This is a genomic window from Candidatus Vicinibacter affinis (assembly GCA_016714365.1).
Lineage (GTDB): Bacteria > Bacteroidota > Bacteroidia > Chitinophagales > Saprospiraceae > Vicinibacter > Vicinibacter affinis.
The window spans coordinates 2,800,998-2,858,416 of the sequence record JADJNH010000005.1 but is presented as its reverse complement, the minus strand read 5'-3'; the positions used below and the strand labels follow the sequence as shown (position 1 = coordinate 2,858,416).

65 protein-coding genes (2 of these 65 cut by a window edge) are annotated in these 57,419 nt (G+C 36.2%); 46 read left to right on the top strand and 19 right to left on the bottom strand.

The window, feature by feature from the left end; genetic code table 11:
* The 4 genes in view from xseA to IPJ53_11305 are tightly spaced (at most 20 nt apart) and all read right to left on the bottom strand, a layout consistent with a single transcriptional unit that may run on beyond the window.
* On the bottom strand, positions 1 to 391 hold the beginning of the coding sequence (xseA, locus tag IPJ53_11320; protein MBK7799697.1) for an exodeoxyribonuclease VII large subunit. It extends 848 nt beyond the left edge of the window; the window shows 391 of its 1,239 coding nt (coding positions 1-391); its start codon is at positions 389 to 391; the stop codon falls past the left edge of the window.
* A gap of 7 nt (positions 392 to 398) precedes the next feature.
* Positions 399 to 1,604: an ADP-forming succinate--CoA ligase subunit beta gene (sucC, locus tag IPJ53_11315; protein ID MBK7799696.1), complete on the bottom strand. Its 1,206-nt coding sequence runs from the start codon at positions 1,602 to 1,604 to the stop codon at positions 399 to 401.
* Between the two features lie 4 nt (positions 1,605 to 1,608).
* The gene (locus IPJ53_11310) at positions 1,609 to 3,087 is read right to left on the bottom strand and encodes a T9SS type A sorting domain-containing protein (GenBank protein ID MBK7799695.1); all 1,479 of its coding nucleotides are present in this window, start codon (positions 3,085 to 3,087) and stop codon (positions 1,609 to 1,611) included.
* 20 nt (positions 3,088 to 3,107) lie between these two features.
* Positions 3,108 to 4,634 carry a T9SS type A sorting domain-containing protein gene (locus IPJ53_11305; protein MBK7799694.1) on the bottom strand — a complete coding sequence of 509 codons (1,527 nt, stop codon included), beginning with the start codon at positions 4,632 to 4,634 and terminating at the stop codon, positions 3,108 to 3,110.
* 107 nt (positions 4,635 to 4,741) lie between these two features.
* Here IPJ53_11305 and mdh point away from each other — a divergent pair, with 107 nt between their 5' ends.
* From mdh to IPJ53_11290, 3 genes are all read left to right on the top strand, one after another.
* A complete protein-coding gene (gene mdh, locus IPJ53_11300) occupies positions 4,742 to 5,677 on the top strand; it encodes a malate dehydrogenase (GenBank protein MBK7799693.1) in 936 nt (311 codons plus the stop codon).
* A gap of 34 nt (positions 5,678 to 5,711) precedes the next feature.
* Entirely contained in the window at positions 5,712 to 6,236 is a 525-nt protein-coding gene (locus IPJ53_11295) for a redoxin domain-containing protein (GenBank protein ID MBK7799692.1), read from the top strand.
* A gap of 119 nt (positions 6,237 to 6,355) precedes the next feature.
* Positions 6,356 to 7,273, top strand: coding sequence for a hypothetical protein (locus IPJ53_11290; protein MBK7799691.1), 918 nt, complete (start codon positions 6,356 to 6,358; stop codon positions 7,271 to 7,273).
* Between the two features lie 6 nt (positions 7,274 to 7,279).
* Here IPJ53_11290 and tilS read toward each other — a convergent pair whose 3' ends face one another.
* Positions 7,280 to 8,608, bottom strand: a complete 1,329-nt coding sequence (gene tilS, locus IPJ53_11285) for a tRNA lysidine(34) synthetase TilS (GenBank protein MBK7799690.1) — start codon at positions 8,606 to 8,608, stop codon at positions 7,280 to 7,282.
* 96 nt (positions 8,609 to 8,704) lie between these two features.
* Between tilS and IPJ53_11280 the strand changes: the two genes are divergently transcribed.
* A complete protein-coding gene (locus IPJ53_11280) occupies positions 8,705 to 9,244 on the top strand; it encodes a hypothetical protein (GenBank protein MBK7799689.1) in 540 nt (179 codons plus the stop codon).
* Between the two features lie 3 nt (positions 9,245 to 9,247).
* Here the strand turns inward: IPJ53_11280 and mltG are convergent, their stop codons facing one another.
* Both mltG and panB read right to left on the bottom strand, forming a co-directional pair.
* Positions 9,248 to 10,282 (bottom strand): endolytic transglycosylase MltG, encoded by a 1,035-nt coding sequence (gene mltG / locus IPJ53_11275; GenBank protein ID MBK7799688.1) that lies wholly within the window; start codon positions 10,280 to 10,282, stop codon positions 9,248 to 9,250.
* Complete coding sequence (gene panB, locus IPJ53_11270; GenBank protein ID MBK7799687.1) at positions 10,282 to 11,097, bottom strand: 3-methyl-2-oxobutanoate hydroxymethyltransferase; 816 nt, start codon at positions 11,095 to 11,097, stop codon at positions 10,282 to 10,284. Before panB ends, mltG begins: the two co-directional genes overlap by 1 nt.
* 108 nt (positions 11,098 to 11,205) lie before the next feature.
* On the opposite strand from panB, the gene IPJ53_11265 reads away from it, so the two are divergent.
* Complete coding sequence (locus IPJ53_11265) at positions 11,206 to 12,180, top strand: DUF4249 family protein (GenBank protein ID MBK7799686.1); 975 nt, start codon at positions 11,206 to 11,208, stop codon at positions 12,178 to 12,180.
* A gap of 137 nt (positions 12,181 to 12,317) precedes the next feature.
* Positions 12,318 to 14,216 (top strand): molecular chaperone DnaK, encoded by a 1,899-nt coding sequence (dnaK, locus tag IPJ53_11260; protein MBK7799685.1) that lies wholly within the window; start codon positions 12,318 to 12,320, stop codon positions 14,214 to 14,216.
* 64 nt (positions 14,217 to 14,280) lie between these two features.
* Here dnaK and IPJ53_11255 read toward each other — a convergent pair whose 3' ends face one another.
* The 8 genes from IPJ53_11255 to IPJ53_11220 all read right to left on the bottom strand — a co-directional run bounded on the left by IPJ53_11255 (position 14,281) and on the right by IPJ53_11220 (position 22,402).
* Positions 14,281 to 16,515: a TonB-dependent receptor gene (locus IPJ53_11255; GenBank protein MBK7799684.1), complete on the bottom strand. Its 2,235-nt coding sequence runs from the start codon at positions 16,513 to 16,515 to the stop codon at positions 14,281 to 14,283.
* Between the two features lie 88 nt (positions 16,516 to 16,603).
* Positions 16,604 to 17,044, bottom strand: coding sequence for a hypothetical protein (locus IPJ53_11250; protein ID MBK7799683.1), 441 nt, complete (start codon positions 17,042 to 17,044; stop codon positions 16,604 to 16,606).
* 66 nt (positions 17,045 to 17,110) lie between these two features.
* Complete coding sequence (locus tag IPJ53_11245) at positions 17,111 to 18,253, bottom strand: acyl-CoA dehydrogenase family protein (GenBank protein MBK7799682.1); 1,143 nt, start codon at positions 18,251 to 18,253, stop codon at positions 17,111 to 17,113.
* A 113-nt stretch (positions 18,254 to 18,366) separates the two neighbouring features.
* The gene (locus IPJ53_11240; GenBank protein ID MBK7799681.1) at positions 18,367 to 19,110 is read right to left on the bottom strand and encodes a DUF2807 domain-containing protein; all 744 of its coding nucleotides are present in this window, start codon (positions 19,108 to 19,110) and stop codon (positions 18,367 to 18,369) included.
* Positions 19,111 to 19,157: 47 nt separating this feature from the next.
* Positions 19,158 to 19,517 carry a GntR family transcriptional regulator gene (locus IPJ53_11235; GenBank protein MBK7799680.1) on the bottom strand — a complete coding sequence of 120 codons (360 nt, stop codon included), beginning with the start codon at positions 19,515 to 19,517 and terminating at the stop codon, positions 19,158 to 19,160.
* A 1-nt stretch (position 19,518) separates the two neighbouring features.
* On the bottom strand, positions 19,519 to 20,286 hold the full coding sequence (locus IPJ53_11230; protein ID MBK7799679.1) for a hypothetical protein: 768 nt from the start codon (positions 20,284 to 20,286) through the stop codon (positions 19,519 to 19,521).
* Between the two features lie 5 nt (positions 20,287 to 20,291).
* A complete protein-coding gene (locus tag IPJ53_11225; protein MBK7799678.1) occupies positions 20,292 to 21,158 on the bottom strand; it encodes an ABC transporter ATP-binding protein in 867 nt (288 codons plus the stop codon).
* Positions 21,159 to 21,328: 170 nt separating this feature from the next.
* Entirely contained in the window at positions 21,329 to 22,402 is a 1,074-nt protein-coding gene (locus IPJ53_11220) for a bifunctional 3-deoxy-7-phosphoheptulonate synthase/chorismate mutase type II (protein MBK7799677.1), read from the bottom strand.
* 102 nt (positions 22,403 to 22,504) lie between these two features.
* Here IPJ53_11220 and IPJ53_11215 point away from each other — a divergent pair, with 102 nt between their 5' ends.
* From IPJ53_11215 to IPJ53_11205, 3 genes are all read left to right on the top strand, one after another.
* Positions 22,505 to 24,970 (top strand): PIG-L family deacetylase, encoded by a 2,466-nt coding sequence (locus tag IPJ53_11215; protein ID MBK7799676.1) that lies wholly within the window; start codon positions 22,505 to 22,507, stop codon positions 24,968 to 24,970.
* A 103-nt stretch (positions 24,971 to 25,073) separates the two neighbouring features.
* Positions 25,074 to 26,729, top strand: a complete 1,656-nt coding sequence (locus IPJ53_11210) for a sodium:solute symporter (protein MBK7799675.1) — start codon at positions 25,074 to 25,076, stop codon at positions 26,727 to 26,729.
* A gap of 99 nt (positions 26,730 to 26,828) precedes the next feature.
* The gene (locus IPJ53_11205; protein ID MBK7799674.1) at positions 26,829 to 28,649 is read left to right on the top strand and encodes a sulfatase-like hydrolase/transferase; all 1,821 of its coding nucleotides are present in this window, start codon (positions 26,829 to 26,831) and stop codon (positions 28,647 to 28,649) included.
* 145 nt (positions 28,650 to 28,794) lie between these two features.
* Here the strand turns inward: IPJ53_11205 and IPJ53_11200 are convergent, their stop codons facing one another.
* Positions 28,795 to 31,176 carry an LTA synthase family protein gene (locus tag IPJ53_11200; GenBank protein ID MBK7799673.1) on the bottom strand — a complete coding sequence of 794 codons (2,382 nt, stop codon included), beginning with the start codon at positions 31,174 to 31,176 and terminating at the stop codon, positions 28,795 to 28,797.
* A gap of 10 nt (positions 31,177 to 31,186) precedes the next feature.
* Complete coding sequence (locus IPJ53_11195) at positions 31,187 to 31,642, bottom strand: GNAT family N-acetyltransferase (protein ID MBK7799672.1); 456 nt, start codon at positions 31,640 to 31,642, stop codon at positions 31,187 to 31,189.
* Positions 31,643 to 31,819: 177 nt separating this feature from the next.
* On the opposite strand from IPJ53_11195, the gene IPJ53_11190 reads away from it, so the two are divergent.
* The 37 genes from IPJ53_11190 (at position 31,820) to sucD (ending at position 53,597) form a co-directional block, all read left to right on the top strand.
* Complete coding sequence (locus IPJ53_11190; GenBank protein MBK7799671.1) at positions 31,820 to 32,194, top strand: 30S ribosomal protein S12; 375 nt, start codon at positions 31,820 to 31,822, stop codon at positions 32,192 to 32,194.
* Between the two features lie 26 nt (positions 32,195 to 32,220).
* Entirely contained in the window at positions 32,221 to 32,688 is a 468-nt protein-coding gene (gene rpsG / locus IPJ53_11185) for a 30S ribosomal protein S7 (protein ID MBK7799670.1), read from the top strand.
* A gap of 12 nt (positions 32,689 to 32,700) precedes the next feature.
* Entirely contained in the window at positions 32,701 to 34,854 is a 2,154-nt protein-coding gene (gene fusA, locus IPJ53_11180; protein ID MBK7799669.1) for an elongation factor G, read from the top strand.
* Positions 34,855 to 34,879: 25 nt separating this feature from the next.
* Positions 34,880 to 35,188, top strand: coding sequence for a 30S ribosomal protein S10 (gene rpsJ / locus IPJ53_11175; protein MBK7799668.1), 309 nt, complete (start codon positions 34,880 to 34,882; stop codon positions 35,186 to 35,188).
* An 88-nt stretch (positions 35,189 to 35,276) separates the two neighbouring features.
* Positions 35,277 to 35,906, top strand: a complete 630-nt coding sequence (gene rplC, locus IPJ53_11170; GenBank protein ID MBK7799667.1) for a 50S ribosomal protein L3 — start codon at positions 35,277 to 35,279, stop codon at positions 35,904 to 35,906.
* Positions 35,906 to 36,532: a 50S ribosomal protein L4 gene (rplD, locus tag IPJ53_11165; GenBank protein MBK7799666.1), complete on the top strand. Its 627-nt coding sequence runs from the start codon at positions 35,906 to 35,908 to the stop codon at positions 36,530 to 36,532. Before rplC ends, rplD begins: the two co-directional genes overlap by 1 nt.
* Before the next feature lie 5 nt (positions 36,533 to 36,537).
* A complete protein-coding gene (rplW, locus tag IPJ53_11160) occupies positions 36,538 to 36,834 on the top strand; it encodes a 50S ribosomal protein L23 (protein MBK7799665.1) in 297 nt (98 codons plus the stop codon).
* Positions 36,835 to 36,845: 11 nt separating this feature from the next.
* The gene (gene rplB, locus IPJ53_11155; GenBank protein MBK7799664.1) at positions 36,846 to 37,673 is read left to right on the top strand and encodes a 50S ribosomal protein L2; all 828 of its coding nucleotides are present in this window, start codon (positions 36,846 to 36,848) and stop codon (positions 37,671 to 37,673) included.
* Positions 37,674 to 37,703: 30 nt separating this feature from the next.
* Complete coding sequence (gene rpsS / locus IPJ53_11150; protein ID MBK7799663.1) at positions 37,704 to 37,967, top strand: 30S ribosomal protein S19; 264 nt, start codon at positions 37,704 to 37,706, stop codon at positions 37,965 to 37,967.
* 25 nt (positions 37,968 to 37,992) lie between these two features.
* Positions 37,993 to 38,346, top strand: a complete 354-nt coding sequence (gene rplV, locus IPJ53_11145; GenBank protein ID MBK7799662.1) for a 50S ribosomal protein L22 — start codon at positions 37,993 to 37,995, stop codon at positions 38,344 to 38,346.
* Positions 38,347 to 38,369: 23 nt separating this feature from the next.
* The gene (rpsC, locus tag IPJ53_11140) at positions 38,370 to 39,110 is read left to right on the top strand and encodes a 30S ribosomal protein S3 (protein ID MBK7799661.1); all 741 of its coding nucleotides are present in this window, start codon (positions 38,370 to 38,372) and stop codon (positions 39,108 to 39,110) included.
* A 60-nt stretch (positions 39,111 to 39,170) separates the two neighbouring features.
* Complete coding sequence (gene rplP / locus IPJ53_11135; protein MBK7799660.1) at positions 39,171 to 39,602, top strand: 50S ribosomal protein L16; 432 nt, start codon at positions 39,171 to 39,173, stop codon at positions 39,600 to 39,602.
* A 6-nt stretch (positions 39,603 to 39,608) separates the two neighbouring features.
* The gene (gene rpmC / locus IPJ53_11130; protein ID MBK7799659.1) at positions 39,609 to 39,803 is read left to right on the top strand and encodes a 50S ribosomal protein L29; all 195 of its coding nucleotides are present in this window, start codon (positions 39,609 to 39,611) and stop codon (positions 39,801 to 39,803) included.
* Positions 39,804 to 39,847: 44 nt separating this feature from the next.
* Positions 39,848 to 40,102: a 30S ribosomal protein S17 gene (gene rpsQ / locus IPJ53_11125; GenBank protein MBK7799658.1), complete on the top strand. Its 255-nt coding sequence runs from the start codon at positions 39,848 to 39,850 to the stop codon at positions 40,100 to 40,102.
* Positions 40,103 to 40,113: 11 nt separating this feature from the next.
* A complete protein-coding gene (gene rplN / locus IPJ53_11120; protein MBK7799657.1) occupies positions 40,114 to 40,479 on the top strand; it encodes a 50S ribosomal protein L14 in 366 nt (121 codons plus the stop codon).
* 26 nt (positions 40,480 to 40,505) lie between these two features.
* Entirely contained in the window at positions 40,506 to 40,811 is a 306-nt protein-coding gene (gene rplX, locus IPJ53_11115; protein ID MBK7799656.1) for a 50S ribosomal protein L24, read from the top strand.
* Entirely contained in the window at positions 40,811 to 41,368 is a 558-nt protein-coding gene (rplE, locus tag IPJ53_11110; protein ID MBK7799655.1) for a 50S ribosomal protein L5, read from the top strand. The genes rplX and rplE overlap by 1 nt, the downstream gene beginning before the upstream one ends.
* A gap of 8 nt (positions 41,369 to 41,376) precedes the next feature.
* A complete protein-coding gene (rpsN, locus tag IPJ53_11105) occupies positions 41,377 to 41,646 on the top strand; it encodes a 30S ribosomal protein S14 (GenBank protein ID MBK7799654.1) in 270 nt (89 codons plus the stop codon).
* A 23-nt stretch (positions 41,647 to 41,669) separates the two neighbouring features.
* Positions 41,670 to 42,074 carry a 30S ribosomal protein S8 gene (rpsH, locus tag IPJ53_11100; GenBank protein MBK7799653.1) on the top strand — a complete coding sequence of 135 codons (405 nt, stop codon included), beginning with the start codon at positions 41,670 to 41,672 and terminating at the stop codon, positions 42,072 to 42,074.
* Between the two features lie 20 nt (positions 42,075 to 42,094).
* Positions 42,095 to 42,646, top strand: a complete 552-nt coding sequence (gene rplF / locus IPJ53_11095) for a 50S ribosomal protein L6 (protein ID MBK7799652.1) — start codon at positions 42,095 to 42,097, stop codon at positions 42,644 to 42,646.
* Between the two features lie 16 nt (positions 42,647 to 42,662).
* Positions 42,663 to 43,001, top strand: coding sequence for a 50S ribosomal protein L18 (locus IPJ53_11090; GenBank protein MBK7799651.1), 339 nt, complete (start codon positions 42,663 to 42,665; stop codon positions 42,999 to 43,001).
* A gap of 17 nt (positions 43,002 to 43,018) precedes the next feature.
* On the top strand, positions 43,019 to 43,540 hold the full coding sequence (gene rpsE, locus IPJ53_11085) for a 30S ribosomal protein S5 (protein MBK7799650.1): 522 nt from the start codon (positions 43,019 to 43,021) through the stop codon (positions 43,538 to 43,540).
* A gap of 10 nt (positions 43,541 to 43,550) precedes the next feature.
* A complete protein-coding gene (rpmD, locus tag IPJ53_11080) occupies positions 43,551 to 43,730 on the top strand; it encodes a 50S ribosomal protein L30 (GenBank protein MBK7799649.1) in 180 nt (59 codons plus the stop codon).
* 2 nt (positions 43,731 to 43,732) lie between these two features.
* Complete coding sequence (gene rplO / locus IPJ53_11075) at positions 43,733 to 44,179, top strand: 50S ribosomal protein L15 (GenBank protein ID MBK7799648.1); 447 nt, start codon at positions 43,733 to 43,735, stop codon at positions 44,177 to 44,179.
* 8 nt (positions 44,180 to 44,187) lie between these two features.
* Positions 44,188 to 45,549: a preprotein translocase subunit SecY gene (gene secY / locus IPJ53_11070; protein ID MBK7799647.1), complete on the top strand. Its 1,362-nt coding sequence runs from the start codon at positions 44,188 to 44,190 to the stop codon at positions 45,547 to 45,549.
* A gap of 18 nt (positions 45,550 to 45,567) precedes the next feature.
* On the top strand, positions 45,568 to 46,362 hold the full coding sequence (gene map, locus IPJ53_11065; protein ID MBK7799646.1) for a type I methionyl aminopeptidase: 795 nt from the start codon (positions 45,568 to 45,570) through the stop codon (positions 46,360 to 46,362).
* Between the two features lie 41 nt (positions 46,363 to 46,403).
* Positions 46,404 to 46,622 carry a translation initiation factor IF-1 gene (infA, locus tag IPJ53_11060; GenBank protein MBK7799645.1) on the top strand — a complete coding sequence of 73 codons (219 nt, stop codon included), beginning with the start codon at positions 46,404 to 46,406 and terminating at the stop codon, positions 46,620 to 46,622.
* 5 nt (positions 46,623 to 46,627) lie between these two features.
* Positions 46,628 to 46,744: a 50S ribosomal protein L36 gene (gene rpmJ, locus IPJ53_11055; GenBank protein ID MBK7799644.1), complete on the top strand. Its 117-nt coding sequence runs from the start codon at positions 46,628 to 46,630 to the stop codon at positions 46,742 to 46,744.
* 10 nt (positions 46,745 to 46,754) lie between these two features.
* Entirely contained in the window at positions 46,755 to 47,132 is a 378-nt protein-coding gene (gene rpsM / locus IPJ53_11050; protein ID MBK7799643.1) for a 30S ribosomal protein S13, read from the top strand.
* A 30-nt stretch (positions 47,133 to 47,162) separates the two neighbouring features.
* Positions 47,163 to 47,549, top strand: coding sequence for a 30S ribosomal protein S11 (gene rpsK / locus IPJ53_11045; protein MBK7799642.1), 387 nt, complete (start codon positions 47,163 to 47,165; stop codon positions 47,547 to 47,549).
* 26 nt (positions 47,550 to 47,575) lie between these two features.
* Positions 47,576 to 48,187 carry a 30S ribosomal protein S4 gene (gene rpsD, locus IPJ53_11040; protein ID MBK7799641.1) on the top strand — a complete coding sequence of 204 codons (612 nt, stop codon included), beginning with the start codon at positions 47,576 to 47,578 and terminating at the stop codon, positions 48,185 to 48,187.
* Between the two features lie 35 nt (positions 48,188 to 48,222).
* On the top strand, positions 48,223 to 49,221 hold the full coding sequence (locus tag IPJ53_11035) for a DNA-directed RNA polymerase subunit alpha (GenBank protein MBK7799640.1): 999 nt from the start codon (positions 48,223 to 48,225) through the stop codon (positions 49,219 to 49,221).
* A 45-nt stretch (positions 49,222 to 49,266) separates the two neighbouring features.
* Entirely contained in the window at positions 49,267 to 49,779 is a 513-nt protein-coding gene (gene rplQ, locus IPJ53_11030) for a 50S ribosomal protein L17 (GenBank protein MBK7799639.1), read from the top strand.
* A gap of 159 nt (positions 49,780 to 49,938) precedes the next feature.
* A complete protein-coding gene (carA, locus tag IPJ53_11025) occupies positions 49,939 to 51,069 on the top strand; it encodes a glutamine-hydrolyzing carbamoyl-phosphate synthase small subunit (GenBank protein MBK7799638.1) in 1,131 nt (376 codons plus the stop codon).
* Positions 51,070 to 51,073: 4 nt separating this feature from the next.
* Positions 51,074 to 52,360 carry a phosphopyruvate hydratase gene (eno, locus tag IPJ53_11020; GenBank protein ID MBK7799637.1) on the top strand — a complete coding sequence of 429 codons (1,287 nt, stop codon included), beginning with the start codon at positions 51,074 to 51,076 and terminating at the stop codon, positions 52,358 to 52,360.
* A gap of 34 nt (positions 52,361 to 52,394) precedes the next feature.
* Positions 52,395 to 52,721 (top strand): septum formation initiator family protein, encoded by a 327-nt coding sequence (locus IPJ53_11015; GenBank protein MBK7799636.1) that lies wholly within the window; start codon positions 52,395 to 52,397, stop codon positions 52,719 to 52,721.
* A gap of 3 nt (positions 52,722 to 52,724) precedes the next feature.
* The gene (gene sucD, locus IPJ53_11010; protein MBK7799635.1) at positions 52,725 to 53,597 is read left to right on the top strand and encodes a succinate--CoA ligase subunit alpha; all 873 of its coding nucleotides are present in this window, start codon (positions 52,725 to 52,727) and stop codon (positions 53,595 to 53,597) included.
* 52 nt (positions 53,598 to 53,649) lie between these two features.
* Here sucD and IPJ53_11005 read toward each other — a convergent pair whose 3' ends face one another.
* Positions 53,650 to 54,123, bottom strand: a complete 474-nt coding sequence (locus tag IPJ53_11005) for a sterol desaturase family protein (GenBank protein ID MBK7799634.1) — start codon at positions 54,121 to 54,123, stop codon at positions 53,650 to 53,652.
* A gap of 273 nt (positions 54,124 to 54,396) precedes the next feature.
* Positions 54,397 to 57,419 carry the 3' portion of a HAMP domain-containing histidine kinase gene (locus tag IPJ53_11000; protein MBK7799633.1) on the bottom strand. It continues 307 nt past the right edge of the window, so only the last 3,023 of its 3,330 coding nucleotides appear in the window; its start codon lies off the right edge, out of view — the gene reads right to left on this strand; it ends in the stop codon at positions 54,397 to 54,399.

The following is a 57,419-nucleotide window of genomic DNA, read 5'->3' as shown; positions in this document are numbered from 1 at the left end:
TTAATTTTGAAATAACTTGTAGCCGTTTTTGAGCAATTTGTCCAAGAGTGTAGGCTGAATCTAAATCTTGAATAATAAGTTTGAGACCATATCTTGGATGAAAGTCTACAAGAACCTTGACCCTGACCTGATTTCCTTCTTTTAAAATGCTTAAAAGATTGAATGTAAATTTTTTATTGATGAGGGTCGTTTGATTTTTCCAAATAACGGCAGAGGCCTGAGCAACAATTTCTTCCTTGTCACCTTTTTCGGATAATTCAATGTAAATGTGTCCACGGTTTTCTTTAGCTTGTAAAACCTCCCCTCTAATCCAAATGGCCTCTTCAAAATTCAGGCCTATTACTCTTTGAATAAATTCATTTAACCTTTTTAGAGTGATAGTTTCGTCCAAATCAATTCTATGATTTAAGGAGTTTGGTTACTAAATCGGCTGCTTCTTGAAGCTGGATGGCCGAATGAACTTCCAAACCTGATTCATCAATAATTTGCTTTGCAATTTCGGCGTTGGTTCCCTGGAGTCTTACAATTATAGGGACAGTTATGTTTCCCATATTTCTATAGGCATCAACAATGCCCTGAGCTACGCGATCACATCTTACAATTCCGCCAAAAATATTCACCAGTATTGCTTTTACTGAAGGGTCTTTCAAGATTATCCTGAATGCTTGTTCAACCCGGGCAGCATCTGCAGTTCCTCCAACATCCAAAAAATTTGCAGGACTTCCTCCGGCCATTTTAATGATATCCATAGTGGCCATGGCTAATCCGGCTCCATTTACCATACAACCTACATTGCCATCCAGTTTTACATAGTTAAGGTTATTGTTTCTGGCTTCAACTTCTGTTGGATCTTCTTCGTTTTCGTCTCTCATACTCTCAAGCTCCGGATGTCGGTATAAAGCACTGTCATCTAACGCAAATTTACAGTCAACAGCAATTATTCTGTTATCACCTGTGCGGAGACAGGGGTTGATCTCAATTAATGTAGCATCCGATCCAAGAAAGGCTGTATATAACTTTTTAACAAAATCACACATTTCCTTATAAGCCTTTCCATCCAAGTCTAGGTTGAAAGCAATCTTCCTTAATTGAAACTCTTGAATTCCTAAAGCTGCATCAATATACTCTTTTAGCACAAGATGCGGAGTTTCTTCTGCAACTTGTTCAATATCCATTCCACCTTGACTGGAATATATAATTACATTCTTTTGGGTGGCACGATCTGTAAGTATGGAGAAATAATATTCTTTACAGGCATTAAAATCAGGGGCGTAAGAATCCTCTGCTATAAAAATTTTATTTACTAATTTTCCAGGACCTTCCATCCCTCCTGGAGTTTGAGGGGTTCTTAACCACATGCCAAGGATTTGACTTGCATATTGCTTTAACTCTTCTTTTGATTTTGCAAGTTTTATCCCTCCTCCTTTACCTCGACCACCGGCATGGATTTGTGCTTTAACTACTGCAATCTGGGTTCCTGTGTCTTTTTGAATTTGTTCAAATGCAAGTTCAGCTTCTTGTACAGTTGTTGCAATAATTCCTTTTTGTACGGAGATGCCAAATTTTTTCAGTACTTCTTTTCCCTGGTATTCGTGAATATTCATTTAATCAATTGTTAGAGATGATAATTTTTTTAATAACTTCTTTTTCTGAATTTTTAATCCTAAGGAAATAAATTCCGGCCTTAAATTCTTCTAGATTAATTGTGTTTGTTCCTCCTTCTAAAATACTGATTGTATTGAGCTCAATTTTTTTTCCTGCCAAATCAAATATGCTAATATCAAGTAGAGAAGATGTATTAGAGGCGACCACAAAAAGAGTTTTGTTTTGGCCTACAGGATTTGGATAGATTTTAACGTTTTCAGATTGGGTTATATCATTCGATGAACTAATAACATTTGTATTGAAGTAAAGTGGCTTTGAAGACTGTGCGCAGAAATCAAATTTATTAATAGGAATTACTCTCCAATAAAAGTTTTTGCCTGTAGGGATTGAATCTAATTTTATAAAATTGTTTTCCGTTCTTACGTTTTGTATTAAAAGGCTAAAGGCTGCTGTTCGTGAAAGTTGAAATAAATATGATTCAGCTCCAGAAGCTTTGTTCCAGTTAAAAATAACATCCTTTGCAGAAATGGTACTCGAATCAATTGGAAAAAATAAATCGTCGTTGAATGCCTCAATTCCCACATAGTTTATAGAAGAACGAAGTAAATTTGACCTCGTTGACATAAGATAATTTATCATTGCCTTTGATTGGTCAGCAGCAAACCGGCTCATACAAGCATCATTTGCGTATGACATAAAGAGACTGCCGTCAGATTTAAATTCTTCATTGTTTATATCTCTTTGTACTGAAGAGCTTTGTGAATTTTCGTCGCAACTCCAACGATTACTTATGTAGTCAGGTGGCGTATCACAGAATCCATCAGCCTCCATTGGACAGTTGTTCCTGTCAACATTTTCAATTGTACGCCATACCTGTCCTTGATATTCGATAGTTGGTTTATTATAACTATAGGGAGTCCCTTCCCATCCAAAAAAAGTATGTGGTAAAGAAAAGTAATGCCCCAATTCATGTGCCCATGTGTGAGAGCTCTTTCCCAGGCATGTTTTGCTCAATGCAACTGCATCTCCTTCATAGGCAAAATACCCGCAATTTCCAGCAGGGTCAGTAACAATGTAACAATTAATTACATTTTTAATGTTGTTGATTTTCATCATCTCAATTCCAGCCTCAAATCTTGGATGTGAGTCCCATTTTGAATTGTCGATGTAATTAACTTCATTTTCAAAATAAAACTGAATTCCAGTGTTCTTGAAATCATTGTTTAAAGTACACAATGACTCTTGAAGGGAAACTAAATTATATCCTCCGTTACCGGCATCAGATCGTAGAATATGAACTTGAATCGGAATGTAAATTATACCAGATTCAGGAATTGAAAAATGGTTAGATAATTGCCTTGTGTTGATTAATCTTTGCTGGTCAGCAGTATTAGTTCCGCAAAAGCTAGCCTGAGTGCCTTGTCCTGGAAGTTCTAATAAGCACCCTATTGCCAATAATGACAGTAAGAATAAGTTTTTCATTCTGTGTGAAAGTTATGCTTTTAATGTACCAAGGTTTTTCCAGATAATACTCGATCTGGTGTACTCAATCTGTAGAGGTAAACACCTTTTGACTCTAAATAAATGGTTGATGTGTTGCTGCCACTTTCAAGTTCCAATCTTTCAGAAGTGATTCTTTTTCCTTCAAGGTTAAAAATTTCAAGTAATCCTGAGGATTGTCTATCAATATTAACTTCTAAAACCAGTTGATTGGCTTGTGAAGAATATGCATTTACATAAATCAAAGAAGCTTGAGGATCCGTTGTTGCAACTGGAAATTGTCCGGTTGTAAAGAATAAAGCATTTGAAGGTGTAATACAGAAATTGTTCGCATTATAACCTATCACTCTCCAAGCATATTTTTTTCCAGGTAGAAGATCGACTAATGTGGTGTCTGTACGCCTGGTTAGAAAATTTCTATTCTTATTGGTTAAGACGGTTTCCCCAATTTCTATAAAATAATGGGTTGCATTAGCCAGCGGTTCCCAATCAAGTTTTACTGAATTAAAACCACTTGTAACCGAATTGGCCTGGGGGTCAACAATTACGGGATTTCCTACAACAGATCCAAGAGGAGTGAAATTAGGCCTAAGGTAAGATCTGCCAGCAGACAAATAATCCCTGTTAATAGCCGCTTTTTGTTCTGTGGTGAAACTGTCCAAACAAGAAAGAAAGTATCCCATAATATTGCGTTCCATAGGGTCTAATAGGACTTCATCAGGATCTTTGGCACAACCAACGTAATTACACCCGCCATTCCAACCGAATCCCAGATTATAGTCAGCAGGAGTATCACAAAAGCCATCTGCCGCTATTTTACAATTCAAAGTGCCATTCACTCTTTTTGCCCTGTCTACATATTCGACGTCAAATATTGAGCCTCCTAAGGATACGGTCTTAGGAGTTGGGGTAGCACAAGTATAAGTAGTGGCCTCCCAACCAAAAAAGGTATGTGCAAGACTAAAAAAGTGACCAAACTCATGAGCGATTTTGTGTGCTTCACGTGGTAGCAATTGGCTTTGATGAACGCCTGTCACAACGTAATCTCCGTTTGGAGAATAAAATGCCAAAACACCAAGTTCTTCAGCCCTGGCAACTTTGGCAATAAAAAAGTTAAGACCATTTCTATAACTGTTGCTGATGCTTCTTGACCAAGAAGCCCCTAAATCACTGGAAGGATTGTCATAAAGAGCTGTGTTATTAACAAAATTTACATTCCTTACGTAAAATTGTATTTCTTGATCTAAATAAATTTCATTCACCGCACACAAACTCTCAAAAACGCTGGTAAGCTTGCTTCTGCCTGTACCATCAGCTTTTGCAACCAAGTGAACATTTACAGGGACATATCGAATAGCACCAGACCTTGGAAAGATCAGATTTTCCATTTTTTCACGATTTTGGAACATTCTATCTCTGATCTGCAGCTGGTCTTCAATTGAAGTGCCACAATGACCTACTGTTGCTTGGGTGTTTGCATAATTCCATGAAAGCAATGAAATAAGAGAGAGCAGGTAAAAATTTTTCATTCAATGGTATTTGTTGATTAATTAAGGTTCAAAATTAAAACAAAATGACATCTTCAATCATTAGTTTTGCATCGAAATCAAGTTTCTTACCCAAACAACGTTTTAAAATGAAAAAAGTTACCGTTATAGGAGCTGGAAATGTAGGCGCAACTGTTGCGAATGTTTTGGCTCATCGTGATTTTATTAAGGAGATTGTTTTAGTTGACATCAAAGCAGAAATGGCTCAGGGGAAAGCCTTGGACAGTTGGCAACAAGCTCCTGTGGATTATTATTCCACCAAATTAATAGGAACTGACGACTATGCTTATACAGAAGGTTCTGATATTGTGGTGATTACCGCTGGGTTACCCCGAAAGCCAGGGATGACTCGCGATGATTTAATAAGTACAAATGCAGGAATAGTCAACAGTGTCACATCCAATGTGATGAAATATTCAAAGAATCCCATAATTATAGTCGTCTCAAATCCTTTGGATGTGATGACATATGCGGCCTATAAAGTAAGCGGTTTAGATGCTAAAAGGGTAATTGGAATGGCGGGTGTTTTGGATACAGCAAGATATCGTGCATTCTTAGCAGAAGCCCTTAATGTATCCCCAAAAGATATACAAGCATTATTGATGGGAGGTCACGGAGATTCAATGGTTCCATTGCCTAGATTCACAACCGTGGCAGGGATTCCTGTAACTGAATTGATTGATGCTGAAGTTCTCTCTAAAATAGTGGAAAGAACCAAGTACGGGGGAGGAGAATTGGTAAAACTTATGGGAACTTCAGCCTGGTATGCACCGGGAGCCGCCGCTGCGCAAATGGTAGAATCCATATTAAAAGATGAGAACCGAATTTTTCCTTGTTGTGTACATTTAGATGGAGAGTATGGATTGAAAGATGTATTTGTTGGAGTTCCTGTTAAACTAGGTTATGAAGGTATTGCTCAAATCCTGGAAGTAAAGCTGGAAACATCAGAGCAGGCCCTATTAAACCAATCAGCGGTTGAAGTAAGGAGCATGATGGAGGTATATGATAATCTTCCAAAAAATTAAATGAACCTCAAATGACTTTATTGGTTTAATTGGTATGTTTGGAGTCCAGTTAGGTTTGAATAAGGTTGTTACAGCCGCCGGAATTAATATTGATGAATTGAGTCATCAAAAGCAGGTCCTACTTGTTTTTCTAAGACATTTTGGATGTACATTTTGTCGTGAAGCGATGGAAGAAATAGCTGAGTTAGATGCTCAGGTTGACCACAACAAAGTAGATATTATACTCGTTCACATGGCTACAAACGAAATGGCACAGCGTTATTTTCAAAAATACAAAATTTCTCATTTAGATCATATTTCTGACACGGAGTGTCAGTTGTATCGGCAGTTTGGACTGGTAAAGGGTAACTTCAACCAATTGTTTGGGTTTAGGTCTTGGATCAGAGGCTTAGATGCGGGAATTATCAAAGGCCATGGCTGGGGGGTTCAATTAGGAGATGGATTTCAAATGCCTGGAGTATTCACTATTTTTGAAGGTAAGGTAGTTTCGGAATTTAGGCACCGATTTGTGTCTGACAAGCCTGATTACAAAAGCATGGTAGATTGTGCTGTTAATTAGATTTTGGTGCGCTTATGTAAGTTTGCATTCTCTTGGAGTTACTTTATTGTTTCAAAATTTAACAGTCCTAAGGATTTGGACTAAAATAAGTTTGTTCCGCGCTTTGAAATAATATGTGTTTGGCTTTTTCGTTGTGGATTCATATGATCAGAAGGGTTTTTAAGTTTTTTATATTATCTGCTTTAGTGTATTATCCCGCCTCTGCGCAAGAAGTTGCTTGGGCATCTGCTGATAGTCTTAGTTTTTGGTCAGACGTAATGTTTAATTCCAGAATACCAAAGCACAGAAAGTTGTCAGCTGAAAGAGTTAATTATTTAATGGGTAAAGTTTTGTCAGAGGATCATTACTCAATTACTGATTTTAACCCCAATATTGTTCGCCTAACTCCTGATGACAAATCATTTGAATTATTTACCTGGCAATACGAAGGTGAAAACAATGTTTGGCATTATGATGGACTGGTTAAATTAAGGAGTGGTAAAATTCTTCCGTTCTCCAGGGAACAAAGGGATTATGACAGAATTAGATTTGAAGAATTTACACCTGAAAATTGGTACGGGGCGGTTTATTTTTATTTAATTCCTGAGAGTTTTGGAAAAGAAAATTACTATGTAATGTTTGGATTTGCTCAGAATTCCAGACAAGAAAAATTTAAAATAATTGAAGCTTTAAGGATTAAAGATGATCAAATTACCTTTGGGTCAAAGGAATTTGAAATTGAAGAGGAGAGTGGGGATAAAATTTTTACAAATCGACATGTAGTTAGGTACTCTCAACAATCAAATTGTACACTTACTTATGAGGCGCCAAACAAGATGATTGTTTTTGACCACATCGCCAGATATGAAACTCCTAACCAGAAAAATGTTTTTATGCTGGTTCCGGATGGTACGTATGAAGCTTTCAACTATAAATCGGGAAAGTGGAAATTTGATCCTTATCTACCAACCACTAAAATGAAAGAGGCTCCCCGTGATCAACAAATATTGGATGATAGGACAAAAGACCTTTTTGGAAATCCAAAAAAGTCCAGGTGATTTTATCTACTTTTCAAAAGTAAAACTAATTTCCAAGATACATTTCGTTTGTTCGGTGATACTGACTTGATGAGCTATTGTATGTCCAATTAACCAGTAAACTTCCTCATTATAGGCTAATACAAGTTCCTGTTTTTTAAATGCAGAATTTGACTTTTTGTCGCTTAGAATTTGCTTAATTTTTTTTTGTTTTCCTTGCATGCCAATCGGTCTCATTTTATCTCCATCCAACCAGGGTCGAATTATCAATGGGAAATTCACGTGTTCAAGATCAAAATGAATGACCCAAGGGTCCTTTCCAATTGCATTCCAATCAAAATCTCTGATATTTATTGATTTTATCGTTACACAAATTTCGTTACTTTGAATTTGTTTATCATGATGATTATAAATAATGATTTTTTCAAAAATAGAGGGCGTTTTACTATTTAAAATATAAAGGCAACTGCGATCAATAATGAGTTTTTTATCATTCCTTGATTTGAACTCCTTTCCCGGAGAATTAAGATTTAATTTTATATTTTGTATTTCATTGTAATGAAATCCTTCATCTGCAAGCAATTCAAAGAGAAAGTAATCTTCCTCATTAAAAATAATGTTGATTTTGATAAATGCTTCAGAAAATTGAACGTTTTTCGATTTCCATTGGGATCTGTAAAAGTCTATGAGCGCTTCGTGTTCACCCAATAATTTTAAACTTCTTCCGGCTGTATTGAAAAAGGATGAACTAATAGTTTTAAAAACAGGGATCACTTGGTGCCGGATGATATTTCTTGCATACTTATCCTCTGAGTTTGAACTATCTTCTCTGAACAAAATATTATTAAAAGAAGCGTAATCATAAATCTCATTTTTTTTTACATTTTCTAATGGTCTAAGTGAATGTTTGTAATATCGAGACATGGTGTTCAATCCTCTAATTCCAGCTCCTCTGATCAAATTGAGGAAAAAGCCCTCAATGAGATCTTCCATATGATGAGCAGTGACCAGATAATTATAATCATAACTACTCTTAATTTCATTAAAATGTGCCAGTCGAAGCTTCCTTGCTGAATCTTGAATATTCGGTGAGTTTTTTGAGATAGGGCAGGATTTGACGTGTAAGCTAATATTGTTTGAAACAGCCCAATTTTCTATTAGTTGTTGATCTAAATTCGATTGTTCATCACGCAAGTGATAATTACAATGTGCCATTCCAAATTCGAATCCTGTTTTTTTAAGTATATTAGCCAGCACCATCGAGTCGACTCCTCCGCTGACAGCCAGTAATAACTTATTCTGCCGGTACTCAGCCAGAAATGAGTTTACCAGTGCTTCTAATCCTTTAGAATTCAAAGTTAAAAGTTAATTAATTGTGAGTATTGCGAAAAAATTGACTACAGATCGCTCAAAATTAATTTATTTGTATTCAAGTTTATAAAAATTAAGGTTATGAAGCCAGTTTATGTTCTTTTAGTGATTTATTTTTTCTTGTTTGATGCCTGTAAACGTGATACCAAGAAGGAAGTAGAGACAGGTGTTACCAATGAAGCCAAGTTGTCTCAGTCATCTGCAGTTTCTGCTAATTCGGTTATTTTTGGTAAGTTGGACGAAGCATTTATAAAAGCATCCACCGGTCAAAAAGTCAATCATGATATTACCGATTCAGTTTGGCATATCTTTTTCGCGTTGTCATTAAAGGATGAAGTGCCCAAACAGAATATCTATGCAGGGCATTGGTTAGATTTGTTAGAAAATGGGGAGTACAAAAAAGGTATATATGACAAAACTACCGACTCAGGACGCTATTTATATACGGATGCTTCAAAAACTTTGGAACTAAGATCCACCCGAGATAGCTCGTCTGAATGGACGGTCAAGGTTGACCCGGATGCGATGGTTTTAATTGGAACTTCAAAATATGGAAACAATCCATGGCAGATGAAATTGTTAAGAAAAACCGGCCAGCCAAGTCAATCGGATTCTAAATAAGGTTTATTTTATTTTTTCATCATTTAGCCATTTTTGATAAATCCTGGCATTTTGATAATGTTGCTCTATTCCCACCGCAAATAAATGACTGCCGTCATATCCTGGTTTGGCACAAAAAAACAAGTAGTCATGTTTTTCAGAGTTTAGTACTGCATCAATACTGTTCACTGATGGCATATAAATTGGTCCGGGGGGTAGGCCTTCAACTTGGTAGGTGTTGAATGGTGATTTGAAGCTTAGATGTTCAAGCAGAACTCTTTGCAGGCCGGATACACCAAGTGCGAAGACGACAGTAGGATCTGCCTGAAGTTTCATACCAATTTTTAAGCGATTTAGGTATACTCCAGCAATAGCCGGTCTTTCATTTGTGTTTATGGTTTCTTTTTCTACAATTGAAGCAAGAGTGTACACCTCATTTTGTTTTAAATTCCTTTCTTCTGCTTTTTGTTTTCTATTTTCTTTTGACCAAAACTTTTCGTTTTCAACAATCATTCTCCTTATGAAATTATCGAAGGTAATATTCCAATACATTTCATAAGTGTTAGGTATAAACAAACACAGTATATCATCCTTCGTATAACCCAGAGTAGAAAGATAGATACTGTCACTTAATTTTTCAAGCAGACTTACAGAGTCTAGCGATATATAGTTGCTTAATTTACCACACAACTGGGTAATGTCTCTAACATTATTAATTGTAAGTTGTACGGGATCTTGTTGACCTGAACGAAGTTTTGCAATTATTTTATAATTACTCATTCCATTCTTAATAAGATATCTTCCTGGTCGAATTTTACTGGTCGTATAACCCATAATCCTTGAAATTATAGAAAATGAGCCGGTGTCCACTAAAATGTTTTGACTTGTAATTTTACTTATAATTTGAATAAATGATTCATTATCCCTAATGGTTAGTACATGAGGATTTTCTGAATCTACCACATTGTTTTTGAAAGTTTGGTTGAAAATGCTGATCGCTAAAATAATGATCAACCCCAATGCTGCCACCCCAAGTAGCAACCATCCTCGTTTCTGCATTAATATTGTTCTTTTTCGTTTGGAAAGTCTTTGGATTTTACATCAGCTGAATATTTACTGACTGCAAGATGGATGTCCTCAGCTAGATTTAAGTACCTCCTTAAAAACCGAGGATTAAATTCTTTGTTTAAGCCAATCATATCGTGAATAACCAAGACTTGTCCATCTACACCATTACCTGCGCCAATACCAATAGTGGGTATAGATAAAGAGAGACTTACTTCTTTAGCAAGAGAAGCTGGTATTTTTTCAAGCACCAGACTAAAACAACCGGACCTTTCCAGAATTCTGGCATCGTGCTTAAGTTTTTCAGCTTCCTGATCTTCTTTGGCCCGGACATTGTAGGTGCCAAATTTATAAATAGATTGTGGAGTTAGGCCTAAATGGCCCATAACTGGAATACCTGCGGTAAGAATTCGTTTGATAGAGTCAGCAACTTCAGAACCACCTTCTAATTTAACTCCATGTGCACCACTTTCCTTCATAATTCGTATGGAGGATTCCAGGGCACGCTTAGAATTGCCTTGATAAGATCCAAATGGTAAATCAACTATGACCAAAGCCCTGGTTACACCTCTAACAACGGATTGAGCGTGATAGATCATCTGATCCAGAGTAATCGGTAATGTTGTCTCATGACCTGCCATTACATTTGAGGCTGAATCTCCAACCAGCAAAACATCAATTCCGGCTTCATCCAGAATTTTTGCCATGGTAAAATCATATGCGGTAAGCATGGCAATTTTCTCACCAGCCACTTTCATTTCCTGTAAAGTTCTGGTGGTTATTTTTCGTATTTCCTTATGCACTGACATGGCTCAAAATTAAAGATTCAGGAGCAATTTTTAAGCTATATTGAAATTAACGATGTTAAATTATGATTTGTGACGTTATAAGAGGGTGAAACTCTTTAATTTTGCAGCATGAAAATCAGGAATCTATTCACCATTTATGGCATTTTGTTATTTTCAGCCTGTTCAGAAGATTTTATACTTACAGAACCCTGGAAGGATATTCCGGTGGTCTATGGCTTGATCAACAGGGTAGATTCTGCTCAATATATAAGAGTTGAAAAGTTATTTGTAGATGAGAATATACCGGCTGTTGACATGGCTAAAGTTGCCGACTCCATTTATTATAAAAATGCTAAGGTATATTTGATTAATCTCACTTCTAAGAGAGAAGTAGAACTAAAGAAGGTTGATGGGACATCTGAAGGGTATCCCAGAAATTCAGGACCTTTTGTACAAGTTCCAAATATTTTATACAAGTTGAAGACATCACAGCTCCAGATGGCTGGAGGAGATAGTATTTTGCTAAAGATTGATCGTGGAGATGGAAAAACTCAAGTTACCAGTAGGATTCAATTGGTTCGTGATTTTGATTTTACTTCCCCTCCATCCACCAATAGAGAGGTTCAATTTAAGCCAGATTTCCCACAATCTTTCAGTTGGCAAAAACCAAAATCTTCTCAAATTTTTGATTTTGACATTATCATTAATGTACAAGAAACCAATACTGTTTCAGGCAACATCTCAGTAAAGCCCCTGCGCTGGGTTCTTAAAAAGGGCGATTTATCCTCCAGTGTAACAGTTGGAGGCCTTCAGTTTTATAATTTTTTAAAGGAGAATCTAATTGTAGATCCTGCTATTAAAAGAGAAATATTGAGACTTGATTTCAAAGTTCGAGCAGGTGGCCCTGAAGTGTACGATTTTAATTCCATCGTAAATGCCAATACAGGGATTACTGCTTCTCAGGAAATTCCAAGATATTCAAACATGAGTGAAGGATTCGGATTGTTTAGCAGTATTCATCAGACCGAGAGAAGCTTTGGAATCAGCCTGGAGACTAAGTCCTTGTTAAAGACTCTAGATCAAACAAGATTGCTTGGATTTTAAATTACAATGACTTTTTGACATATCTATTGTCAATTTTCTGTCATATTTTGACCGATTTTTGTCAAAATTTCTGACATATTTTCTTTTTTTTCCCTTGGCACATCAATTGATAAAGATTTGGTATAAATCACTTAACAATGGGAAAAATAATTGGAATAGACTTAGGAACAACAAATTCTTGTGTATCTGTAATGGAGGGCAATGAGCCCGTAGTAATTGCCAATGAAGAGGGCAGAAGAACAACCCCTTCAATAGTTGCATTTTTAGATAATGGTGAGCGGAAAGTAGGAGATCCTGCTAAGAGGCAAGCTATTACAAATCCTAAAAAGACAGTAGCCTCCATAAAACGATTTATGGGTAGGAGATTTGATGAATCTACTAAGGAAATTACTAGAATGGCTTATAAAGTGGCCAAAGGAGATAACAATACTTGTCGCGTTGACATCGATGGCAGGATGTACTCGCCTCAGGAAATATCCGCGATCATACTTCAGAAAATGAAGAAAGTTGCAGAGGATTTTCTTGGGCATGAAGTTACTGAAGCGGTAGTTACAGTTCCTGCCTATTTCAATGACTCGCAACGTCAGGCAACCAAGGAGGCAGGAGAAATTGCAGGTTTAAATATTAAAAGGATCATAAATGAACCCACAGCGGCAGCATTAGCCTATGGACTTGACAAGAAAAGCAAGGATATGACCATTGTGGTCTATGATTTGGGTGGAGGAACCTTTGATGTATCTATTTTAGAGTTAGGAGATGGGGTTTTTGAAGTGAAATCTACAAACGGGGATACACATTTGGGAGGCGATGACTTTGACCATGTGATAATTGATTGGATGGCAGATCAGTTTAAGTCTCAGGAGAATATTGATCTGAGAAAGGATCCGATGGCTTTACAGCGTCTAAAGGAGGCCGCAGAAAAAGCTAAGGTAGAGCTTTCTTCCTCCATCGAAACTGAAATTAACTTACCGTATATAACAGCTACCGATGGGGTGCCAAAGCATTTAGTCTTAAAGTTATCTAGGGCTAAATTTGAACAGCTTGCTGATGAATTAGTACAAAGAACTTTAAAGCCTTGTGCCGATGCATTGAAGGATGCTGGACTTTCAAAAAATGACATCGATGAGGTAATACTCGTTGGAGGATCCACCAGAATTCCCAAAATTCAACAAGTTGTAGAAGATTTTTTTGGAAAAAAGCCAAACAAAGGTGTTAACCCTGATGAGGTAGTAGCAATTGGTGCTGCAATTCAAGGTGGGGTTTTGACAGGTGAAGTTAAAGACGTATTGTTACTCGATGTAACTCCATTATCTCTCGGAATTGAGACTATGGGTGGAGTATATGACGTAGTGATCGAAGCAAATTCCACCATTCCTACTAAAAAAGCAAAAGTTTACTCAACAGCTGCAGATAATCAGCCTTCAGTTGAAATTCATATACTTCAAGGAGAGAGGCCAATGGCAAAGGACAACAGATCTGTGGGAAGGTTTATTTTGGATGGAATCCCGCCTTCTGCAAGGGGTATACCTCAGATAGAAGTTTCTTTTGATTTAGATGCGAATGGTATTCTGAATGTTTCTGCACTTGACAAAGGAACAGGAAAACGTCAAAATGTTAGGATAGAGGCTTCTACAGGGCTTTCAAAGGAAGAAATTGAAAGAATGAAAAATGAAGCCATGGCCAATTCGGAAGCCGATAAACAAGCAAGAGAAAAAGTAGATAAATTGAATGAAGCAGACTCATTAATTTTTCAAACTGATAAGCAGTTAAAGGAATTTGGAGATAAAATTCCAGCAGAGAAAAAATCTGCCATTGAGACGGCACATGCTAATTTGAAAGCAGCGCATCAGTCCCAGGATTTAGATGCAATAACCAAAAGTGTGGAAGCTTTAAATGCAGCTTGGATGGCAGCATCTCAAGATATGTACAGTGCAACACAGGCAGATAGTCCAAACAATGAAGCTGGAACTCAAGACAATTCAGGATCGACCGAGCCAGTTACGGACGTAGAGTTTGAAGAAGTAAATAAAGGATAAAATATTTGTTTTCAAAAAAAAAGCCCGTTCCAATTTGGAACGGGCTTTTTTTTTGAACTTCAAACTATAAGTTATTTAAGAAAGCCCATTTTATACCGATATAAGGCTTTATCCCATTTATGGGAGCATATACTTCCACTGCATTGAAGTAGTTGCTATGTGGAGTGTCTGCAGCAATAATTGCATTGTGTTGAGTAAAGTTTGTAAGATTATCACAACCTACATATAAATCTATTTCTTTAAACTTATAATTCAATTGTGTTTGAGCAAGTAAATAGGGCTTGGTCCATCCCTCATGATCGTGTTTTAACTCATGAGGATAATTTGTTTTGTCCGGGAATCTCATGGGGCCTACAAGTTGAATTGTGAAATTCCAGAGCCATTTTTTTTGATTAGATTCCCAATCAATTGAAGTCATGCCCCGCCACTTAGGAATAAAAATCTGATCTTTATATTCTTTGAAAAATTGCATCTTGTTGGATTGAAATCTCGACCCAATTTTTATTGTGACTTGCTCAAGAACAGGGTAAGAAATCGTTGCGCCCAACATTCCGGTTCTGGATTTTCCATTTAATGAAAAAATGCTTGCTACCGGCATTTCTGGGAGGTTTTGTTCCAGGTCAATTACTACTTGCTGGTCAAACCATGTAAGGTAGGCATCAATATTTATTTCCAATTCTTTATTGAAAATATTTGGTTTGGCTACCAAATTCGCACCTGAATTCCAGGAAGATTCAAAAGGAGGAGTATTAATTACATTCCAAGATTTGTTGCTGGATAGCAAATTAATTTGATCGGAGTAAAGTCTGAAGAAACGATATCCACGACCAACAGAGGCTCTTAAAGTTACGATTTCGGAAAGATTTAATCTAGCGCTTATCCTCGGTGACCAGAACATTTTTTTAGGTTGAATATGTTCAATTCTTTGGCTCAAAGTAAGAACCAGTCGGTCTAGATCGCATTCTCCTACCTTTCCAACTTTAAATTGATAATCAATAAATGCACCTGCAGTTATTTGTTTGTATGATAACTTATTTGTCGTACCCTGATCAGATAAAGTTTCTGTGGCTATATTAAGGTTTGCAACTGGTCCATAATCAAACTTGTGATGGTCGTTGTTTGAAGTCCAGGAAAATATAATTTGCCCCAATGCGTGATATTCGATTGCATTTAATCCAAATCTTTTTCCATAATTTCCATCCAATGTGGAAAATGAAAAGTCCCAAATTGAGCCAATTGATTTATTTGGATTATTAAAACCCAGGTAACCAATTTTACTTGAAATGTTAAAATGATCTATGGTTTGTGAAGATAAATATGGATTTTCTAAGATAGTTTGCCCACCATTCCTCTTATCTCTTAGAGCCTGAAAATTTAACTGACCTTCCCAGTTTTTGCTGGAATAGTGATTTCTAATCATTGCATTCAAACGAGTAGCCCTTGCATCATCATAAAACCCATCATTATTGTGATCCCTAAAACCACTGTGTCTGGAAGCATGCAAATAAATTCCTGATTGTGCATTTGGTGAGAATTTACGATTAATGTGAAGATTTCCTTCCATTCTACCATGATAATCGCCATAAATATTCAGATAATAAGGGACATCTGTTTCTGGGTCCACTAATTTGGAATTAATGGCACCTGTAATGCTTTGTGCACCATAAATGGCACTTCCTGCCCCTTTCAAAATATTTACCTCACTCAACCAGGTTCCGGGAACCATGTCAAATCCAAAGGTATTCAGGATACCGGTAAATACAGGACGATTCTCTATTAATTGTTGGGTATAAGCTCCTCTAAGTCCAAGAAACTGAATTTCTCTATTGCTAACTACAGCATTGTTGTAAGACAGATCGATTGCATTACTTGTCTGAAAACTTTCTGCCAGGCTACAACAAGCAGCTTTTCTGAATTCTTTTGAAGTTAGCGTCTCTACGTTTAAAGGGTTAAGAAGTGAGAAACTATGGGAAGGACGGTTTGCATTAATCGTAATTTCTTTAAGTTGAACACCTTCATCCATTACTAAATTTAAAGTCAACTGACCTTTAGCTAATATTATAGTATCTGAAGCATATCCAAGATAACTCACTAAAAGTGTATCCTGATTTACATCCCGGAATAAAACAAATTTTCCTTCATTATCAGATTGGGTGCCATTTTCAGAATTTATAAAATAAATCAGGGCACCTTCCAGACCTTCATTTTTTTGGTTCTTTACAGATCCACTCAATATTTGAGAATGCGCTTGTAAGGCCGATAAAAACAGTATTATAATGTATATTAATTTTAAAGACATGAGTAAAAGTTAAAATGAATAATAAATCATGCAAGCGTTCATTACAAAGAATAATACGCACATTAAAATTTAAATCAGATAACTTATACTAACAAGTCAAAGAAGACATCAATAGTCTCCTCTTGTTTCCAGAAAGGAAATATTTATCAGGAGGAATAGGCCAGAAAAGAATTGGATAAGAAGTAATATTTAAAGGAGGTAAGAATATAATTTGACCAATAAAAGCCAGTTGGTCATGGCCTAACTGGATTTTGTTACCGGCCAGGATATGAGCTGTTTTGTATTCAGCTTTGTTTTTTCCACAGGGGTGATTGACTTTGTTTAGTGAATTTGTACATTTTTTAATTGAACAGCATCCTTTTTGTAACTTAACTGGACGATGGCATTCATCTTTTTTTGGAAGAATAGAAAAACTAATTTCTTTTTTGCAATAACAGGAAAGGCTAAAAACATTAAAGCCAATCTGAGCCATCACCAAATTGATGATCAGATAGGTTACAAAAGGCTTTATTTTTTCTTTACTTAACAATTTTAAAATGAATTCATGATTTGAAATACATAATTTTGAATGTTTGAGTTATCCTTTAAACAAGCATTATTCTTTAAGTATTGCCCTTGAGATGACTAATTTTTGGATTTCGGAGGTCCCTTCGCCAATTGTACAAAGCTTGGAATCCCTAAAGAATTTTTCGACCGGAAAATCCTTTGTATATCCATATCCTCCAAAAATCTGTATAGCTTCTGTGGCAGCGTGAACACAAACCTCAGATGCATAATACTTAGCCATGGCGGATTCTTTAGACATTGGTCTTCCCTCATCTTTCATTTTACCTGCCTGCCGTGTTAAAAGTTCTGCAGCTTCAATTTTAACTGACATATCTGCTAATTTGAAGCCAATGCCCTGGAATTGAGAAATAGGCTGACCGAATTGTTGTCTTTCCTTAGAATATTGAACTGCGGCTTCATAACTACCTTTTGCAATTCCCAAGGCAAGAGCTGCAATGGATATTCTACCCCCATCCAACACTTTCATGGCTTGTTTAAAACCATCTCCAACTTTGCCCAAAACCTGTGATTCATGAATTTTGCATTGATCAAAAATCATTTCGGCGGTTTCGGACGCTCTCATCCCTAGTTTATTCTCTTTTTTGCCTCCACTAAATCCAGGGGTACCTCTTTCAACTATAAATGCAGTCATCCCATTACTGTCCAGTAGTTCACCGGTTCTAGCGATTACTACAGCAACATCACCACTTATGCCATGAGTGATCCAGTTTTTCGTCCCATCGAGTATCCAATGATCACCATCCTTTTTAGCTACACATTGCATTCTGATGGCATCTGAACCAGTATTTGCCTCTGTGAGTCCCCAGGCACCAATCCATTCACCAGTGGCCAGTTTTGGGAGATATTTCGATTTTTGGTCTTCGTTGCCAAAAGCCAAGATGTGACCGGTACACAGGGAATTGTGGGCAGCAACTGACAAACCAATAGAGCTGCAAACTTTAGTAATTTCTTCAATAACAGTGATATATGCTTGATATCCTAGCCCAACACCTCCATATTTCTCAGGTACTAAAACACCTAAAAATCCATGTCTGCCAAGATTTTTCATAGTCTCTACTGGAAAATGCTGGGTTTCATCCCATTCCATTACGTGAGGTCTTATATATTGTTCTGCAAAGTCACGAGCACTCTGTTTGATAAGGTGAATTTGATCTGTATGTTGAATGGGCATTTATTTGTTTTTGCAAAAATAGAATAATCCTCTGTCTTCTAAAAGACAAAGGATTAATGTTATCTTAAAAAATTGCCTCTACTCTTGGCGTAAAATAAATGTGGGCCAAATTTTTATTCTTTCGAATGAATTTCACCATTCCCCAATTTTTTGATGTTGAGCTTAGGTGAACCTTTATAGTTAATCTCTCCATTTCCGGTTAGATCGATATCAAGACTGTTTGAACAATTTATATCAATATTTCCTGATCCCAATAAATTAGCTTTGCCGGTCTGTCCCAATGTTTCAGTTAGGTCGATGTCGCCGCTTCCAGATAGAGTGGCTGAAATTTGATTTGATTTGCCGATGTTGCTAATCTCACCTGAGCCTAATAGGGATGCGTCTAGAGTTTCTGAATTAAATCGCCCTTCAATACTTCCGCTCCCAGTAAGAAGCAATTTAGAAGAGGCACAGTAGAAGGAATCTTGCATTATTATATTTCCAGACCCTAATAGAGTAATGTCATTTAAGGTATTGCAATAAATCTTTATGACCAAACCTACTGAACTGTAATTTTGGATATTTTCTTTCAAGCTTATAGTTAAAGTTGAGTCCTTGATTTCCAATAATAAGCTTTCAATAAGCGAAGAATCTCCATCCAACTGGATAGAATCAGGACCCTTATATATAGAAATGTCAAAATTTGATGAGATGTCTAATTTGGTGAAAGATCCTAATTTGGTGTTTCTTACAATTTTGTTCCCTGATTGAATTTTGATTTGGACTTTTTCATAAAATTTGCTGTATTGGATCAGACCCAGAATTGATGCACACACAATAAATAATGCAGTTGAAAGTAATTTGTTGCTGGTTTTCATATTGGTGAAATCTGTAATAAATTTAAAAATGAATGATGTAACGTTGACTAATTATGAATGCTTTGATAAATTGATTCAAATTCTTTGATGCCAATTCCCAATAATTTCATTTGTTTGATAGTCTCTGGTATGGTTACTTTGATTAATTCATCCCTTTTGATGGACAATGTTTTTTCATAAACCTTGTCACAAAGGAAAAATCCAATTCCTCTTTTTTGAACAATTATATCTTCGTCTTGTAGCCATTGATAACTGCGTTGAACCGTATTTGGATTCACTTGAACAGAAAGAGCTAATTCTCTAACTGAAGGGACACGTTCTCCGTCAGATATTTTCTTTTGGAGAATATCTTCTAACAGCACATCGGCTATTTGGAGATAGATGGGTTGTTGTTTATGGAAATCCATTTTACAATTGTTTTTCACTTAATTTAAATAAACTAACAGTCATAAAAAATATGAATGTTACTACACCGGTTATCTTTCTTACTAATTGGGATTCAAAAAATATATCCCCATTTATACTAACATTTGGGCCATCTTCAGCCATTATCATTCCAGTAAAATATTCATGATAGATGATTCTGAAACATAGAAATGAGAATAGCGCTAAAAATATCAATAATACAAAAAGTCCAAAAGTGGTTTTAAGTATTGATGCTTTTGGCATCCAAACTGATCCGAGTATGTAAACACTTTGGACTAAAATAATATTTAAAAGAAATTGCCAAATAACTTTTAAATCTATGTTAGTGTAATCCAACTTATCTTGGATAAATAGATTTGTAAAAAATGTAATTATTTTGGAATAACCAACATAAGATACAATATATAGGATTGGAATCAACAGAGAAATTACCGTCCATTTCGAAAGTAGTTTTTCTAAGGCTGATGCAGGAACGCTGAGATAATTTTGTTTGCTAGTGGTTTGAATAAATTCAGAAAAGCAAAGGCTTGCAAATATTACTCCCATAATTGCCAAATTGACAATTAATGTTTCAGTAGTGAATAAATTTTTATGATTGCTTTGAGAAAATAATTGCAATATCATTGGTACCGAAAGGCCACCCAGAATACTTAAAAAGACAATAAGAATTGTATTTTTTTTATAATTCCATTCTCTTTTTAACAAATTTAAAAATCTGGCAGGAGAAAATATAAATAAACTTGATTTCATTTTGATTAATTTTTTGAATTTGAGTGAATGGCTTTATGTTTTTCTAGAATTTTTATGATTTCCTCTTTTTTAATAAGGATTGCATTAAACAATGCTTCAACGTCAACATTAGAGAATTCATCGTGATTATTTTCTCTAATAGTAATGTAACCACCACTTATACGTTCACTATACAATACATCCTTTGGTTCGGCCAGCGTGTTGTGAACTTCAAATACAAGAGCATCGGCAATTTCTTCCAAAGAGTAATTGAATACTACTTGTCCTTCATCAATGATTAATATTGGATCTATCAAATTCACCATATCTCGGACTTGATGTGTAGAAATAATAATCATCCTTTCATTCAGCATTGCTTCTGTTATGAGCTTTCTAAATTGGGATTTGGAAGGTATGTCTAAACCATTTGTAGGCTCATCAAGAATGACAATTCTTGCATTGCTGGCTAAGGCAAAACTTAACATCACTTTCTTCTTTTGTCCAAAGGATAATTTGTCCAACTTTAAACTACCCTCCAGGCTGAATTCGGTTATTAGTTTAAAAAATTGATCAAAGTCAAAATTTGGATAGAAGGGGGCGTAGGTATAGAGGAAAGCAATAATTGAAAGGTTCGGAATATAGGGTTCTTCCTGTACAAAACAGATATCAGCCAACATCTCCGGATGTCTATCTGCTGCTGGATAACCCATAATGTCTACTGTGCCTGCAGTTGGAAATATTAACCCATTTATAAGCCGTAGTAAGGTAGTTTTACCCGCACCATTTTTCCCAAGTAGCCCATAAATATTACCTGCATTTAGGTTTAATTCAAGATCCTTAAAAATACTTTTGCCCTTTTTGTATTGGAAACTGACATTTTGCAAATGAATCATAACTATTGATTTAGTGTATTAAATAACTAATACACTACAAAAGTAGTATGATGTATTTATATTATCCAAATATTTTAAACAATTTTTAAAAATATTTTTATAATATATATATAATTAGCACTAAATCACTTAGTTGTGTAGTATTATGAAAATTATTTTTTTAGAGTCGGCTAAGGATTGTTCATTTTAGCGCTTTGGTGTTGGATGGATTCAATATGAATGGCTTCTGTGAGTGAAAAAATGAATTCTTGACTAAGATTGCTTTTTTCTGCTTCAACTAAAAGTCTTGAAACTATTTCTGCCCATCTTTCAGGTTGGAAAATGGATATTTCTTCATTTCTTTTTTCAATGCCAATGGCATCTGCCATTTGCATACGTTTTGCCAATAAACTTATGATTTCCTTATCTATATAATCTATCTCCTTCCTGATTTCTGAAATTTTATTATTATATAGATAATTGCTGGATTGAGTTTTTCTTTTAATGAGCTGGTCAAGTACAAATTTCTTTAAAAATGCAGGGGTGACTTGTTGATCGGAATCACTTAATGCTTGTAATGGATCTGGGTGCACCTCAACCATAAGACCATCATAATTTAAATCCATAGCAATTTGTGCTATTTCTTGCAGATGCGCAGGGTTACCACTTATATGACTGACGTCTGCTATCATTTGAATTTCCGGCAATTTCCTCTTCAATTCAATTGGGATCTGCCACCTTGGCACATTTCTGTAGATTGAATTGCCATAAAAGGAAAAGCCTCTATGAATTGCAGCAATCCTTTCAAGTCCGGCCTTATAAAATCTTTCTATCGCTCCCAGCCAAAGAAAAAGGTCTGGATTAAGCGGATTTTTTATCATGACAGGAACATTAGTTCCTTTCAGAGCATCTGCTATTTCCTGAACATAAAAAGGGTTGACTGTAGTCCTTGCTCCAACCCAAAGCACATCAATCCCTGCTTTAAGGCATTTTTCAACGTGTTCTTGATTGGCCACTTCAGTACATACTTTAATATTAAAGTCTTTCTTGATTTGAATAAGCCACTCCAGTGCTTCTTCTCCTTTTCCTTCAAATGATCCCGGGCGAGTCCTTGGTTTCCAAACTCCAGCTCTCAACAAATCCGGCTTAAGGTCCATAGTTTGGGTACAAACACTTGATAATTGTTCATAGGACTCGGCGCTGCAAGGACCTAAAATAAGAATTTTCTGATCTTTCGGAATTTCAAATACTGGTTTTGTTTGCAATACACTTTTTTTAGTTCTACAAATTAAATGTAAAAAGCTCGCATTTGTTTATAATGATTTTCAATTCAAATAGTGATATTCGCCTTTTATCAAAAATTGAATATGCGCGTAATAGGAATTTTACTGTTGTTACTAATAATTAATATCAACTTAAATAGTCAAAACAGACCTGCTTCTCTGATTCTTGAGGACCTAAAGGGCCTGAAAGTAGTGGGCTCAGTGTTATATATAGCGGCACATCCTGATGATGAAAATACCAGGTTGATAAGTTATCTCTCTAATGATCTAAAACTAAGAACCGGTTATATTTCCATGACCCGGGGCGATGGAGGTCAAAATCTTATAGGTTCTGAGCTGGATGAATTTTTAGGTGTGATCAGAACTCATGAGTTGTTGAGAGCCAGAGAAATTGATGGGGGTATACAATTTTTTACCAGAGCAAATGATTTTGGATATTCAAAGAATGCTGAAGAAACTTTTTCGATTTGGGACAAAGATTCAGTTTTGCTTGATTTAGTGCACTTAATTAGAACTTTTAAGCCTGACGTAATTATCAATCGATTTGACCATCGGACCAGTGGTAAGACCCACGGACACCATACAGCTTCTGCCATACTTGGCATGGAAGCCTTTGATTTAGCAAGAAATAGTTTATATAGGAGAGATCTTTTGGATCTACCTGAGCCAGTTCGTGTTGATAGAATTTTTTTCAATACCTCCTATTTTTTCTTTGGATCAAAAGAAAAGTTTGATGCTGCTGATAAATCAAATTTGTATTTATTGGACATTGGCAGCTATTACCCGGCTTCCGGGTTGTCAAACGGAGAGATCTCCGCCCAAAGTAGAAGCATGCATAAATCGCAAGGATTTGGAATTAACTCAGTAAGGGGGACACAATTGGAATATTTTGAAAGACTTGATGCCAAAAAGGCTCCAGGGGAGGCCTCGCCGTTTGATGGTCTGAACTTCAGCTGGTCAAGATTTAATGGAGGTGGAAATCTGGATAAAGTATTAGAGGAATTGATTAATCAATTCGATGTGTCGGCTCCATACAAGAGCATCCCATTACTTCAGAAAGCGGAACAATACCTTGAGGATATCAATGCAGGAGTTTATAAGGAGGTTAAGCTAAAGAAAATCAGAGAATTAATTTTTGAATGTGCAGGTATTTTTGCCGAAGCCTTTATTGATAGGCAGTCAATTTCAAATGGAGTTGAAGTCAGACTCAATAACGAAATCATTTCTCGATCGATAGGTATTACCTTGGATAAAATTGAAATATGGCCAGGATTAGGCGATAGTACATTTCAGAAATTGCTCATAAGCAATAATCCATTGTATTGGCGCAGGGATATTGAGCTGACGGGAATTTCTCAAACGGCGCCTTTTTGGCTCAGGTATGGACGCGATAAAGGCATGTATAGAGTGGATGAGACAGGTTTGAGAAATTTGCCGGTTACTGCGCCAACCTTTAAAGTTAGATTTAAGATTAAAATTTTTAACAAGTCATATGATATTGACAGGCCAGTAATCTATAAAAATGATGATCCTGTTATAGGTGAAGTGAGGCAACCAGCGGATGTATTGCCTTTAGTAACTGTAATGCCGACCGATCAATTGGTCTTGATCAATAAAGATAAACCGGTAAAATTTAATTTTACGATTAAATCAAATGGTAATAATCAAAATGGAAAAATAAGATTCAGGATTCCGGAAGGAATTGTTGTTTCTCCATCTGAAATTGATTTTCATCTTGAAAAACCTGGTGATGAAAAAATATTTGAATTGTATATTCAAACTCATGATATCAGGAACACAATCAAAGAAATTTCAATGGAAGTTGGAGGTGAGCCTCTTTATTTTCAACAATCAATACGATATGGTCATATTCCCTGGTTGAATGTAATGACACCCGCAAAAATTAAGGTAACTGTTTGTGAATTAAAAATTAAGCCTAAAAGAGTAGCATACATCGATGGGGCAGGGGATAATGTGGACGAAGCATTGGTGAAAATGGGTTTTAAATTGGATGTAGTAAAAGCAAAGGATTTGTGGAATATTAATAAAAATAATTACGATGTAATTGTTTTTGGAATTAGGGCTTTTAATACCTGCGAAGAATTAGCAAAGTCCAAGGAGTTTTTAGAAAATTTTGCAAGAAATGGTGGTAAAGTAATATTTCAATACAACACAGGACATGAGCTGGTTACACAGAATTTTTTAGGCGAAGATTTTAAAATTTCAAGAAACCGAGTTACAAATGAGTCTTCTCCGGTAAAAATTTTAATGCCCATGCATAAAATTTTATCAGATCCCAACAAAATTAATGAGCATGATTTTGATGATTGGGTTCAGGAACGAGGTTTGTACTTTCCGGGAAGTTATCCAAAAGAATTTGAAGAGATTTTGTCAATGAGTGACTCAGGGGAACCTCCTTTGAATTCAGGGTTGTTGTGTAAAAAAATTGGTAAAGGGTACCTTATTTATACCTCACTTTCATGGTTCAGGCAATTGCCTGCAGGTGTTCCGGGTGCGTATAGATTATTTGCCAATATAATTTCATTTTAAAATGGAAAAATCTTTTATTAAGTATGGCTTGATTCTAATTATTGGGTTGGCGGTTGCTATTATTTTTTTGTACATGCTTACAAATGCTTATTCAAGTTGATTTATGAGTTGGATAGATTGGTTTGTTTTGATAGCTACCCTTTCATTTATAGTAATATATGGATGGTATAAATCACGATCTCAGCACGATTTAAATAGTTATATTCTTGGAGAACAAAATTCAGTTTGGTGGAAGGTTTGCCTTGGCGTTATGGCAACTCAAGCTAGTGCCATCACATTTATCAGTACAACAGGACAAGGATTTTCTGATGGTCTAAGATTTGTACAATTCTATTTTGGATTACCATTGGCGATGTTTGTTATCATAGTGGTTTTTATTCCTGCATTTTATAAGCTAAAAGTATTTACAGCATATGAATATCTTGAACAAAGGTTTGATTTAAAGACCAGATTATTTGCTGCAATTATATTTTTAATTCAAAGAGGTTTGGCAGCAGGCATTACACTCTATGCACCTGCCATCATTTTGTCGACTGTATTAGGCTGGAATTTACAATTGACTCAATTGGTTACCGGCTTATTGGTGATTTTATATACGGTAAGTGGCGGATCAAAGGCGGTAACGGTGACTCAAACTCAACAAATGGCTGTTATCTTGTTGGGTATGGCATTTATATTTGGGTTCTTGATTTATTCCATGCCTGTAAATTTTACCTTTGACAGAACACTTGAATTAGCAGGTTGGAATGGTAAAATGCAAGGTATAGATTTTAGTTTTAATTTTCAGGACAGGTATAATTTTTGGGCAGGAATAACAGGGGGCTTTTTTTTAGCTTTAGCCTATTTTGGAACAGATCAATCACAGGTTCAAAGATATTTGAGTGGCCGGAATATTCGGCAAAGTCAGCTTGGTTTGCTATTTAATGGCTTACTCAAAATACCCATGCAGATTTTTATTTTGATGTGTGGGGTTTTGCTATTTTGTTTTTTTCAATTTGAAAGAACACCTATTTCTTTTAATTCAAAAGTTGAGCAAGATTTAAAATTGAATTCTCCGGAAAAGTATAAAATTTGGAGTTGGGAATTGAACCAACTACATAATACTAGAATCAATCTCCTTCAAAAAGATAATATTAATAAGGAAGAAATTGTTTCTTTAAATATTGCGCAAAGAAATATAAGAGAAGATGTCCAAACTTATGTAAGGGATTCTGGGGCAAAAGTTGAGGCAAATGATAAAGACTATATTTTTTTATATTACATTCTGAACTATTTGCCCAAGGGGTTTATTGGTTTGTTACTTGCAGTAATATTTTGTGCCGCCATGTCAAGTATTTCAGCAGAATTAAATGCTTTAGCAGGTACAACATCCATTGACATACAAAAAAGGCTATTCCAGTCATCATCAGGGATGTTAAGCGATTTACAGTGGTCAAGATTGTTTACTGTTTTTTGGGGAGTATTGGCAATCTCATTTGCTTTTTATGCAAACTTGTTTGAGAACTTGATACAGTTTATTAACATCATTGGGTCTCTTTTTTATGGAAGTGTACTTGGTATTTTTCTTGTTGCTTTTATTTTTCCCAGAGTGAATGGCAACAGCGTTTTTTTGGCTGCTTGCTTGGCTCAAATAACAGTGTTTATTCTGTTTTTTACCCAAGATATTGGGTTTCTTTGGTTTAATGTGATTGCATCTGGGATTGTAACTTTTGTTAGTTTATGTCTAAGTATTTTTTTTAAGAAAAAAAATATTGGATAAGAGATCCTTTATTGATAAAATATTAATTTTGAATTGATAGATATAATTATAATAAGTCAGCAATTGTATAATATCTATTCCTGCAAATAAATTATTTATATGGACCGTTTCTGGTTAAAACTAATTGCTGTTTTATTTTTTATGCTTTTAAGCTTAAGCTACAATAGGCTTATTTTTGTATTGTTAGAATACTTTAATGGTTTTAAAATTTCTTTTACTGCAGCAAGTAAAGCCATGGCATATGGTTTGTATATGGATTTTTCAGTATGGTCAATTGAAGTAGCTGCTATTTTAATTGGGCTGGTTTTCGTTTCAATGTTTAAAAAAGTATATGTAAAGAATGTTATTAATACTTTAGGTTTTACTTTTCTTGCGTTAAATTCAATTGTTTATGCAATAGATTCAGTTCTTTATCCTGAATGGGGATTTAGAATCGATTATACTTTTTTTACTTATCTTGATAGAACAAATGAGGGCATTCATTTTATTTCAATTGAGACAATTTCAAAATTTATAATTGCTGTTTTACTATTCAATTTGCCTATCGCATTTTTTTATTTTCTAAGAGTTAAGAACACTTCAGGACCTAAATTTGGAATAATTACATTCATAAGCATTTTTCTTTCCTTAGGCATCTTGGTTATTCCTTTGCGTGGAGGAGTTGGATTAAGCCCTTTAAATCCTGGCACTGTTTACCATAGCAAGGACATGTATGCCAATCATATTGCCTTGCATCCAATTTGGAATATACTGTATACCTATTCACATAATAAAAGTATCAGTCCAAAAAGAGAGCTTATAAATCCTGTCCTTGCAGATAGTTTATTTAAAGAGCTGAATTTCAAAGGTGTTGCGAATGATAAGTTTATTGATTCAGAAAGACCTAATATGCTTTTTTTATTATTGGAGAGTTTTACAGCCAATATGATTAATCAGAGTCATGCTGGGAAGGAAATCCTTCCTGGTTTGAATCGGTGGATTAAAAAGGGAGTTTATTTTGATCAGGTATATGCCTCCGGAGACCGCACAGACAAAGGTCTTGCTGCGATATACAGTGCATACCCTGCACAACCGCAGAGTTCGATTATCAAAATCCCATCTAAAGCTGAACGGCTCCCTTCATTGAGTAAGACACTTGCTAAGTATCAGTATAATTGTTCTTTTTTTTACGGAGGAGATATTGATTTTGCAGGAATGAAGACATATTTACTTGCCAGTGGTATTGATAGAATTATTAGTAAAAAGGATTTTAATCCTAATACCTACAATGCCAAATGGGGTGTTCATGATCATATATTATTGGATCGAGTGAGGAAGGATATTTATTTCGAAAAATCACCCTTTTTAATGAGTGTATTAACCTTGTCCAGTCATCCACCTTATGATATTCCAGAAGATGACTATTGGGCAGAAAAGGATGATGCCTCTGTTTTTGTTAATTCAGCTCATTACACAGATAAATATCTCACGTTATTTTTGGATTCCCTGGAAAATAGCCCAGTTTGGAAAAACCTACTTGTCATAATTGTAGCGGATCATGGGGCCCGATTTCCTATTGATATAAGTTACTCTTCTCCTGAAAAATTTTACATTCCGTTACTTTATACTGGTGGAGTTGTTAAGATGGATACCATTTTGCATAGGGTCTGTTCTCAAACTGATATAGTCGCCACAATATTGGCGCAAATGAATATAGATTCAAAGGAATTTATATTTAGTAACAATTCTTTCAGATCTGATACTTCAGGGTTTGCTTTTTACACCTTTAACAATGGTTGTGGCTGGGTAGATAGTGAGGGACAAAGAGTTATTTCAAATGATAATAATCAAGTAATATTGAATAGAGGACAATGTTTATATTCTGACAAATTCCTTTTATCTTATTTTCAAAAGCTTATGGACGATTTTGACCATAAATAATATCTAGACGCTTTAATAATACCCAAATTTGTATGGCTTCAAGTTAAATTTTATTTATCTGTATGAAGCATTGATATCCAAATACTAAATAATTGGACATTTAAGTATGGTATGATTCTTAATTTAGAAATCGGCCCTTGACAATTTATTGAGTATAAACCACACATTTTAATTTGGTATAGGTATAATATTTTTTCTTATTGTTTTCTAAATAAATATACAATTTCGAACCATGTTCTTGTTGGTCCGGATAATCAATTTTGAGATGATATTGGAAGTTAAGTTGATCAAAAGGAAAATAAAGACTTGTTTTGCTAAAGCTGCTGTCACAGCCATCTTTCCATTCATAACTGATTTGAGGAAAGGATTCAGCATCGCTTAATCTATCTAAGGACAGATCAAGGAATAGACTTTTTTTATTTCCTACATCAATTGTAGCAATCGGATGCCTTGACATATTGCTCTTGACGGTATCCGTTTTAAATTGATTCAATAGAACATTTTGTTTAAAAAAATTAAAATATATACTGTCTGGCATTAATTTGAAGTATAAGCTAGCATTCTTACTTGCGGCTCTAAAAGTGTTAAGTTTTTTTCTGAGTTGATCAAGTAAAGCTTTATCATAAATTTCACGAATGCGCATGTCTTTATTTACTTTGAAAAGATATTTATCATTATATAAGTAGTATCCATTTGAATAGAAATCAACTATTTGTCGATTGTCATTCATAAAGGCATATTCACCTTTGATGTCAAAATTTTCACTAAAATTTATTTTTGATCCTAATGCTGTTGAATATTCAGGGACCTCTATTTTAAAGTTGCTTTTCAGATAACCCAATACCGTTTCATATATATCTAAATGTGAGCTGAACCCCTCAAAATGTTTAGCTTCTTTCAATTTCGGGGAATAAATTATCATGGGTACTTTGTACTTCGTAAATGCATTTTCAATAGGCAATTCTGTCATTGGATGATCACCTGTCAATATAAAAATGGTGTTTTCAAAATCCGGCCTTTTCTTAAATTCGTTAAACAATATTCTATAAGCGTCATCCACATTGTACAAGGTCAGATAGAATCTTTGATATTTTTCAAAATGAATCCTGTCATTTCTATTTGTTAGTTTCTTTAACTCCTCAGTATATTTTTCATGATATCCCATAGAGTCCTTTACTATAAAAGGGGAGTGAGAAGTTCCTGTAAACAATATATCTAACCTTGGTTTATTGATTAAGCTATCTGTTGAAATTAAGTATTGGCGAAAAAGATCAATGTCATTATATCCCCAAATATATCTTTCTTCGCCAACCGTTATTGGTGAAAATTTTTTTTGAAATTCATCTTTGTCAATTATTCTTCCGGTATTGTTGAATTCGTAAAAATGTTTCTTATTATGAAACCAGGCCCCTTGGCCATAATAAAAACTTGTTAAGTAGTTATTTTTATTCAGCACATTCATTAATGAAAAATGATAAGGATAGGTCTGCATAAGTGTAAAGCCCATTTCACCATAGGGCAAAGATGCACTAATACAAGGGTTAGCAGCGAATGACCTTTCCCCGAGTGTCAGAAAGTTATTCCAGTATAGGCTCACTTTTGATAGACTGTCCAGGAAAGGCATAAAATGTATTCCATTAATTGGATGAATGAAATATTCTGATAGACTTTCTGTAATTAAAATGACGATATTGGGCTGAGTCTTAAACTTATTGAGGAATGGTCCAAATTTGTCTTCATCATTAAAGTGATGTAAAAATGGGTAGTCTGGAGCAATGGATCCTTCTCTTGGAAATTGTTTCTGGTATAGCATAGATAAGGCCACAACAGGTGGTTCAAAATACACCGAAGTTTTTGAAAGAATGGTTTTAGAGTAAAAGTGAAAGGACTTATTGGTAAACAAGTCCCGGGAAACCGGAATTTTGGCAAATTCTTTAAATAAGCTAAATGCTAAAAGGAATCCAAAACCAAAAATGAAAGAAAATTTAAACCATTTACTGGAACATCGAATAGATTTAAGTGAATATTGAAGAATGGTCCATAATAAGGTGCTTAAAAAAACTGCAATCAATATTCTTTTCAAAGTTACACCTGAAGTTGCATAGGAGAAAGCTACTTCACTGGGTTGGTGGTTAAATAAAAAAATATCCAAAGGCCTCATTTGGTAGAAAAAATATTCCAAAATGATCAAATGGCCTATGACAAAGAGAAACAGGGTGTTTTCAAAAATTCTGATACCCAATTTATTTTTTTGCCTGAACAAGAAACTATACAGTGGATAGGTAATCCCTAATATCCCCAGTGCAAGAAGCAAGTCCATTATGGTACCTAAAGCTTCAGATTTCCAAAGTTTGTTGGGATTAAATAATTGGTTAAGTACTAATGATTCGTAAATTCTCAACGTAAACAAGAAGAAAATGGCCATCAGACATAGGGCCATGAAGGCCTCCCACGAATGCATGGCCTTGGCCGTTCTTAAAGGCTTAAATCCTTTGATTGGCTTTATTAGTCTTCCTTTGAGTTTCATGTAATATTAACTAAACCTTCTCATTCAGGTAAATAACACCGTTTTCCCAACCCTTTATAAAAATACTGCCAAATTTATGGTAGAAATTCTTTGCTGATTCGTTCCAATCTAAAACTTGCCACTTTACCATTTTTGCGTCATGAGCCTTGGCATGGTTAAGAACTTCTTCGAACAACATTTTGCCAATTTCTTTTCCTCTATGGTCTTCTTTAACGTAAAGGTCCTCCAAATAGATCGTAAACCCATTCCAGGTGGAAAAATAAGAAAAAAAAAGGGCCATACCAACAATGCCCTGGCCTGTAACTTCTGCTACAAATCCATCAAAAATCCCCTTTTCATAATTGGATTCGAAATCTTCAGGACAAGTTTTAACTGCGCTCGCTGACTTTTCAAAAACAGCAAGTTCCATCACGAGATCAAATATACTCGATGAATCAGCTTTGTTTATTTTTCGGAGGGTAATCATGGTTTTTTATCTAATTTGTTGTTAAGCTGCAAAGCTATTGATAAAAATCTTTATCTGATTTTGTGAATATTGAAAAGTATATTACCTTTGCGTCTCCTTATGGAATAGGTATGTCTATAAGGTATTGATTTTGAACTTAATAAGTTTTTATACCAAAAGATAAAGAGATATTAAAGTATGCCTACAATTAACCAGTTAATCCGAAAAGGACGCGAAATAGTTGAATACAAGAGCAAATCAAGGGCTCTTCAGTCAAATCCTCAGAAAAGGGGAGTCTGTACCCGTGTTTATACAACAACGCCAAAAAAACCAAACTCTGCATTGAGAAAGGTGGCTAAAGTGCGTTTGGTTAACGGAATAGAGGTAATTTGTTACATACCAGGAGAGGGTCATAACCTCCAGGAGCACTCCATCGTGTTGGTGAGAGGAGGTAGAGTAAAAGACCTTCCGGGAGTTCGTTATACGATAGTAAGAGGTGCTCTTGATACTGCTGGAGTAAACAACCGTAAGAAAAGCAGGTCTAAATATGGCTCTAAACGTCCAAAAAAATAAATCAACCATTAAGCTGATATTAAATAATGAGAAAGCATAAACCAAAGAAGAGAATTTTGGAACCGGATCCTAGGTTTGGTGATACTATGGTTACCCAATTTGTAAATAATATGCTTTGGCAGGGTAAAAAGAGTACTGCGTACAGCATTTTCTATTCTGCGATGGATCAAGTGGAAACAAAAACCACAGAAAATCCGCATGAAGTATGGAAAAGAGCTTTAGGTAACGTGATGCCGCATATTGAGGTGAGACCTAAAAGAATTGGGGGCGCTACGTTTCAAATACCTATGGAAATGAGGCCATCCAGGAAGCTTTCCATTGGAATTAAATGGTTAATTAAGTATTCTAGGGCCAGAGCAGGCAAAGGTATGGCTGATAAATTAGCTGCTGAAGTGATAGCTGCTGCAAAAGGGGAGGGTGCTGCTGTTAAAAAGAAAGAAGATACCCATAAAATGGCTGAATCAAACAGAGCCTTTGCACATTTTAAAGTTTAATATTCAAAAAAAATGGCTAAAGATTTAAGATACCTCAGAAATATTGGAATTGCTGCACACATCGATGCAGGCAAGACAACTACTACTGAACGTATTTTGTACTATACGGGTTTGACTCACAAGATTGGAGAAGTTCATGATGGAGCGGCTACAATGGATTGGATGGCTCAAGAGCAAGAGAGAGGTATTACTATTACTTCTGCTGCCACCCAAACAAATTGGAGTTGGAAAGATCAACCTTATATTGTAAATATTATTGACACCCCTGGGCACGTTGACTTCACAGTTGAAGTGAATCGCTCATTAAGGGTTCTTGACGGTCTAGTATTTTTATTTAGCGCGGTTGATGGAGTTGAGCCACAATCAGAAACGAACTGGAGATTAGCCGATAATTATAAGGTGCCGAGATTGGGATTTGTAAATAAAATGGACAGGCAAGGTGCTGACTTTTTTATGGTTGTCAACCAAGTCAAAAAGATGTTAGGGTCCAATGCAGTCCCGCTTCAAGTTCCTATAGGTGCAGAAGAACATTTTTCTGGTGTTGTTGACCTTATCACCAACAAGGCAATTATTTGGGATGAGGAGTCTAGAGGAATGACCTATAAGGAAATTCCGATTCCTGAGGATATTAAAGAAACCGTTCAAGAATATCGTCAGCAACTAATAGAAAATATTGCGGAATATGATGATGATCTCTTGGTGAAATTTTTTGATGATCCGGAATCCATCACTGAAGAAGAAATGATAAATGCGATTCGCGCCGCAGTTTGTGACATGAAATTTGTCCCAATGATGTGCGGTTCGGCATTCAAAAATAAAGGGGTACAAGCTGTGTTAGATGCTGTGTGTGCCTTTCTGCCTAGTCCATTGGATGTTGAAGCGGTAAAAGGTATAAACCCTAAAAATGATGAGGAACTGATTAGAAGACCATCTGTTGATGATCCTTTTTCTGCTCTTGCTTTCAAAGTTGCCACAGATCCATTTGTAGGTCGTTTGGTGTTTATTCGGGTCTATTCAGGAAGACTTGATGCCGGATCTTACGTTATGAAAGTTCGTTCAGAGAAGGATAAGATAACTACCGATAAAGAGCGTATATCTCGATTGTTTTTAATGCATGCAAATGACAGAAAATCAATTGAATACGTAGAGGCAGGAGATATTGCAGCGGCGGTAGGATTCAAAGATATTAAGACCGGAGATACCTTATGTGACGAAGCCCATCCAATTATTTTGGAAGCGATGAATTTTCCTGAGCCGGTAATTTCCATTGCGGTAGAACCTAAGACTCAAAAAGATCAGGATAAATTGGGGATGTCCTTGGCTAAATTAGCAGAAGAAGATCCTACATTCAGGGTATTTACAGATGAGAATACAGGCCAAACCATTATAAGTGGTATGGGGGAGTTGCATCTTGAAATTATTGTAGACAGGTTGCGAAGGGAGTTTAACGTTGAATGTAATCAAGGTGCTCCACAGGTTAATTACAAAGAGTCACTAACCAAAACGATCGAACACAGAGAAAGGTTAAAAAAGCAAACTGGAGGGTCTGGATTGTTTGCCGATATGGCTTTCAGCATAGGGCCTGCGGATGAGGAATTTGTAAACAGTGAAGAATTCAAAGCAGGAAAATCCAGAATGCAATTTGTGTGGGATATTTTTGGAGGAGCAATTGATAAATCTTACATGCCTGCCATCACCAAAGGTTTTGAGTCAATGATGAATCAAGGTATTTTGGCCGGATATAATATCGAAAGCATGAAAATCCGTGTTTATGACGGTTCCATGCATGCTGTGGATTCCAAGCCTCAGGCATTTGAATTGTGTGCTAAAGATGGATTCAGAGAGGCAGCTCCTAAGACAGGTCCACAAATTCTTGAGCCAATCATGAAATTGGAAGTAATTACTCCGGAAGACTATGTAGGTCCTGTAATTGGTGACCTCAACAGGAGGAGAGGGTTGCCCAAAGGGCAGGAACCAAGAATGGGTGGGGCTGTTGCGATACAAGCTGAAGTTCCACTTTCAGAAATGTTTGGTTATGTAACTCAGTTAAGGACCATCACTTCAGGAAGGGCAAGTTCTACCATGGAGTTTTCACATTATTCTCCTGTGCCGAAGCAAATTGCAGAAGATGTAATTGCAAAGGCTAAAGGAAACGTAAAAGTTTAAAATTAACATAAATTAAATATCAGGCATGAATCAAAAAATTCGGATAAAGCTCCGGTCTTATGACCACAATTTGGTGGACAAAAGTACCGAGAAGATTGTCAAAACTGTTCGCAATAGCGGTGCAGTTGTTGCCGGTCCGATTCCGCTGCCAACTGAGAAAGAAATATTTACCGTGTTGCGTTCTCCGCACGTAAATAAGAAAGCTCGTGAGCAGTTTCAGCTTCGGACACATAAGCGTTTAATCGAGATCTACACACCGACTCCTAAGACAGTCGATGCGTTGTCAAAACTCGAACTGCCCAGCGGCGTTGACATACAAGTTAAGTTATCCTAATTTATTATTGTACTAAAAATTATTTTTTAGTATCTGGGTTCCTAATTGGACTCCAGGTGCTGGGAATTAACAATAAAACTTATTAACCGTGAATGGAATAATCGGAACAAAGGTTGGAATGACAAGCATCTATGCTGCAGATGGTAAAGCCATTGCATGTACAGTTGTGGAAGCATCTCCTAACGTCGTAACCCAAGTCAAAACAGAAGATTCGGATGGATATTCTGCACTACAAGTGTCATATGGTGAGGCACGGGCAAAAAATGCCAATAAAGCTATCACAGGTCACTTCTTAAAATCAAATACGACCCCAAAGAAGAAGTCTTTGGAGTTTAAGAATATTCCTGGAAATAAAAACCTAGGAGAGGAAATCAGCATATCTGATATTTTTACTGAAGGAGATACAGTTCATGCCATCGGATTTACCAAGGGTAAAGGTTTTCAGGGTGTTGTAAAAAGGCACGGATTTGGGGGTGTTCAAAACGCAACTCACGGTCAGCATAACAGAGGCAGGGCTCCCGGGTCAATCGGTGCTTCCTCTTACCCATCAAAAGTTGTAAAAGGATTAAGAATGGCTGGTCGCCAAGGAGTTGAGCAGGTGAAAGTCAAGAATCTTAAAATCGCTAAAATATTAGGAGAAAAAAATCTATTGTTGATTCGAGGTGCAATTCCCGGTCACAAAGGATCTATTGTTGTCATCGAAAAAAGCACTAAGTAATGAAGATTGATGTTCTAAATACTCAGGGGCAAAATACAGGAAGGAGTGTAGATCTTCCGGAATCCATTTTTGGAATTGAGCCAAATACCCATGTCATTTATCTGGCAGTGAAGGAGTACTTAGCCAATCAAAGGCAAGGTACTCATGATTCAACTGAACGAGGTGATGTACACCGTACTACTAAAAAGTTTAAAAGACAAAAAGGTACAGGTGGGGCTAGAGCCGGGTCGTTGAAGAATCCTATGTTTAAAGGAGGAGGACGTGCTTTTGGACCTCATCCAAGGGATTACTCCCAAAAACTAAACAAGAAGGTTAAAGTTTTGGCTAGAAAATCTGCACTTTCTCAATTGCTTACCAACAACAAAATTAAAGTTGTGGAAGATTTTAGTTTTGCTAAGCCAAAAACAAGTGAGTTCCTGAATATTTTAAAAAATCTTGGGTTATCAACTTCTAAAACCTTAGTAGTAACTCCAGACCACAATGAAACAACATTTCTTTCTGGCAGGAATCTGGCTAAAACAAAGTTGAAAGTTGCTGCTGATTTAAGTACATATGAAATGTTAAATTGTCAGACACTTTTATTGACTGAATCAAGTATTCAAAAAATTACAGAAACTTTAAGCTAATAGTCATGACCAAACAAATTTTAGTAAGACCAGTCATTACAGAGAAAGCTGAAAAGCTCTCTTCTAAGCGCAATCAATATACATTCATTGTACATAGAGATAGTAATAAGATTGAAATTCAGAAAAGTGTGGCAGCCACTTACAACGTGAAAGTTGAATCAGTTAATACTTTGGTCATAGCCGGAAAGTCAGTGGTAAGAAATACAAAACGTGCTGTTTTAAAAGGCAGAAAGCCAGCTTACAAGAAAGCTGTAGTTACACTTGCTGCCGGGGAAGAAATTAATATTTTTAGTGAAGAGTAAAACTAAGCGATATGCCAGTTAAAAAATTAAAACCCGTTACTCCGGGCACCCGATTCAGGGTTGCCAATACCTTCGAGGAGCTCACGACCGATGTGCCTGAAAAGTCATTGTTGGCTCCTATGTCAGGTACAGGAGGAAGGAATAATCAAGGAAGACGTACCACCAGACACAGAGGGGGAGGTCACAAACAAAAATATAGGTTAATCGACTTTTTGAGAAATAAAGATGGTATCAGTGCTACAGTTAAAAGCATTGAATACGATCCAAATAGGACCGCTTTTATTGCACTATTGGTTTATGCAGATGGTGAAAAAAGATACATTTTAGCCCCTCAAGGGTTGAAGGTTGGGACCAAACTAGTCAGCGGTCCAGGTGCGGCTCCTGAAATCGGAAATGCCTTGTTGCTTGCAGAAGTACCACTGGGATCAAGCATTCATTCAATAGAATTGCATCCTGGACAAGGTGCGGCATTGGTTAGATCAGCCGGAACTTCTGCTACCATGATGGGAAAAGAAGACCGTTATGCTGTTGTTAAAATGCCTTCAGGTGAAGTGAGACGAATTCTAATGTCATGTAAGGCTACCATTGGCTCGACATCAAATCCCGATCATGCACTTGAAGCAATTGGCAAAGCTGGAAGATATCGTTGGCTTGGATTTAAATCCAGATCTAGGGGGGTTGCGATGAATCCTGTTGATCACCCTATGGGTGGTGGAGAGGGTAGATCTTCCGGAGGACAGCCAAGATCAAGAAATGGTCAGTTTTCTAAAGGACTTAAAACCAGAAGTCCACACAAGCATTCTGACAATCTGATTGTTTCTAAAAGAAAAACTAAATAAAGTTAATTTTTAAACCACCATTGAAAAAATATGGCAAGATCAATAAAAAAAGGACCTTACGTTTACCATAAATTGCTAGATAAGGTACTTAAAGCTAAAGAAACAAACAAGAAATCTGTAATTAAAACTTGGAGTAGAGCTTCCATGATAATTCCAGATATGGTTGGTGAAACAATAGCTGTACACAATGGTAAATCTTTTATCCCTGTGTATGTTTCTGAAAATATGGTAGGGCATAAGTTGGGAGAATTTTCTCCAACCAGAACATTCAAGGGTCATTCCGGTAACCGCTAATTTAAAATACAAGGGAAATAAGAATATGGAAGCAGTAGCTAAATTAAGAAATTGCCCGATGTCTCCCCGAAAAATGAGACTGGTCGTAGACCTTATCAGGGGAAAGAAGGTGAATCAGGCTTTGAGCATTCTCAAGTATACTAAAAAAGAAGCTTCGGGTTGGTTGGAAAAACTTCTCTTATCGGCCATAAACAATTGGGAGCAAAAACATGGAGAAGGTGAAGCCGACAATCACGATCTGATCGTTAAGACTGCGTTTGTTGATGGAGGAGCTGTAATTAAGCGATTTCAGCCAGCTCCACATGGACGTGCGCATCGAATTAGGAAGCGTAGAAACCATGTTACCTTGATTGTTGCTTCTCAAAACAAATCTAATTAATAGCTTTATTAAATAATAAATTAATGGGTCAAAAAGCAAATCCAATTGGTAACCGATTAGGAATCATCAGAGGATGGGAGTCTAACTGGTTTGGTGGACATAACATGGCGCAAAAAGTAGTTGAAGATGAAAAAATCAGAAACTATTTGAATGCCAGGATACCTAAGGGAGGTATTGCCAGGATAGTTATTGAACGTACTCTCAAGCGTATAACTGTTTCAATTCAGACTTCCAGACCAGGGATTATTATTGGTAAGGGTGGAACAGAAGTAGATAGAATTCGGGAAGAACTTAAAAAGTTATCTGATCAGGATGTTCAAATCAATATTATTGAGATTAGAAAACCGGAATTAGATGCAGCTATCGTAGGAGATTCTGTTGCCAAGCAAATTGAATCCAGGATAAACTACAGAAGAGCTATAAAAATGGCGATTCAATCAACCATAAGAGCAGGTGCTGAAGGAGTAAAGATTCGAGTTTCAGGTCGATTGAATGGTGCAGAGATGGCACGCTCTGAAGAATACAAAGAAGGCCGTATACCATTGCATACTTTTAGAGCAGATATTGATTATTCAATAAAGGAAGCACTAACCGTTTATGGTAAGATTGGGATTAAGGTATGGATTTGCAAGGGTGAAGTATTCACTAAAAGGGATTTATCTCCACTTGTAGGTGTTGCCAAAAAAGAAACAAAACCTTTTAAAGGTGGAGGTAGACCAGAAAGACCAGGAGGGGGAGAAGGAAGAAGGGATAAAAGGAGATAATATTCAATAAATTGTTGTAATTTTGCAACTCTTTTTTTAAAAGACAAATAGAATAAAGTCATGTTACAGCCTAAACGACTGAAATACAGGAAACAACAAAAAGGTAGAAACAAAGGAGATGCCCATAGAGGGCATACTATAGCGTTTGGCTCTTTTGGTTTGAAATCACTTGACGGAGCAAGATTGACAAACCGACAGATTGAAGCTGCCAGGGTTGCAATGACTCGTCATATGAAGAGAGAAGGGTCAGTATGGATTAGAATTTTTCCTGACAGACCTGTTACTTCAAAGCCCGCAGAAGTAAGGATGGGAAAGGGAAAAGGAGCTTTGGATCATTATGTTGCGATCATTAAACCTGGTACCATCATGTTTGAAATGGATGGAGTTCCATTTAATGTTGCGGAAGAGGCTTTTAATCTTGCGGCACAAAAGCTACCTGTTTTGACTAAAATGGTAGTAAGAAGAGATTATCAAAATGTTGCATCAAATTAATATTTTATGGGACTTAAAAAATATTCCGATATCATAAATACTGAACTTGAGACTCTTGAGAGAGATCTAAAAGTCGCGAAGGATAATCTTCACAAGTTAAAGTTTGAACATAAAGTTAAAGGGTTGTCTAATCCGTCAGTAATCAGGCACTTGAGAAGAGAAATTGCCCAGATGAATACTGAATTAACTAAAAGAAAATAATTATCAAGTCATTCATAGAAGACACAATTAATTTAATCTCCAGCATGGAAAGAAATCTTCGAAAACAAAGAGTTGGTGTGGTGAGCAGCAATAAAATGGAAAAGACCATTGCAGTTACCATTCAGCAAAGGCTTTTGCATCCAAAATATGGCAAATACGTTAAGAAAAACAAGAAGTATTATGCTCATGATGAAAAAAATGAATGCAATGTAGGTGATTTGGTAAAAATCATGGAAACAAGACCGCTTAGTAAATTAAAGTGCTGGCGCCTTGTAGAAATCATTAAGAAAGGTGAATAAAAAACAGCGTTATGATACAACAAGAAAGCAGGCTTAGGGTAGCAGATAATAGTGGCGCAAAGGAAGTTTTGTGTATTAGGGTTTTAGGAGGAACTGCCAGAAGATATGCCTCATTAGGAGACAAGATAGTAGTTTCAGTAAAATCTGCTTCACCAGGTGGAGTAAAAAAAGGAACAGTTTCCAAAGCAGTAATTGTGCGTACTGCAAAGGAGGTAAAAAGGAGAGATGGTTCATACATCCGTTTCGATGATAATGCAGTCGTACTTCTAAATGCAAATGATGAGCCTAGGGGTACAAGGATTTTTGGTCCAGTGGCCAGAGAGTTGAGAGAAAAAGATTACATGAGAATCGTTTCTTTAGCACCCGAAGTTTTATAATGAAAGTTAATATCCAGGTGATGAAACTGAAAATAAAAAAAGGAGATACCGTGCAGGTAATCGCAGGTTCCCAGAAAGGAAAAAAGGGTACCGTTGTTTCTGTTTTGAAAGAAGTAAATAGAGCAGTTGTTGAGGGGGTTAATATTGTCAAAAAACATATGAAGCCAACCAATAATAATCCAGGAGGGATTGTTGAGATGTCTGCCCCTTTACATATTTCAAATTTAGCTTTACTGGACCCGAAGTCTGGAAAACCAACAAGAGTTGGCTATCGTGAAGAAAAGGGAGTAAAAGTTAGATTTTCTAAAAAATCCAATGAAATTATTAAGTAATGAGTTACGTACCAAGATTAGCAGAATTTTATAAAAAAAATGTGGTTCCTGCGCTCATGGAGCAGTACAAGTACGGATCAGTTATGGAAGTTCCAAGATTGGTCAAGATCAGTATCAACCAAGGAATAGGTGCAGCCACTCAGGATAAAAAATTAATAGATGTTGCATTGGGGGAGTTAAGTACCATTACGGGTCAGAAGCCGGTAGCCACCTACTCTAAAAAAGCAATATCAAATTTTAAGCTTAGGGAGAAGATGCCAATTGGTGTGAAAGTCACTCTTAGAGCTCAGAAAATGTATGAGTTTCTTGATAGGTTCATAACTGTTGCTTTACCACGAGTTAGAGACTTTAGAGGAATTAATGATAATAGTTTTGATGGCAGGGGTAACTATTCCTTAGGTATTACAGAACAGATCATTTTTCCGGAAATCGATTTAGATAAAATCAATAAGATTGCCGGAATGGACATCACCTTTGTAACTACTGCTAAAACAGATGCAGAAGCATATACATTGTTAAAAGAATTGGGCCTTCCTTTTAAAAACGCTAAGAATTAATATCGAATATGTCAAAGAAATCAATCATTGCCAGGCAGCATAAGCGAGAAAGAATGGTCGCAAAATTTGCTGATTTAAGAGCAAAACTTAAGAAAGAAGGTGATTGGGAAGCATTGGATAAGCTTCCAAAGAACAGTTCTGCTGTCAGATTAAAAAACAGATGTCAATTGACTGGAAGACCAAAAGGTTATATGAGGAGATTCGGTCTTTCAAGGAATGTTTTTAGATTGATGGCTCTGGATGGTAAAATTCCAGGAATTACAAAAGCTAGTTGGTAATAATTTAATAAGAATAGTTTATTATGATAGTCACAGATCCTATTGCAGATTTTCTTACCAGGATTAGAAATGCCCAGGCAGCTGGACATAGGGTAGTAGAGATTCCTGCTTCAGCACTCAAAAAGACATTAACTGAAATTCTGTACAACTACGGTTATATTTTGAAATATACCTTCGTTGATACTGAAAACAAGCAAGGTGCTATTAAAATAGCCTTGAAATATGATGCCATAACTAAGCTACCTGTAATTAGGGAGCTGGTTAGAGTTAGTAGACCAGGGAGAAGAATTTACAAACCGGCAGATGAACTTCCTAAGGTAATAAATGGATTAGGGATATCTCTAATTTCGACCTCAAAGGGTATTATGACGGACAAGGAAGCTAGGAAGCAGCACGTAGGTGGGGAAGTTTTATGTTACGTTTGTTAAGCCTGTAAAAGATTTAAATTATGTCAAGGATTGGTAAAAAAATCATTTCGATCCCGAGTGGAGTCGAAGTTAATATCGAGAAAAACAGGATCACTGCGAAAGGCCCTAAGGGTTCTTTAACTCAAGTGATAGATCCTGATATGAGCCTTAGCATTGAAGGAGGAGTTCTTAATGTTACTCGTCCTACAGAGCAAAAACGTCATAAATCTCTTCATGGACTTACAAGAGCTTTGGTTAGCAATTTAATTACAGGAGTTTCTGATGGTTTTACCAGAGAGATGGAATTGGTAGGGGTAGGATTCAGGGTTTCTAATACTGGAAATCTCCTTGAAGTTTCTGTTGGTTATTCACATCCTATTATGTTCTATGTACCGGATGATATCAAAGTTGAAACTTTAACTGAAAAAGGTCAAAATCCAAAAATTATTTTAAGAGGATCCGACAAGCAGCTATTAGGTCAGGTTTGTGCAAAAATCAGATCATTCAAGAAGCCTGAGCCTTTCAAAGGAAAGGGTATCAAGTTTGCGGGAGAAATATTGAGAAGAAAAGCTGGTAAGTCAGCTGGTAAATAATTATAATTCCTTTTGTATGAAAAATAGTTTAGAAAAAAGGCAGAGTGTAAAATTTAGGATCAGGAGGAAGATTAATGGTTCTCCTGAAAGGCCAAGGTTGTCTGTCTATAAAAGCAATAAATTTATTTATTGTCAATTGGTGGATGATACAATGGGTCACACTATTTGTGCCGCCACGTCTAAAGGTTTAGCGGTAAGTAAAATTGAACAGGCTAAGGAAGTAGGTAAAATGATAGCCCAAAAAGCTATGGCTCATAATATTAGTTCGATTGTATTTGATAGGAACGGTTATATATATCACGGTCGTGTTAAAGCTTTGGCTGAGGGCGCACGGGAAGGTGGACTTAATTTTTAATTTTTTATTGAAATTTTATGGCTAAAACGAATATTGTCAGAGTTAAAGTTGGAGAAACTGAACTAAAAGATAAATTAGTTGCATTGAATCGTGTTGCGAAAGTTACAAAGGGTGGTAGAACATTTAGTTTTTCAGCTTTAGTAGTTGTAGGGGATGGGCATGGCACAGTGGGGCAAGGTTTAGGTAAGGCCCGAGAAGTTTCGGATGCCATTTCTAAAGCTGTGGACGATGCCAAGAAGAATATGGTTAAAGTGTATATTCATAAGGGAACCATTCCACATGATCAACATGGAAAATTTGGAGCGGGTAGAGTTTTTATCAAACCAGCATCAGATGGTACGGGTGTTATTGCAGGTGGAGCCATGAGAGCTGTTTTGGAAATTGCTGGAGTACACAATGTATTGGCCAAATCAAATGGTTCATCCAACCCTCATAATGTTGTCAAGGCAACAATAGATGCACTGACTAAAGTTAGAAGTCCTTATGAAGTTGCTAAATCAAGGAAACTTGAAGTCGAAAAGGTTTTTGAAGGAATTTAATTAGGTAATTATGTCAAGAGTTAGAATAGTTCAAGTAAAGAGTGTCATCAAGACCAGTGCAAGACAAAAACAAACAATTGAAGCGTTGGGATTGCGCAATGTGCATGACGCAGTTGAGTTGGATATGAATCCTGCTATCATGGGAATGGTAGAAAAAGTAAAACATTTAGTCACAGTTGAAAAGATCTGATCATGGAATTACATAATCTTAAGCCGGCCAAAGGAGCAATTCATAAAGAGAAACGGATTGCCAGAGGAGAAGGATCAGGCCATGGAGGAACCGCAACCAAAGGGCACAAGGGTGCTAAATCTCGTTCAGGTGTTAAAGTTAAGCGAGGATTTGAAGGAGGTCAGACTCCTATGCACCGAAGGTTACCAAAAATTGGTTTCAAGAATATTTCACGCATAGAATTCAGAGTCATAAATCTGGATCAGTTGGCTGATTATGCTCAGTTGAATGATATTAAGGTTTTTGATGCTGAAATTTTTAATCAACTTGGGGTTTGTAAACCTAGCGAAAAGATTAAACTATTAGCAAGGGGAGAAGCTGCAGCTAACTTAAACTTGAAAGTTCATGCATGTTCACAAACTGCAATGGATAAGATTAAAGCCGCAGGAGGTTCTGTAGAACTCATATAATATAAATCATGAAAAAATTTATAGAGACCTTACAAAATATTTGGAGCATAAAGGAATTGAGAGATAAGATCCTTTTCACTTTTGCGCTATTGGCAGTTTTTCGTGCAGGATCATTTATAGTGCTACCCGGTGTAATACCTGGCGTACTTTCAAATGCTTCAAATAGCAGTAATAGTTTGTTTGGGTTGATCAACACATATACCGGAGGTGCTTTTAATCAGGCTTCTATCTTTGCCTTAGGTATTATGCCTTACATTACTTCCTCTATCATCGTCCAACTTTTGGGCTTTGCGGTCCCTTATTTTCAAAGACTTCAACAAAAAGAAGGGGAATCTGGAAGAAGAAAGTTGAATCAAATTACACGAATCCTTACAGTCTTCATTACTTTGGTTCAAGGAGGAGGTTACTTAACCTATATCCAGTCTATTGGGGCAGTGGCGCCAGATGTGAGTCCTTTTGTTTTTTGGTTTTCGAATAGTATTATATTGGCCACAGGAACTATTTTTTCTATGTGGTTAGGAGAAAGAATAACGGATAGGGGTATTGGCAATGGTGTATCCATGATCATTATGATTGGTATTATTGCTGCATTGCCTGGAGCATTCAGTTTTGAAATTCAGTCTCAATTGTCAAACAACGGTTTAATTCTATTCATTTTTGAATTAGTGATTTTATTCCTGACAATTATTGCTTCAATTTTAGTTGTTCAGGGAGTGAGAAAAATTCCTATTCAATTTGCTAAAAGAATGGTAGGAAGAGGAGGAGGAGCTATGCCTGTACAAACGGATAGAGATTACATTCCTCTAAAAGTTAATGCTGCTGGGGTAATGCCTATTATTTTTGCTCAAGCTATTATGTTTCTTCCACTTACGGCTGTTCAGTACGTTACAGGCGATCCAAGTGTCGGAAGTTCAGGGGTTATGAGGACGCTTACGGATCCTTATGGATTTTGGCATAATTTTATAACTTTTGTGTTGGTAGTCGGGTTCACGTACGTTTATACCGCTTTAATTGTTAATCCGCAGAACTACGCGGAGTATCTTAAAAGGAACAATGCATTTATCCCGGGTATCAAGCCTGGTCCGGATACTGAGGAATACATCGATACCACTACGACTAGAATTACATTGCCTGGCTCTGTTTTTCTTGGCATAATAACCATTCTTCCGGCTATTGCAGTTTTATTTGGAGTCAATCAGCAGTTTGCAAGGTTTTTTGGAGGATCTTCAATACTCATTTTAGTGGGTGTTGTTCTTGATACATTGGCACAAATTGAGTCTTACTTGTTGATGAGAAAATACGACGGATTGGTTAAATCCGGTAGGATAGAAGGTAGAAGCTCAACTGGAATGGGCCCTGTGGTCGGATAAAACCTTTACTCCAAATACATGATTTATCTAAAACATGATGAGGAGATTGAGCTCATTCGAAAAAGCAGTGTGCTGGTTTGCGAAACCATAGCAGAAGTTTCATCTCTAATTAAAGTCGGTAGTTCAGGTAGTATTCTTGATAAAAGAGCAGAGGAATTCATAAGGGATCATGGAGGAATACCAGCCTTTAAGGGGCATCATGGATTTCCGGCTTCACTTTGTATTTCTATCAATGAAGCAGTTGTCCATGGAATACCTAGTGAATTGGTTTTTCAAGAAGGAGATTTAATATCAGTAGATTGTGGGGTAGTAATGAATGGATATTATGGTGACTCCGCATATACATTTGGTTTAGGAAATATATCAGAAAAAGTTAAGGAATTGATGAAGGTCACAGAAGAGTGCCTTTATTTGGGAATAAATGCATCTATCCTTGGTAATAGAGTTGGAGATATAAGTTGGGCAATTCAAAACCATGCTGAAAAAGTTCATCACTATGGTGTTGTCAGAGAACTTGTAGGTCATGGTATAGGAAAATCCCTTCACGAAGCTCCGGAAGTGCCTAATTACGGGCAGGCAGGTAAAGGACCTCTACTGAAGGAAGGAATGACGATTGCAATTGAGCCAATGATAAACTTGGGGACCAGGAAAATTAAGCAGTTGAAGGACGGGTGGACCGTAATTACAGCGGACAAATTGGCATCTGCACATTATGAGCATACAATTGCAATTTGTAAAGAGGGACCTAAGATTCTTTCAAATCATGAAATTATTAAAAATGCCATTAAAAATAATCCTGAATTATTAAAATAAATCCTAAAATAGTTAGATATTTGCACTCCGAAAATCAAAAGATGACCAAAAAAAATCTAATCCAACAGGATGGCATTATAGAGGAAGCTCTTTCGAATGCCATGTTCAGGGTTAGACTACAAAATGATCATCTTATAATCGCCACAATATCAGGAAAAATGAGAATGAATTACATTCGTATTCTTCCTGGAGATAAGGTTTCAGTAGAAATGAGCCCTTATGATTTGTCGAGAGGTCGTATAACATATAGATATAAATAAACGAGATGAAAGTTCGTGCATCGATAAAGAAAAGGACAGTAGACTGCAAGTTTGTCAGAAGAAAGGGCAGATTGTATATCATTAATAAGAAAAATCCAAAATTTAAACAACGTCAAGGTTAAAACTTAACAAATGGCTCGTATTGCAGGTATAGATCTTCCAAGGAATAAGAGAGGGGTTATCGCCCTTACATATATTTATGGCATTGGTAACACCACTGCGAAAAATATCTTATCAAAACTAGACATTAATGAAAGTGTTCGAGTGAATGAGTGGTCAAACGATCAGGTTCAATCGATTTCTAAATTAATACAGGATGAGGTAAAAGTAGAGGGGGAGCTTCGGTCTGAGGTCCAGTTAAGTATTAAGAGACTCATGGACATAGCCTGTTTTAGAGGTATTAGACATCGTAAGGGTTTACCCGTAAGAGGGCAGCGTACGAAGACCAATGCCAGAACGCGTAAAGGGAAAAGAAAGACAGTTGCCAACAAAAAGAAAGCAACTAAATAATAATTCATCTAATCGGTTAATAATTAGGAAATGGCAAAGGGCAAAAAGGCTAAAAAGAGGAAAGTTAAGGTCGATGCTGACGGGTTGGTTTACATCCAAGCCACTTTTAACAATATCATCATTTCACTTTGTAACAGGGCTGGGGAGGTAATCAGTTGGTCCAGTGCAGGTAAATCTGGTTTTAAAGGATCTAAGAAGAATACCCCATATGCCGCGCAGCTATCTGCGAATGATGCAGCTGGTGTTGCTTTTGAAGCAGGAATGCGTTCCGCAGAGGTATTTGTTAAGGGACCGGGTTCCGGTAGAGAGGCGGCTATAAGGGCAATTGATGCTACTGGAATTAAAGTTTTAAAAATTACCGACTTAACACCAATTCCGCACAACGGCTGTAGGCCCCCTAAACACAGACGTATCTAATTTAGCTAATCAACAGAATTTAATTTATGGCAAGATATACAGGACCCGTCACTAAAAAATCGAGAGCATTCGGGCAGTCCCTTACAGGTTTTGACAAATCTTTTGAAAAGAAAAAGTATCCACCAGGGCAACATGGTCCTTCCCGTAAGAAGAAGCAAAAATCTGACTATGCTCTTCAATTGTTAGAAAAGCAAAAGGCCAAATATACATATGGAGTGTTGGAGCGTCAGTTTAGAAATATTTTCCATGATGCCCATAAGAAATCAGGTGTAACCGGTGAAGTATTGTTTCAGTTTCTGGAGGCTCGTTTAGATAATACAGTTTATAGACTTGGTATTTCCCCCACTAGAAAGGGTGCAAGACAATTAGTTTCTCACCGGCATATTACAGTGAATGGCAAGGTTGCAAATATCCCTTCCCTAAGACTAAAACCCGGAGACACAGTGGCTGTAAGAGGTAATTCTCAGAATCTAGATTACATAAGCCACCAAGTTGCTCAAAAATCAGATGTAAGAAAATTCGGTTGGTTGGAATGGAATACAGATAAGATGGAAGGTAAGTTTCTACAATATCCATCAAGAGATCAGGTCCCAGAGAATATCAACGAACAATTAATTGTTGAGTTGTATTCTAAGTAATCGGAATTTATTTACTAAAAGTAATATAATAGGATATGAGTATTTTAAATTTTCAAAAGCCCGATAAAATCATTCTTCAAAAAGCTACGGAGTTTGACGGATCTTTTGAATTCAAACCTTTAGAACCCGGATTTGGACAAACGCTTGGCAATTCCTTACGAAGGATACTCCTTTCCTCATTAGAGGGTTATGCCATTACCCATGTTAGAATAGCTGGCGTTGAACACGAATTTTCAACTATAAAAGGGGTTATTGAAGATGTTATTGAAATCATCCTGAATCTGAAACAAATTCGTTTGAAGAGCAAATTAGAGAAGGATGAGATTAAGGAGGAGAAAATATACATTACCATCAGTGGAAAGGAAGTTTTCAAAGCAGGAGATATTGAGAAATTTACAAATGTTTTTGAGGTAACTAATCCTGATCAGGTGGTTTGTCATATGGAGCCATTTGTAAACCTGGAGATTGAGCTTACCATTGCAAAAGGAAGAGGTTATGTGCCTGCTGATGAGAACATGACAAAGGATTTACCAATTGGAGTAATTCCTGTTGATGCAATTTATACACCCATCAAAAAAGTTTCTTACAGTATTTCAAATACGCGTGTTGGCCAAAAGACAGATTACGAAAAATTGCTTTTAGACATTAAAACGGATGGCACTATACATCCTGAGGAGGCTGTAAAGGAGGCTGCCAGAATAATGATACAGCATCTTTTATTAATTACAGACGAAAATATTACTTTCGAAGATGCTGTTCGTAAGGAAGACACGATAGTGGATGAGCATGTTTTGCACATGCGAAAATTATTGAAAACTCCTTTGGAAGATCTTGATTTGTCCGTAAGAGCTTATAATTGCCTGAAGGCGGCAAAAATTAACTCTCTCGGAGAAATGGTTAAGTTTGATACACACGAGTTGTTGAAATTTAGAAATTTTGGTAAGAAATCCCTTGTTGAAATTGAGGAACTTTTACAGTCAAAGAACCTGAGTTTTGGAATGGATCTTTCAAAATATAAACTGGACGAAGAATAGTCGATTCAGAAATATTGATTTTATTATAGACTAAAAGATTGAGTCATGAGACATGGTAAAGCGTTTAACCATCTAAGCAGAAAAAAAGGACATCGTTCGGCTTTGCTAAGAAATTTAGCCGGAGCACTTATAAAATATAAAAGAATAAGCACTACAGTGGCCAAAGCGAAGGCCCTTAGGGTTTATATTGAACCATTGATCACAAAATCAAAGAACAATTCAACTCACTCAAGAAGGATTGTTTTTAGTTATTTGCAAAACAAAGATGTTGTTGCTTCTTTGTTTGGAGAAGTTGCTGAAAAAGTTGCAACAAGACCTGGAGGATACACAAGAGTTATCCGAACCGGATTTCGAAAAGGTGATGGTGCAGAAATGGCCATGATTGAACTCGTAGATTTTAACAATATTATGGTTTCTACCTCTGTAGCAGAATCTCCTATGGCTAAAACTGCGAAGAGAACTAGAAGATCCGCAAAGAAAACTAAATCTGAAGCCGAAGGTGCTGTTGAAAATTCAACCGAAGAGTTGAATTCTGAAGATTCGGAAACAAAAGAATAAATCGAAGCGGCTTTTTGCCGCTTTTTTTTTGCATTTTCTTTTGATAAAAAATGGCTTAGAGATTCTTTTATTGTCATTTCAACTCGCGAGATACTATATTATTTATGTTCTGTGACTTAGAGATTATATATTTGCATTTATTTTATATAAATTGATTTAATGTCTAAAAATTTTCGTGAACCAGCTATACTTTTATTAAAGGATGGCACAGTTTTTCACGGCAAATCTGCAGGAATCATTGGTACGACGGTTGGAGAAATCTGCTTTAATACCGGCATGACAGGGTATCAGGAAATCTTCACCGATCCAAGTTACTTCCGCCAGATACTGGTAATGACGAATGTTCATATTGGAAATTATGGTACACACCAAAAGGAAGTTGAATCCTCCAATATCCAAATTGCTGGTTTAGTATGTCGTAATTTTTCTGATCATTTCAGCAGATTAAATACTGATTCTTCGCTGCAGGAATATTTAGAGATGAACAGTTTAGTTTGCATTCATGATATTGATACACGAGCCTTGGTAAGACATATCAGGGTAAATGGTGCGATGAATGCCATTATATCAAATGAACAATTTGATATTCAAAAACTTAGAGAATTATTGGATGGAGTTCCAGATATGCATGGATTGGAGTTAGCATCTAAAGTGACAACCAAACAAATATATGATATTCCAAATACTGAAAATTCAGTTCGCCTTGCGGTCTTGGATTTTGGTATAAAATCGAGCATATTAAAACAGCTTAACCAGCATCATTTCAATGTTAGAGTATTTCCTGCTCAAACGAATATATCAACCATGTTGGATTGGAAGCCAGATGCTTTTTTTCTGTCGAACGGGCCGGGGGATCCTTCGAGCATGGATTATGCCATCCAAACGGCAAGTCAAATTTTAGAGTCCGGTAAGCCGGCATTTGGTATATGTTTGGGGCATCAGATTTTTGGTTTGGCTATGGGAATAAAGACAGTCAAAATGCTAAATGGCCACAGAGGTTCAAATCATGCGGTCCTAAATCTTGAAACAGGTTTGGGTGAAATCACCTGTCAAAATCATGGATTTGCTCTTGATACGGAACAGGTTCTTTCCAGTAAGCATAAAATATCATTAAGTCATATCAATTTAAATGACAAAAGTGTTGAGGGTATTCGGATTAATGACCGTCCCGTTTTCAGTGTTCAGTACCACCCCGAAGCAGGGCCTGGACCACATGATTCCAGATATTTGTTTCATCAGTTTTCAAGTATGGTCAACAAAGAATTGGGAATTAGTCAAATTTTAAATTAGTAGCATGAGTGAAATAGTTGATGTTATAGCAAGACAAATTTTGGACAGCAGAGGCTTTCCTACAGTGGAAGCTGAGGTAATTACCTATGATGGATTTATTGGGCGAGCAGCCGTACCATCCGGTGCATCAACAGGCAAACACGAGGCAGTGGAGTTGAGGGATAGAGATGAAAATGTTTACATGGGTAAAGGGGTTTTAAAAGCCTGTTCATTTATCGAAGAAGAAATCGCTGACCGGTTAATAGGAGTAGAAATTACAGATCAGAGGTATATTGACCAAATAATGATAGAATTGGATGGCACTGAGAATAAATCCAGAATTGGTGCCAATTCAATATTGGCTGTTTCCTTGGCAAGTGCTAGGGCCGCAGCTCTTGAAACTGATCTTTCATTATTTAGGTACATTGGAGGAACAAATGCTCATTTGATGCCACTGCCCATGATGAATATTCTAAATGGAGGCATGCATGCGGATAATAAACTAGATTTCCAAGAATTTATGATCGTGCCTGTTGGTGCTGAATCAATCAGTCATGCCATCAGAATGGGTTCTGAAATTTTTCACAACTTAAAAAAAGTACTGCAATCAAAATCCTATTCCACTAATGTAGGGGATGAGGGAGGTTTTGCCCCTTCACTTGGATCAAATGAGGAGGGTATTGAGCTTATTTTAAAAGCAGTAGAAAATGCTGGCTACAAGCCAGGAGAAGATGTTTGGCTCGCAATGGATGCTGCAGTTTCAGAAATGTATGATGAAGCTAATCGAGTATATCATTTTCATAAGTCTGGCTCCAAATCCTTAACTTCAGATGAATTAGTTGACTTTTGGGTTGGATGGGCTGCAAAATATCCACTAATATCAATAGAAGATGGTTTAGCGGAAGATGACTGGACAGGTTGGACCAATTTGTGTCAAAAGATAGGACACAAAATTCAGTTAGTTGGGGATGATTTATTTGTTACAAATCCAAAAAGATTGCAACAGGGAATTAACCTTAAAGCTGCTAATTCAATTTTAATAAAAGTCAATCAGATTGGTTCACTCACTGAGACTACCAATGCTGTACAAATGGCCCAAAGAAATGGTTACACCAGTGTAATGAGTCATCGTTCAGGAGAGACGGAAGATACTTTCATTGCGGACCTTTCTGTTGCATTAAATTGTGGTCAAATTAAAACCGGATCATTGTCCAGGTCTGACAGAACCGCTAAATACAATCAATTAATTAGGATAGAAGAGGAGTTAGGAGACCAGGCTCAATTTTATGGAAAAAATATACTTAAAAGATAAATGATATGTATATTTGCCTTTAAATGTTATTCTTATGAAGAATAAAAGGCATATTTTGCATATCCCTTCCAGAATTACGAGGTACGCATGGAAGAAAAAAGCACTTTTGACAATTATTGTTTTTAGTATTTATCTGTGTTTTTTCGATAAGTTTAATCTCGCTACTCAATACAAAATTTACACTTCACTTTCAGATTTAAAGACACAAAAGGAGAATTATGTCCAACTGATTGCAGAAGCAAAACAAGATAAAAAAGACCTTGAGCAGAATTATGAAAAGTTTGCCAGAGAGAAATACCATATGGCAAGGCAAGATGAAGATATTTTTATTATTGAAACCAAAAAGAAAACAGATAAGTAAACCATGAGTGTATTGGTGAATAAAAATTCCAGAATAATTGTTCAGGGATTTACAGGAAAAGAAGGAAGCTTTCATGCTGAGCAAATGATAAGTTATGGGACCCCTGTGGTTGGAGGAGTTACTCCAGGTAAAGGCGGTCAAATGCATTTGAATTTACCCGTTTTTAATACAGTCCAAAATGCAGTAGAATCCACTCAGGCTGATACGAGCATTATTTTTGTTCCACCTGCTTTTGCTGCAGATGCAATTATGGAAGCGGCGGATGCGGGAATAAGTGTTATTATTTGCATTACAGAAGGAGTACCAGTGCAAGACATGGTAAAGGTTAAGGAGTATCTTAAAAATTACCCGTGTACTCTAATAGGTCCAAATTGTCCTGGTGTTATCACACCGGGTGAGGCTAAAGTTGGTATTATGCCGGGATTTATTCATAGAAAAGGTCGGGTAGGAATTATTTCACGTTCGGGAACTCTTACCTATGAAGCTGTAGACCAGATAACCCAGGCTGGGTTAGGACAATCTACCTGTATAGGTATTGGAGGTGATCCGATTCCAGGAACGACAACCCTCCAGGCCATACAAATGCTTATGGCAGATTACGAAACAGATGGAATTGTAATGATAGGAGAGATTGGTGGAAGCATGGAGACAGATGCAGCAATTTGGATTAGAGATTATGGCACAAAGCCTGTAGTAGGTTTTATTGCCGGAAAGACTGCTCCAAAGGGAAGAAAGATGGGGCATGCCGGAGCCATAATTGGAGGAGCAGAAGACACCGCAGAAGCTAAAATTAAGATAATGATGGAATGTGGAATTCATGTAGTGGAATCTCCTTCACAAATTGGTATTAAAATGAAAGAGGTCCTGCAAAAGTAATTCAGGACTAAACTGCTTTAAGCACTCAATTTTCCTAAAGTTGGGAAAAAGCTTAGCTAAGTTTTCTCCTTTTGAAGTATTTAGGATTTACAAATAGCATTCCGAAAGATTCACCGTCTTCTTTAGTTTGTTTGGCATGATGTGCACCATGTGCTTTCAGCACGGCTTTAGAATAATCATTGTCTAGTTGTCTGAACCATTCAAATCTTCTATGAATGTAAACATCATGGACCAAAAAGTAACAAATTCCGTAGATGGATATACCTATTCCAATAAAGAGTAACCATCTTAGATCAGGAACTAGACTTCCAAGCAAATAACACAAGAAACTTGGAACGGCAAATACCAGAAAGAACCGATCATTTTTCTCCCAAAATCCTACTTTTAATTGATGGGGTTTATGATGATCTTCATGCCAAGACCATAAGAAGCCGTGCATAATGTATTTATGGGTGAACCATGCCATAAACTCCATCCCAATAAATGCCAATAAAACTAAGCCAAAATTAATTACCCAAGAAGCCATAAAAATCGTTTATTTAAAATGGAAACAACCTGTTAAGAGATCAGTTTAAAAGTATACTATAATAAATCCTTCATTTTTGAGTGTATTTGAATTTACGAGTTTACACTATCATACATTTACCAAAATGTTCAAGCCTGATTCTTTACGATCTTGAAAAACAAATTTAGTGAAAAATTCAAACATGAGATATTCTGCTGTGGACTATCCTTGGACGCTCCTAATATTAAAAGGCTCCTTTCAATCAGAGAATGACTGAAATAATATTTAATCATATTAAATTATGTTTTTCTCTATTCTCATCAAGGGTAGTTCAACAATAAACTCAGTACCAACATTTATTTCAGAAATAAAATATATTTTACCATTTACCGATTCAATAATTTGCCTGCACATAGCCAACCCGAGACCGGTACCAGAATTTTTGGTTGTAAAATTTGGCAAGAATACCTTTTCCCTCATATCTTCATTGATTCCAATTCCATTATCTTTAATTGAAATAAAGGCAAAGTTATTTTTTTGACCTAGTTGGATATCAATTTTCCCTTTTCTGTGTTCTGGAATGGCCTGTATCGAATTATTTATCAAATTATTCAATACTCTTATCATTTGGTTCTTATCACAAAATACAAACAGCTCGTCTATTGGAACAATCAGGTAAATATCCACATCTTCTCTTTTGCGAAAAAGATCATGAACGGATGATACAAGATCATTTATTAAAATTTTTTCATTTTCAGCCTTGGGCATTTTTGCAAAATTCGAAAATTCAGTTGCAATTTGAGTCAATCCATCGATTTGTTCCAACAGAGTTAATGAGACTCGTTGAATCAATCCGCTGAGATCAGTTTCTCCACTTTTGATTTTCTGTTGTAGATACTGAATGTTGAGTTTCATGGGCGTCAACGGATTCTTAATCTCATGGGCGACTTGCTTGGCCATTTCCCTCCATGCTGAATCTCTCTCAGATTTAGCTAAAAGTCCCGCACTTTCATCCAGCTGGCTTACCATTCTGTTGTAATCCTGAATTAGTTCACCTATTTCATCTTGACCCGACCAATCAAGTGTTTCATTTCTTTTTCCAAGACGCATGGATTTTAGTTTGTCACTTAAGACTTCCAAAGGAGATGTTATGGAATTGGCTAAAATAGTCGCAAGACTTGCGGCAATCAGAAATAAGAATACATAAATATTTAGTAAAGTATTTATTAGGTTATTTAATCTATTGTCTCTTGCTTTTTCATTATTTATATAACTTACCATTTCAAGAGTTCCCAATCTGATATTATTTAAAAAAATGTTTTTGAATCCAGAAATTTTGATCTGCCTGTTCATGTCATCATCCACTTTAATAACGATGTCAGATATTCCAAAAGGGTAATAAAAATAAAAGGCAGGATTACAAAGTTTAATTTTTGTGTTAGTATTCGTTTGATTTTTATAAAGATTAACTTCAAAGCCCTGATTGTCATAAAACTCAACGCCATAGTCAAATAGAGAAGATGTGGATTTTATTTGTTCAATCAAAACAAATTGAGCGTCTTCAAGATTATTTGTTGAAGATATTGATTGTTCAAGGAAAGTGCTTAAATATTTAATTTTATTAAATAGAGTTTCTTCAGTAATTTGTTGCTCAGATTTTTTTGTAAAAAATACTGTTACCAAAGCGATAATCAAAAAGCTAAATACAATTCCAAGTATAATATAGAATTGTATTTTTGTTCGGAGAGAAGGCTTGTCATCCACTTGAATGTTTAAGCCCTCAGGAAGAATTGGGTACTTTTGGTGAATGAGACTTACTAAGTATGATATTATTATAAGTATGGTAAATAAATAGCTGAAGAGAGAAATCGCTTTAACTATAGAAGGGATTGGGTGAGACAGTAAAATTAAGTAGCTTGGTTTTATTTTTTGAACCAACCACTCTTCCGAATTTCTGACCACTATGGTTCTGTTTTTAGGTCCTAGGTCATTTTTAAATTGTATAAGTTCTGGTTTTTTAAAATTCGAACTGTATCTGGGGATTTCATTTTCATAAATAAATAAATCATAACCCAGCTGATTGCTTTTTTCAATCAGCAAACCTAATTCCGATGAGATTGAAGTTGCGTTTGAGTCTATTTTCGCATACCCTATATTACTTATTGAATTAAGTAATTCGATTTTTTCGTACCGTTTTCTAATGTTTTGGTAGTGGAAGATTAACCCTGAAGTCAGGAAACTTATTATTAAGATCCAACTTATCAGCCATAATGCACTGGTTTGTTTGTAATCTACAAAATAGTCAAGCAGCCAAATAATGATTGATGAACTAAGAAAGAACGATATAAATGTTATTTCAAGATTTAGTTTATAAAGTAATGGCAGAGTAAGAACATACGCAAGTAAAAACAGTTGAACTCTTCTTTTTATAGGTAGTTGGTAACTTGTGGTGCTCAAACAAAGTTTGTGAGCAATGAGAAAAACAGAAATCAATATTAACAAGAGGGAAATTAGTAGTAAATAGTTCTCCAGGGGCAAAAAAATGGATTTATCCAAGTTGAAACTAAATTCAGATTTTACGAATACCGTTTTGAACAAGTTACAATAAACCAGTAGCGCGAGAAAAGTGATGATGTAATTAAATAATGGGATGATAAGATCAACGTAATTTTTACCGGCTGGCTGATTGACCTTAAGTTTATAATATTTGTGAAAAAAGTATGCAATATGAAATACCAAAATTGACAATACAATTAATTCAAATAAGGTATATTGAAAATAATTTGTCTTAATCTTGGATGAAGTAAAGATGCTGTCAAAATAATCAGGATTTGATACGAGCCAATTAGCTAAACTGCTGGTAGCTATTATGCCAATAAGAAGAGTTAAGAATCCCCAGGAATTTAAACCTGTATTAAAAAATATTTTACCAAAATAATGTGTTGGAAAGTAAAATATGACAAGCAGAAGTAGATAGAAAATAAGAATGCTGTTAGAAAATTCAGATGACAAATTGCCTCCGATATTACTTATATATGCAATGCTTTGTCCCTTTCCATTTTTTAGTGTGAGTGTTTCACTTGAACTTTTTTCTTCTGAAATATGAAATTCTTTACCATTTATGTCGTTTGGGGAAAGTTCTGAATATAAGATATAGCATAAGCCAAATTTTTCAGAATTCAATGTTTTGTTGATACCAAAATAATAACTGTTTTCGAAATCAAAAACTCCGCTTCCATCATTCTCCAAACAGGGGCACCATTTAGGATCGAATCTGACATTATCGCGATTCCAATATATGAGTTTTTCATTTTCAC

Bases quoted from the DNA above. Each gene is read 5' to 3' on its own strand.
- secY (MBK7799647.1), top strand. From the start codon at position 44,188: ATGAAAAAATTTATAGAGACCTTACAAAATATTTGGAGCATAAAGGAA.
- mltG (MBK7799688.1), bottom strand. From the start codon at position 10,282: ATGCAGAAACGAGGATGGTTGCTACTTGGGGTGGCAGCATTGGGGTTG.
- IPJ53_11235 (MBK7799680.1), bottom strand. From the start codon at position 19,517: ATGGATTTCCATAAACAACAACCCATCTATCTCCAAATAGCCGATGTG.
- rplW (MBK7799665.1), top strand. From the start codon at position 36,538: ATGACCAAACAAATTTTAGTAAGACCAGTCATTACAGAGAAAGCTGAA.
- rpsH (MBK7799653.1), top strand. From the start codon at position 41,670: ATGATAGTCACAGATCCTATTGCAGATTTTCTTACCAGGATTAGAAAT.
- fusA (MBK7799669.1), top strand. From the start codon at position 32,701: ATGGCTAAAGATTTAAGATACCTCAGAAATATTGGAATTGCTGCACAC.
- IPJ53_11205 (MBK7799674.1), top strand. From the start codon at position 26,829: ATGGACCGTTTCTGGTTAAAACTAATTGCTGTTTTATTTTTTATGCTT.
- rpsC (MBK7799661.1), top strand. From the start codon at position 38,370: ATGGGTCAAAAAGCAAATCCAATTGGTAACCGATTAGGAATCATCAGA.
- rpsN (MBK7799654.1), top strand. From the start codon at position 41,377: ATGTCAAAGAAATCAATCATTGCCAGGCAGCATAAGCGAGAAAGAATG.
- rpsK (MBK7799642.1), top strand. From the start codon at position 47,163: ATGGCAAAGGGCAAAAAGGCTAAAAAGAGGAAAGTTAAGGTCGATGCT.
- IPJ53_11245 (MBK7799682.1), bottom strand. From the start codon at position 18,253: ATGCCCATTCAACATACAGATCAAATTCACCTTATCAAACAGAGTGCT.
- eno (MBK7799637.1), top strand. From the start codon at position 51,074: ATGAGTGAAATAGTTGATGTTATAGCAAGACAAATTTTGGACAGCAGA.
- rplB (MBK7799664.1), top strand. From the start codon at position 36,846: ATGCCAGTTAAAAAATTAAAACCCGTTACTCCGGGCACCCGATTCAGG.
- IPJ53_11280 (MBK7799689.1), top strand. From the start codon at position 8,705: ATGAAGCCAGTTTATGTTCTTTTAGTGATTTATTTTTTCTTGTTTGAT.
- rpmJ (MBK7799644.1), top strand. From the start codon at position 46,628: ATGAAAGTTCGTGCATCGATAAAGAAAAGGACAGTAGACTGCAAGTTT.
- dnaK (MBK7799685.1), top strand. From the start codon at position 12,318: ATGGGAAAAATAATTGGAATAGACTTAGGAACAACAAATTCTTGTGTA.
- IPJ53_11225 (MBK7799678.1), bottom strand. From the start codon at position 21,158: ATGATTCATTTGCAAAATGTCAGTTTCCAATACAAAAAGGGCAAAAGT.
- IPJ53_11035 (MBK7799640.1), top strand. From the start codon at position 48,223: ATGAGTATTTTAAATTTTCAAAAGCCCGATAAAATCATTCTTCAAAAA.
- rplP (MBK7799660.1), top strand. From the start codon at position 39,171: ATGTTACAGCCTAAACGACTGAAATACAGGAAACAACAAAAAGGTAGA.
- rplO (MBK7799648.1), top strand. From the start codon at position 43,733: ATGGAATTACATAATCTTAAGCCGGCCAAAGGAGCAATTCATAAAGAG.
- IPJ53_11195 (MBK7799672.1), bottom strand. From the start codon at position 31,642: ATGATTACCCTCCGAAAAATAAACAAAGCTGATTCATCGAGTATATTT.
- rpmC (MBK7799659.1), top strand. From the start codon at position 39,609: ATGGGACTTAAAAAATATTCCGATATCATAAATACTGAACTTGAGACT.
- IPJ53_11190 (MBK7799671.1), top strand. From the start codon at position 31,820: ATGCCTACAATTAACCAGTTAATCCGAAAAGGACGCGAAATAGTTGAA.
- rplN (MBK7799657.1), top strand. From the start codon at position 40,114: ATGATACAACAAGAAAGCAGGCTTAGGGTAGCAGATAATAGTGGCGCA.
- carA (MBK7799638.1), top strand. From the start codon at position 49,939: ATGTCTAAAAATTTTCGTGAACCAGCTATACTTTTATTAAAGGATGGC.
- panB (MBK7799687.1), bottom strand. From the start codon at position 11,097: ATGTCAGTGCATAAGGAAATACGAAAAATAACCACCAGAACTTTACAG.
- rpsJ (MBK7799668.1), top strand. From the start codon at position 34,880: ATGAATCAAAAAATTCGGATAAAGCTCCGGTCTTATGACCACAATTTG.
- IPJ53_11310 (MBK7799695.1), bottom strand. From the start codon at position 3,087: ATGAAAAACTTATTCTTACTGTCATTATTGGCAATAGGGTGCTTATTA.
- rplV (MBK7799662.1), top strand. From the start codon at position 37,993: ATGGAAGCAGTAGCTAAATTAAGAAATTGCCCGATGTCTCCCCGAAAA.
- IPJ53_11230 (MBK7799679.1), bottom strand. From the start codon at position 20,286: ATGAAATCAAGTTTATTTATATTTTCTCCTGCCAGATTTTTAAATTTG.
- rpsG (MBK7799670.1), top strand. From the start codon at position 32,221: ATGAGAAAGCATAAACCAAAGAAGAGAATTTTGGAACCGGATCCTAGG.
- rpsD (MBK7799641.1), top strand. From the start codon at position 47,576: ATGGCAAGATATACAGGACCCGTCACTAAAAAATCGAGAGCATTCGGG.
- IPJ53_11295 (MBK7799692.1), top strand. From the start codon at position 5,712: ATGTTTGGAGTCCAGTTAGGTTTGAATAAGGTTGTTACAGCCGCCGGA.
- rpsM (MBK7799643.1), top strand. From the start codon at position 46,755: ATGGCTCGTATTGCAGGTATAGATCTTCCAAGGAATAAGAGAGGGGTT.
- infA (MBK7799645.1), top strand. From the start codon at position 46,404: ATGACCAAAAAAAATCTAATCCAACAGGATGGCATTATAGAGGAAGCT.
- rpsS (MBK7799663.1), top strand. From the start codon at position 37,704: ATGGCAAGATCAATAAAAAAAGGACCTTACGTTTACCATAAATTGCTA.
- IPJ53_11265 (MBK7799686.1), top strand. From the start codon at position 11,206: ATGAAAATCAGGAATCTATTCACCATTTATGGCATTTTGTTATTTTCA.
- IPJ53_11210 (MBK7799675.1), top strand. From the start codon at position 25,074: ATGAGTTGGATAGATTGGTTTGTTTTGATAGCTACCCTTTCATTTATA.
- rplD (MBK7799666.1), top strand. From the start codon at position 35,906: ATGAAGATTGATGTTCTAAATACTCAGGGGCAAAATACAGGAAGGAGT.
- rplE (MBK7799655.1), top strand. From the start codon at position 40,811: ATGAGTTACGTACCAAGATTAGCAGAATTTTATAAAAAAAATGTGGTT.
- IPJ53_11240 (MBK7799681.1), bottom strand. From the start codon at position 19,110: ATGAAAACCAGCAACAAATTACTTTCAACTGCATTATTTATTGTGTGT.
- IPJ53_11215 (MBK7799676.1), top strand. From the start codon at position 22,505: ATGCGCGTAATAGGAATTTTACTGTTGTTACTAATAATTAATATCAAC.
- sucD (MBK7799635.1), top strand. From the start codon at position 52,725: ATGAGTGTATTGGTGAATAAAAATTCCAGAATAATTGTTCAGGGATTT.
- rplF (MBK7799652.1), top strand. From the start codon at position 42,095: ATGTCAAGGATTGGTAAAAAAATCATTTCGATCCCGAGTGGAGTCGAA.
- mdh (MBK7799693.1), top strand. From the start codon at position 4,742: ATGAAAAAAGTTACCGTTATAGGAGCTGGAAATGTAGGCGCAACTGTT.
- rpsE (MBK7799650.1), top strand. From the start codon at position 43,019: ATGGCTAAAACGAATATTGTCAGAGTTAAAGTTGGAGAAACTGAACTA.
- IPJ53_11255 (MBK7799684.1), bottom strand. From the start codon at position 16,515: ATGTCTTTAAAATTAATATACATTATAATACTGTTTTTATCGGCCTTA.
- rplQ (MBK7799639.1), top strand. From the start codon at position 49,267: ATGAGACATGGTAAAGCGTTTAACCATCTAAGCAGAAAAAAAGGACAT.
- IPJ53_11005 (MBK7799634.1), bottom strand. From the start codon at position 54,123: ATGGCTTCTTGGGTAATTAATTTTGGCTTAGTTTTATTGGCATTTATT.
- rpmD (MBK7799649.1), top strand. From the start codon at position 43,551: ATGTCAAGAGTTAGAATAGTTCAAGTAAAGAGTGTCATCAAGACCAGT.
- IPJ53_11305 (MBK7799694.1), bottom strand. From the start codon at position 4,634: ATGAAAAATTTTTACCTGCTCTCTCTTATTTCATTGCTTTCATGGAAT.
- IPJ53_11090 (MBK7799651.1), top strand. From the start codon at position 42,663: ATGAAAAATAGTTTAGAAAAAAGGCAGAGTGTAAAATTTAGGATCAGG.
- rpsQ (MBK7799658.1), top strand. From the start codon at position 39,848: ATGGAAAGAAATCTTCGAAAACAAAGAGTTGGTGTGGTGAGCAGCAAT.
- IPJ53_11015 (MBK7799636.1), top strand. From the start codon at position 52,395: ATGAAGAATAAAAGGCATATTTTGCATATCCCTTCCAGAATTACGAGG.
- IPJ53_11200 (MBK7799673.1), bottom strand. From the start codon at position 31,176: ATGAAACTCAAAGGAAGACTAATAAAGCCAATCAAAGGATTTAAGCCT.
- map (MBK7799646.1), top strand. From the start codon at position 45,568: ATGATTTATCTAAAACATGATGAGGAGATTGAGCTCATTCGAAAAAGC.
- sucC (MBK7799696.1), bottom strand. From the start codon at position 1,604: ATGAATATTCACGAATACCAGGGAAAAGAAGTACTGAAAAAATTTGGC.